The 57,671-nt window shown below is 34.0% G+C and carries 48 protein-coding genes and 1 tRNA gene (2 of these 49 running past the window's edge); 17 read left to right on the top strand and 32 right to left on the bottom strand.

Going from position 1 to position 57,671, the window contains the following annotated elements; genetic code table 11:
• A protein-coding gene (locus V1468_RS05905) for a TonB-dependent receptor (RefSeq protein WP_331809297.1) crosses the window boundary here: on the bottom strand, nt 1-255 show its 5' portion. The gene continues 2,367 nt to the left of window position 1, outside the view; 255 of the gene's 2,622 nt are visible here — the first part of the coding sequence; its start codon is at nt 253-255; its stop codon lies off the left edge, out of view.
• A 166-nt stretch (nt 256-421) separates the two neighbouring features.
• Here V1468_RS05905 and V1468_RS05900 point away from each other — a divergent pair, with 166 nt between their 5' ends.
• Nucleotides 422-1,468 carry a LacI family DNA-binding transcriptional regulator gene (locus tag V1468_RS05900; RefSeq protein WP_331809296.1) on the top strand — a complete coding sequence of 349 codons (1,047 nt, stop codon included), beginning with the start codon at nt 422-424 and terminating at the stop codon, nt 1,466-1,468.
• Here the strand turns inward: V1468_RS05900 and queG are convergent.
• From queG to V1468_RS05845, 11 genes are all read right to left on the bottom strand, one after another.
• Nucleotides 1,452-2,372 (bottom strand): tRNA epoxyqueuosine(34) reductase QueG, encoded by a 921-nt coding sequence (gene queG, locus V1468_RS05895; protein WP_331809295.1) that lies wholly within the window; start codon nt 2,370-2,372, stop codon nt 1,452-1,454. The two genes, V1468_RS05900 and queG, sit on opposite strands and share 17 nt — an antisense overlap.
• Nucleotides 2,372-3,706: a cytochrome P450 gene (locus V1468_RS05890; protein WP_331809294.1), complete on the bottom strand. Its 1,335-nt coding sequence runs from the start codon at nt 3,704-3,706 to the stop codon at nt 2,372-2,374. The genes queG and V1468_RS05890 overlap by 1 nt, the downstream gene beginning before the upstream one ends.
• Before the next feature lie 13 nt (nt 3,707-3,719).
• Nucleotides 3,720-4,742 carry a Holliday junction branch migration DNA helicase RuvB gene (gene ruvB, locus V1468_RS05885; RefSeq protein WP_331809293.1) on the bottom strand — a complete coding sequence of 341 codons (1,023 nt, stop codon included), beginning with the start codon at nt 4,740-4,742 and terminating at the stop codon, nt 3,720-3,722.
• Between the two features lie 69 nt (nt 4,743-4,811).
• Complete coding sequence (locus V1468_RS05880; protein ID WP_331809292.1) at nt 4,812-6,608, bottom strand: cytochrome c oxidase subunit I; 1,797 nt, start codon at nt 6,606-6,608, stop codon at nt 4,812-4,814.
• Nucleotides 6,609-6,634: 26 nt separating this feature from the next.
• A complete protein-coding gene (locus V1468_RS05875; protein WP_331809291.1) occupies nt 6,635-7,702 on the bottom strand; it encodes a cytochrome c oxidase subunit II in 1,068 nt (355 codons plus the stop codon).
• A gap of 24 nt (nt 7,703-7,726) precedes the next feature.
• Nucleotides 7,727-9,100, bottom strand: coding sequence for a quinol:cytochrome C oxidoreductase (locus V1468_RS05870; protein ID WP_331809290.1), 1,374 nt, complete (start codon nt 9,098-9,100; stop codon nt 7,727-7,729).
• 22 nt (nt 9,101-9,122) lie between these two features.
• Nucleotides 9,123-9,683, bottom strand: a complete 561-nt coding sequence (locus V1468_RS05865; RefSeq protein WP_331809289.1) for a c-type cytochrome — start codon at nt 9,681-9,683, stop codon at nt 9,123-9,125.
• 1 nt (nt 9,684) lies between these two features.
• Entirely contained in the window at nt 9,685-10,224 is a 540-nt protein-coding gene (locus V1468_RS05860) for a DUF3341 domain-containing protein (RefSeq protein ID WP_331809288.1), read from the bottom strand.
• A 9-nt stretch (nt 10,225-10,233) separates the two neighbouring features.
• On the bottom strand, nt 10,234-11,970 hold the full coding sequence (gene nrfD / locus V1468_RS05855; RefSeq protein ID WP_331809287.1) for an NrfD/PsrC family molybdoenzyme membrane anchor subunit: 1,737 nt from the start codon (nt 11,968-11,970) through the stop codon (nt 10,234-10,236).
• A 29-nt stretch (nt 11,971-11,999) separates the two neighbouring features.
• Nucleotides 12,000-15,113 (bottom strand): TAT-variant-translocated molybdopterin oxidoreductase, encoded by a 3,114-nt coding sequence (locus tag V1468_RS05850; RefSeq protein ID WP_331809286.1) that lies wholly within the window; start codon nt 15,111-15,113, stop codon nt 12,000-12,002.
• A gap of 28 nt (nt 15,114-15,141) precedes the next feature.
• Nucleotides 15,142-16,425, bottom strand: a complete 1,284-nt coding sequence (locus V1468_RS05845) for a c-type cytochrome (protein WP_331809285.1) — start codon at nt 16,423-16,425, stop codon at nt 15,142-15,144.
• Nucleotides 16,426-16,635: 210 nt separating this feature from the next.
• Between V1468_RS05845 and V1468_RS05840 the strand changes: the two genes are divergently transcribed.
• On the top strand, nt 16,636-17,019 hold the full coding sequence (locus V1468_RS05840; RefSeq protein WP_331809284.1) for an SPOR domain-containing protein: 384 nt from the start codon (nt 16,636-16,638) through the stop codon (nt 17,017-17,019).
• Between the two features lie 75 nt (nt 17,020-17,094).
• Here the strand turns inward: V1468_RS05840 and infB are convergent, their stop codons facing one another.
• The 3 genes from infB to rimP form a co-directional block, all read right to left on the bottom strand.
• Nucleotides 17,095-19,791 carry a translation initiation factor IF-2 gene (infB, locus tag V1468_RS05835; RefSeq protein ID WP_331809283.1) on the bottom strand — a complete coding sequence of 899 codons (2,697 nt, stop codon included), beginning with the start codon at nt 19,789-19,791 and terminating at the stop codon, nt 17,095-17,097.
• A gap of 71 nt (nt 19,792-19,862) precedes the next feature.
• A complete protein-coding gene (gene nusA / locus V1468_RS05830) occupies nt 19,863-21,095 on the bottom strand; it encodes a transcription termination factor NusA (protein ID WP_331809282.1) in 1,233 nt (410 codons plus the stop codon).
• A 12-nt stretch (nt 21,096-21,107) separates the two neighbouring features.
• Complete coding sequence (gene rimP / locus V1468_RS05825; RefSeq protein WP_331809281.1) at nt 21,108-21,572, bottom strand: ribosome assembly cofactor RimP; 465 nt, start codon at nt 21,570-21,572, stop codon at nt 21,108-21,110.
• Nucleotides 21,573-21,726: 154 nt separating this feature from the next.
• On the opposite strand from rimP, the gene V1468_RS05820 reads away from it, so the two are divergent.
• From V1468_RS05820 to V1468_RS05810, 3 genes are all read left to right on the top strand, one after another.
• Nucleotides 21,727-22,551, top strand: coding sequence for a universal stress protein (locus tag V1468_RS05820; RefSeq protein ID WP_331809280.1), 825 nt, complete (start codon nt 21,727-21,729; stop codon nt 22,549-22,551).
• 339 nt (nt 22,552-22,890) lie between these two features.
• Nucleotides 22,891-23,277 (top strand): hypothetical protein, encoded by a 387-nt coding sequence (locus V1468_RS05815; protein WP_331809279.1) that lies wholly within the window; start codon nt 22,891-22,893, stop codon nt 23,275-23,277.
• On the top strand, nt 23,226-24,287 hold the full coding sequence (locus V1468_RS05810; RefSeq protein WP_331809349.1) for a phage integrase SAM-like domain-containing protein: 1,062 nt from the start codon (nt 23,226-23,228) through the stop codon (nt 24,285-24,287). Before V1468_RS05815 ends, V1468_RS05810 begins: the two co-directional genes overlap by 52 nt.
• Before the next feature lie 13 nt (nt 24,288-24,300).
• Here V1468_RS05810 and V1468_RS05805 read toward each other — a convergent pair whose 3' ends face one another.
• Both V1468_RS05805 and V1468_RS05800 read right to left on the bottom strand, forming a co-directional pair.
• A complete protein-coding gene (locus V1468_RS05805) occupies nt 24,301-24,552 on the bottom strand; it encodes a hypothetical protein (RefSeq protein ID WP_331809278.1) in 252 nt (83 codons plus the stop codon).
• A 9-nt stretch (nt 24,553-24,561) separates the two neighbouring features.
• Nucleotides 24,562-25,149 (bottom strand): site-specific integrase, encoded by a 588-nt coding sequence (locus tag V1468_RS05800; RefSeq protein ID WP_331809277.1) that lies wholly within the window; start codon nt 25,147-25,149, stop codon nt 24,562-24,564.
• Between the two features lie 280 nt (nt 25,150-25,429).
• On the opposite strand from V1468_RS05800, the gene V1468_RS05795 reads away from it, so the two are divergent.
• Nucleotides 25,430-25,714 carry a hypothetical protein gene (locus V1468_RS05795; protein ID WP_331809276.1) on the top strand — a complete coding sequence of 95 codons (285 nt, stop codon included), beginning with the start codon at nt 25,430-25,432 and terminating at the stop codon, nt 25,712-25,714.
• 7 nt (nt 25,715-25,721) lie between these two features.
• On the opposite strand, the gene V1468_RS05790 is transcribed toward V1468_RS05795, so the two are convergent.
• The 9 genes from V1468_RS05790 to V1468_RS05750 form a co-directional block, all read right to left on the bottom strand.
• Entirely contained in the window at nt 25,722-26,729 is a 1,008-nt protein-coding gene (locus V1468_RS05790) for a hypothetical protein (protein ID WP_331809275.1), read from the bottom strand.
• 9 nt (nt 26,730-26,738) lie between these two features.
• Complete coding sequence (locus V1468_RS05785) at nt 26,739-27,920, bottom strand: N-6 DNA methylase (protein ID WP_331809274.1); 1,182 nt, start codon at nt 27,918-27,920, stop codon at nt 26,739-26,741.
• Nucleotides 27,910-28,725 carry a hypothetical protein gene (locus tag V1468_RS05780; RefSeq protein WP_331809273.1) on the bottom strand — a complete coding sequence of 272 codons (816 nt, stop codon included), beginning with the start codon at nt 28,723-28,725 and terminating at the stop codon, nt 27,910-27,912. Before V1468_RS05780 ends, V1468_RS05785 begins: the two co-directional genes overlap by 11 nt.
• Before the next feature lie 155 nt (nt 28,726-28,880).
• Entirely contained in the window at nt 28,881-30,746 is a 1,866-nt protein-coding gene (locus V1468_RS05775) for an ORC-CDC6 family AAA ATPase (RefSeq protein WP_331809272.1), read from the bottom strand.
• Complete coding sequence (locus V1468_RS05770) at nt 30,739-31,695, bottom strand: phosphoribosyltransferase-like protein (RefSeq protein ID WP_331809271.1); 957 nt, start codon at nt 31,693-31,695, stop codon at nt 30,739-30,741. The genes V1468_RS05775 and V1468_RS05770 overlap by 8 nt, the downstream gene beginning before the upstream one ends.
• A gap of 68 nt (nt 31,696-31,763) precedes the next feature.
• Complete coding sequence (locus V1468_RS05765) at nt 31,764-31,937, bottom strand: hypothetical protein (protein ID WP_331809270.1); 174 nt, start codon at nt 31,935-31,937, stop codon at nt 31,764-31,766.
• 218 nt (nt 31,938-32,155) lie between these two features.
• Complete coding sequence (locus V1468_RS05760) at nt 32,156-32,383, bottom strand: hypothetical protein (protein ID WP_331809269.1); 228 nt, start codon at nt 32,381-32,383, stop codon at nt 32,156-32,158.
• Nucleotides 32,370-32,897, bottom strand: a complete 528-nt coding sequence (locus V1468_RS05755) for a hypothetical protein (protein ID WP_331809268.1) — start codon at nt 32,895-32,897, stop codon at nt 32,370-32,372. The genes V1468_RS05760 and V1468_RS05755 overlap by 14 nt, the downstream gene beginning before the upstream one ends.
• Nucleotides 32,898-33,584: 687 nt before the next feature.
• Nucleotides 33,585-33,657, bottom strand: a tRNA-Gln gene (locus V1468_RS05750).
• 153 nt (nt 33,658-33,810) lie between these two features.
• Here V1468_RS05750 and V1468_RS05745 point away from each other — a divergent pair.
• Both V1468_RS05745 and V1468_RS05740 read left to right on the top strand, forming a co-directional pair.
• On the top strand, nt 33,811-37,266 hold the full coding sequence (locus V1468_RS05745) for a DUF2723 domain-containing protein (RefSeq protein ID WP_331809267.1): 3,456 nt from the start codon (nt 33,811-33,813) through the stop codon (nt 37,264-37,266).
• A 5-nt stretch (nt 37,267-37,271) separates the two neighbouring features.
• Complete coding sequence (locus tag V1468_RS05740; RefSeq protein WP_331809266.1) at nt 37,272-37,955, top strand: polysaccharide deacetylase family protein; 684 nt, start codon at nt 37,272-37,274, stop codon at nt 37,953-37,955.
• Here V1468_RS05740 and V1468_RS05735 read toward each other — a convergent pair.
• Both V1468_RS05735 and V1468_RS05730 read right to left on the bottom strand, forming a co-directional pair.
• Entirely contained in the window at nt 37,936-38,232 is a 297-nt protein-coding gene (locus tag V1468_RS05735) for a thioredoxin family protein (protein ID WP_331809265.1), read from the bottom strand. The genes V1468_RS05740 and V1468_RS05735 overlap by 20 nt on opposite strands.
• Before the next feature lie 107 nt (nt 38,233-38,339).
• Nucleotides 38,340-39,566, bottom strand: a complete 1,227-nt coding sequence (locus V1468_RS05730) for a metallophosphoesterase (RefSeq protein ID WP_331809264.1) — start codon at nt 39,564-39,566, stop codon at nt 38,340-38,342.
• Between the two features lie 102 nt (nt 39,567-39,668).
• Here V1468_RS05730 and V1468_RS05725 point away from each other — a divergent pair, with 102 nt between their 5' ends.
• From V1468_RS05725 to V1468_RS05715, 3 genes are read left to right on the top strand one after another with little or no spacing between them, the layout of a single operon-like run.
• Nucleotides 39,669-42,644, top strand: a complete 2,976-nt coding sequence (locus tag V1468_RS05725) for a GH92 family glycosyl hydrolase (RefSeq protein WP_331809263.1) — start codon at nt 39,669-39,671, stop codon at nt 42,642-42,644.
• A 21-nt stretch (nt 42,645-42,665) separates the two neighbouring features.
• Entirely contained in the window at nt 42,666-44,336 is a 1,671-nt protein-coding gene (locus V1468_RS05720) for an MFS transporter (RefSeq protein WP_331809262.1), read from the top strand.
• 10 nt (nt 44,337-44,346) lie between these two features.
• A complete protein-coding gene (locus V1468_RS05715; RefSeq protein WP_331809261.1) occupies nt 44,347-45,354 on the top strand; it encodes an isoaspartyl peptidase/L-asparaginase family protein in 1,008 nt (335 codons plus the stop codon).
• On the opposite strand, the gene V1468_RS05710 is transcribed toward V1468_RS05715, so the two are convergent.
• Nucleotides 45,351-46,775, bottom strand: coding sequence for an aldehyde dehydrogenase family protein (locus tag V1468_RS05710; RefSeq protein WP_331809260.1), 1,425 nt, complete (start codon nt 46,773-46,775; stop codon nt 45,351-45,353). The genes V1468_RS05715 and V1468_RS05710 overlap by 4 nt on opposite strands.
• 261 nt (nt 46,776-47,036) lie before the next feature.
• Here V1468_RS05710 and V1468_RS05705 point away from each other — a divergent pair, with 261 nt between their 5' ends.
• Together V1468_RS05705 and polA are read left to right on the top strand one after the other, a co-directional pair.
• Entirely contained in the window at nt 47,037-47,297 is a 261-nt protein-coding gene (locus V1468_RS05705) for a hypothetical protein (RefSeq protein ID WP_331809259.1), read from the top strand.
• A gap of 105 nt (nt 47,298-47,402) precedes the next feature.
• Nucleotides 47,403-50,252 carry a DNA polymerase I gene (gene polA, locus V1468_RS05700; RefSeq protein ID WP_331809258.1) on the top strand — a complete coding sequence of 950 codons (2,850 nt, stop codon included), beginning with the start codon at nt 47,403-47,405 and terminating at the stop codon, nt 50,250-50,252.
• A gap of 53 nt (nt 50,253-50,305) precedes the next feature.
• On the opposite strand, the gene V1468_RS05695 is transcribed toward polA, so the two are convergent.
• From V1468_RS05695 to V1468_RS05685, 3 genes are all read right to left on the bottom strand, one after another.
• Nucleotides 50,306-50,866, bottom strand: a complete 561-nt coding sequence (locus V1468_RS05695) for a type 1 glutamine amidotransferase domain-containing protein (protein ID WP_331809257.1) — start codon at nt 50,864-50,866, stop codon at nt 50,306-50,308.
• 130 nt (nt 50,867-50,996) lie between these two features.
• On the bottom strand, nt 50,997-52,949 hold the full coding sequence (locus V1468_RS05690) for a YgiQ family radical SAM protein (RefSeq protein ID WP_331809256.1): 1,953 nt from the start codon (nt 52,947-52,949) through the stop codon (nt 50,997-50,999).
• Between the two features lie 96 nt (nt 52,950-53,045).
• Nucleotides 53,046-54,677 carry an ABC-F family ATP-binding cassette domain-containing protein gene (locus V1468_RS05685; protein WP_331809255.1) on the bottom strand — a complete coding sequence of 544 codons (1,632 nt, stop codon included), beginning with the start codon at nt 54,675-54,677 and terminating at the stop codon, nt 53,046-53,048.
• An 87-nt stretch (nt 54,678-54,764) separates the two neighbouring features.
• Between V1468_RS05685 and V1468_RS05680 the strand changes: the two genes are divergently transcribed.
• The 4 genes from V1468_RS05680 to rpsB all read left to right on the top strand — a co-directional run.
• Entirely contained in the window at nt 54,765-55,721 is a 957-nt protein-coding gene (locus tag V1468_RS05680) for an L-threonylcarbamoyladenylate synthase (RefSeq protein ID WP_331809254.1), read from the top strand.
• A gap of 160 nt (nt 55,722-55,881) precedes the next feature.
• Nucleotides 55,882-56,337 (top strand): 50S ribosomal protein L13, encoded by a 456-nt coding sequence (gene rplM, locus V1468_RS05675; RefSeq protein ID WP_331809253.1) that lies wholly within the window; start codon nt 55,882-55,884, stop codon nt 56,335-56,337.
• On the top strand, nt 56,337-56,723 hold the full coding sequence (rpsI, locus tag V1468_RS05670) for a 30S ribosomal protein S9 (RefSeq protein WP_243473158.1): 387 nt from the start codon (nt 56,337-56,339) through the stop codon (nt 56,721-56,723). The genes rplM and rpsI overlap by 1 nt, the downstream gene beginning before the upstream one ends.
• Nucleotides 56,724-56,929: 206 nt before the next feature.
• Nucleotides 56,930-57,671 carry the 5' portion of a 30S ribosomal protein S2 gene (gene rpsB, locus V1468_RS05665; protein WP_278004424.1) on the top strand. Its footprint extends 23 nt past the window's final position, so the window shows 742 of its 765 coding nt (coding positions 1-742); it begins with the start codon at nt 56,930-56,932; its stop codon lies beyond the right edge, outside the window.

The raw sequence follows: 57,671 nt of genomic DNA, 5'->3' as shown, positions 1-57,671 counted from the left end.
CTTTCTAGATTCAGAATAACCTAAATAAGAAACTATCATTGTATAAGTTCCATTTTCTACATTAGAAACTGTATACTTACCATCTATATCAGTTACAGCTCCTTTAGAGGTACCCTCTAAAATAATGTTTGCACCTGGTACTGACATACCGTTGTTGTCTTTAACGGTACCAGAAATATTACTTTGCGCAGACAAGAAGGATCCTATCATAATAAAAGCAATAAAAGTGCCCAATTTGTTTTTAAATAAATTCATCTTTCAATTGTTTAATTATTATTTTTTCACATGATTACCTAACTAATTTACATTTCTAAGCATAAAAAAGTGGTAATTCAATATCGAAAACGTTTTCGATTTTACGAAAACGTTTTCGATTTATATATTTGTTCTTAGGATTATTGTAATTAACTACTATTGTTATATGAAACCTGTAACACTGAAAGAAATAGCAGAAATATTAGATATTTCTATTACAACAGTATCTAAAGCTTTAAAGGATTATCCAGATGTAAGTAAGAAAACCAAACGTTTAGTAAAGGAAACTGCAGCAACTTTAAATTACAAGCCTAATGCCTTCGCAGTAAACTTAAGAACCAGTGAGTCTAAAACTATTGGCATTATTATTCCTGAAGTTGTACATCACTTTTTTTCTAATGTAATTAAGGGAATAATTGCTCAGGCCGAAAAAAAGGGATATTTAGTTATTATTCTACAATCAAATGAATCTTTTGAGTTAGAAAAAAAGCAAATCGATCTTTTACTAAGCAAACGTGTAGATGGTATTTTAATGTCATTAGCTAATGGTACTGTTAATTTCAACCATTTAAATGAAATTATTGAAACTGATACTCCTCTAGTACTGTTTGATAAAATAGCGAAGGTTGTAAAATGCTCTAAGGTTATAATCGATGATCGTAAGGCCGCTTATACCGCTACAAAACACCTTATTGACATAGGCTGTAAAAAAATTGCTCATTTTAGAGGTCCTTTATTACCACAAAATTCAATTGATAGATTTCTTGGCTATAAACAAGCTTTAACTGACAACAACATACCATATGACCCATCTTTAGTGTATATATGCAATTGTAGTGATAAAAGTTTTGAGGAAGGAAAAGAAAGTGCAAGAAAATTACTGAAAGATCATAACGATATAGATGGTATTTTTATTAATACAGATTTGGTTGCAATAGGTGCACTTACAGAATTTAATAAGCAAGGTATTAAAGTGCCAGATGATATTGCTGTAGTTGGATTTAGTAATTGGTTTATGTCTTCTGTAATTTCACCAACATTAAGCACTATTGACCAACCTGGATACGACATGGGCAAAACCTCTTTTAAGTTATTATACAAAGAAATAAAACAACGTAAAAAGAAAGAACCTGTTACTTTTAAAACTGTAGAGTTAACCACCGAACTTGTAGTAAGAGAATCTTCTACTAAATCTATTATTGTAAAAAATTAATATTCCTCATAAGACCAGAAAACTTAGTTCGCTTTACTGCAGATTTTTTAAATACTTTTTTAAACGTCTCTTCTGTAATGTCTTCCCAGTCTTTTTTGGTCATGGATAACAGTTCTGGATGCGGATTAAATAAAGGCTCGTTATGCGGTTTACTAAACCGATTCCATGGACAAACGTCTTGACATACATCGCAACCAAACATCCAATCATCAAATTTACCTTTCATGTCAGAGGGTAAATTATCTTTTAATTCTATTGTAAAGTACGAAATGCATTTACTTCCATCTACAACATAAGGTTCTGTAATGGCTTCTGTTGGGCAGGCATCTATACAGGCCGTACACGTACCACAATGGTCTGTAACTGGTGTATCATACTCCAACTCTAAGTCTATAATAAGTTCTGCAATAAAATAGAACGAACCTACTCTTTGAGTTAGTAGATTAGAATGTTTTCCTATCCATCCTAAACCAGATTTTGCTGCCCAAGCTTTGTCTAAAACTGGTGCAGAATCTACAAATGCGCGTCCATCAACTTCTCCTATTTCATCTTGAATAAAAGCCAACAACATTTTGAGTTTATCTTTTATTACAAAATGATAATCTGTACCATAAGCATATTTTGATAGCTTATAGCTATTAGCTGTTTGCTCTTGGCTTGGAAAATAATTAAGCAATAAAGACACTACACTTTTTGATCCCTCTACAAGTAGTGTTGGATCTAAACGTTTATCGAAATGGTTTTCCATATAACGCATTTCGCCATTCATATTTTTATTTAACCAAGATTCTAGTCTTGGTGCTTCTTCCTCTAAAAATCCGGCTTTACTCACTCCACAAGACAAAAAGCCGAGTCTCTTGGCTTCTGCTTTAATAAGTTGTGTGTATTTAGAGATATTAGTCATTAAGATCGAGGTTCAAATCTTAAGAAAGCATTTTTTGGTTTTAAGGTAATGAGTGGTGTAATTTCTATAGTTTCAAATTCTGGTATAATCTTATATTCTGAAACTAGCTGACTTACTGCTATTATCATTTCAAACATAGCGAAGTTATTACCTATACACTTTCTTGGACCTGCGCCAAATGGAAAGTATTGCGAGGAATACTTTCGTCCACCTTCTGAAAAACGTTCTGGCATAAATACTTCTGGTTGTTCCCACAATTTCGGATGACGATGAATCTCGAAAATAGAAAATAACAAATTTGAACCTGATTTAAATTCCATGCCGCCAAAAGTATCATCTGATATATTAACACGATCTATAAAGTAAGCTGGTGGATATAACCGCATTGCTTCTTCAACAACTTGCTGACACACTTTGGCCGAAGTCACTAAAGCCATAATATCTTCAGTTTCTTTTTTAATATTTGAAATCTCAGCAACAATTTTGTCTTGCCATCTAGGATTTTGCGCCAATAACTGAAATGTAAAGGTTAAAGCATTAGATGTTGTTTCGTGCCCAGCAACAAATAATATTAATATTTCATCAATCAATTGTTCTTCACTCATCGGTGTGCCATCTTCATATTTGGCATCGAGCAACATGTCTAATAAATCGTTTTGCCTAGAACCCGAATCTCTTCGCTCGTTAACAATACGTTTTAAAATCTGCCTTGCTTCTTTAGTGAGATTTAATTTCTTTTTTAAAATTCCGCTTGCTGAAAACCACCAAGATAAATATGGTTGTCTTAACTCCTTAACGAGCATTTTTTGGGTGGCTTCCGTAATAAATTGTAGCCTATGTATATCTTTTTGATTTACGGCACTACTAAATAATGATTTTACAACAGTTTGAAATGCTAAATCATTTAAGATTGGGAAAATGTTTACTTTTTTATTTGGTTGAACTTTTTGATATTCGGTTTTTATAGTATCGTATATATTATCCAGTAACAAATTAAGTTGCTTTTTATGAAAAGCAGGTTGAATAAGTTTTCGCTGTTTGCGCCAATGCTCGCCTTCGGAAGTTAATAACCCTTTGCCAACATATTTTGAAAGGTCTTCCGTTTGAATTTTACTTTTTGTATAATTCTTTTGATTTTTTTGAAGTACGTATTCAGCAAACTCCGCATCTCGAGAGAAGTAGATTTTTTTATTTAAACCTATTGTAAGACTAAACGTATTTCCTCTTTCAGAGAAATTTTTATGATGAAATGGTAATGGGTTTTTTAGGATATTAAGCGAGTGCCTTAAAAATTGAGATAAAGGTACGTTAGGAATGTTAGTGTATGTTTTCATGCATCAATTAAAATCAAAACAAACCTCCTTGTATTGGTCCTTTAATTTTACCTAAATGTTTATACGCTTGCTCTGTAACTTCTCGTCCACGAGGTGTTCGCATTATAAAACCTTGCTGAATTAAAAAAGGCTCATACACCTCTTCAATTGTCTCAGCACTTTCACTTACAGCTGTAGCTAAAGTTGTAATTCCAACAGGACCACCTTTAAACTTATCGATAATAGTGGTTAGAATTTTATTATCCATTTCATCCAAACCATGAGCATCTACATTTAGTGCCTCTAAAGCAAACTTGGCGATTTCTATGTCTATTTTGCCATTACCCTTTATTTGTGCAAAGTCTCTAACACGCCTCAATAAGGCGTTGGCAATACGAGGTGTGCCACGACTACGACCTGCTATTTCTATTGCAGCTTCCATAGATATAGGTACATTGAGTATTGAAGAACTACGTTGTACAATTGAAGTTAGTAAGTCTGTTTTGTAATACTGCAAACGACTACTTATACCAAAACGTGCTCTCATCGGTGCTGTTAATAGTCCTGAGCGCGTTGTAGCACCAACTAAAGTAAATGGATTTAAATTAATCTGAACTGTCCTTGCATTTGGTCCAGATTCAATCATAATGTCTATCTTATAATCCTCCATGGCAGAGTATAAATACTCTTCAACAATAGGGCTTAATCGATGTATTTCATCAATAAACAACACATCTCTGTCATCAAGGTTTGTAAGTAAACCAGCCAAGTCACCTGGCTTGTCCAAAACTGGTCCTGAGGTTACTTTTATATTAACATCTAGTTCGTTTGCTAATATGTGAGCTAAAGTTGTTTTACCTAAGCCTGGAGGACCATGAAAAAGTGTATGGTCTAGTGCTTCTCCTCTTAGGTTGGCTGCCTGAACAAAAATCAATAAATTTTCTAACACCTGATCTTGACCTGTAAAATCATTAAAAGTTAATGGTCTTAACTTCTTTTCGAGATCAAGCTCTTCCGGGCTATAATTATCGTTAGATGGATTTAGGTTTTCGTTCATATAAAACAAATATAAAGAAAAAGCCTTTCTAAATTTGAAAGGCTTTCTATAATTATTATGTCTATGACGTTAGTGATGCAATTCCTCTTCACCTTCCTTCATTGGCACTGTTTGTGGCACAAAATCTTCATCATGACCAGGCTTACTGTAATCATATGGCCAACGGTATACGTGCGGTATTTCACCAGGCCAGTTACCATGTATGTGTTCTACAGGAGTTGTCCACTCTAATGTAGTAGATCTCCATGGGTTTTGAGGTGCTTTCTTACCGTAGAAAATACTACTAAAGAAATTGTATAAGAATATTAACTGTGCTACACCAGCAATTAATGCAAATACTGTAATAACTATTTGTGTATCTGCTGTATCATCAAACAATGGGAAATTTGAGTTTGTGTAATACCTTCTTGGTAAACCTGCCATTCCTATAAAATGCATTGGAAAGAATACACCGTATGCACACACTGCTGTTATCCAAAAATGTAAATAACCTAATTTCTTATTCATCATTCTACCAAACATTTTAGGGAACCAATGATATACACCTGCAAATACACCATATAATGCTGAAATACCCATTACCAAGTGGAAGTGAGCAACAACAAAATATGTATCGTGTACGTTAATATCTAATGCACTATCACCTAAAATAATACCTGTTAAACCACCAGTAATGAATGTAGATACCAATCCAATTGAGAACAGCATAGCCGGATTCATTTGGAGATTACCCTTCCATAGTGTGGTTATATAGTTAAATGCTTTTACAGCTGAAGGTATTGCAATTAATAATGTTGTAAAAGTAAATACAGAACCTAAGAACGGATTCATACCAGATACGAACATGTGGTGACCCCAAACTATTGTTGACAAAAATGCAATAGCAAGGATAGAAAGAATCATAGCTCTATACCCAAAAATTGGTTTTCTAGAGTTTGTTGCGATAATTTCGGAAGTGATTCCTAATGCAGGAAGTAATACAATATATACTTCTGGGTGTCCTAGGAACCAAAATAAATGTTCGTATAAAACTGGTGAACCACCTTGATAATGTAACACTTCACCTTGAATAAATATGTCTGACAAGAAGAATGATGTTCCAAAACTTCTATCCATTATTAAAAGTAACGCTGCCGACAATAGAACTGGGAATGAAATTACACCAATAACTGCTGTGATAAAAAATGCCCAAATAGTTAACGGCATTCTTGTCATTGACATACCTTTTGTCCTGAGGTTAATTACCGTTACAATATAATTTAATGAACCAAGTAAAGATGAGGCAATAAATATAGCCATAGACACTAGCCACAGCGTCATACCTGTACCAGAACCTGGTTGTGCCATAGGCAATGCACTTAATGGTGGGTAAATTGTCCAACCAGCAGCTGCAGGTCCCATCTCAACAAAGAATGATAAAATCATTATAAGACATGACACAAAGAACAACCAATAAGACACCATATTAAGGAAACCTGACGCCATATCTCTTGCACCAATCTGAAGTGGAATAAGTAAGTTACTGAAGGTACCACTCAATCCAGCCGTTAACACAAAGAAAACCATTAACGTTCCATGTATGGTTACCAATGCCAAATAGATATCCGCATCCATAACACCTTCTGGAGCCCACTTACCAAGTAAAGCCTTAAAAACTGCATTTTGTTGTTCTGGCCAAGCAATTTGCATACGTATCATTAAAGACATCAAAATACCGATGATACCCATAACAATTACACCAGTAATTAAATACTGCTTTGCAATCATTTTGTGATCCTGACTAAATATATATTTAGTCACGAAAGTCTCCTTATGATGATGTACGTCGTGATCGTCGTGATTGTGTGTATCTACTGTTGCTGACATAATCTTTTTTCTGTTTCTTAATTTTTTTAATTCAATGATTTTGCAAAAGTGGTCTGCTCAGCCATCCAAGCATTATATTCTTCTTCAGTTTCTACAATAATCTTCATTTGCATATTGTAGTGAGATTTACCACAGATTTTGTTACAAATTAATAAGTAATCAAACTCATAAGGTTCTAAAGGTTCTTCACCATTCAAAGTTAAATCCTTACTCTTCTCAGTTCTAATTTTATTAATATTTAAAACCTTCTCTTTCATAGCCTCTGTTTCACGCATCTCAGCTGTTGTTACAGTTGGTGTAAACCCAAATTGTGTTACCATGCCTGGCACACAGTTCATTTGTGCTCTAAAGTGAGGCATGTAAGCAGAGTGTAATACATCTTGAGAACGCATTTTAAATAAAACTGGTCTATTTACTGGTAGGTGTAATTCTGTAACAATAACATCATCTTGTGCATTAAGATCTCCTTCGTCTACACCTAATATATTAGCTCTGTCTAAATCTATTAACCTAACATTTGCCTTTCCTAACACATTGTCTTCACCACCATATCTTGCTTTCCAGTTAAATTGCTGTGCATAAAGCTCAACAACTAATGGATCTTCTTGATCGTCTACATTCATAATGTCATTCCAAGTAAATAATCCATAGATAATTAAACCTGCTAAAACTACAACAGGAATACCTGTCCATATAGCTTCTAAAGTATTATTGTCAGCATAAAACAATGCTTTTCTACCCTTTTCTCCTCTATACTTAAAAGCAAAGTAATGTAACAGAAATTGAGTTACAGTTTGAACAATAAATATAACAACCATAGATATAGCCATAAGACTATCTATACCTGGACCATGTTCTGAAGCTGAGTTAGACATTAATGGTAAATCTCCTAAGTACCAAAAACATAATATAGTAATGATATATATGAAGGCTAAGAAGCCCATCATTAAATAACCATTCATTTTGTTATCCTTATCATCAGCAATCTGAGTATTGCTTGCACCTACTTGAGCTAAGTCAAAAATCTTTATCAATTGCCAAATAGCAACAGCTACAAAGAGTACAATTATAATAGTTAATAAAGTAGTAGTCATTATTGTATGATTTCTTTTTAAATATTAATAATGGAAATGTTTACTTTCCTCTGTAAATGGATTTTGTTTTGCCAATAACGGAGCCTTACCTAAAGCTGTAAATACAATGAATAAAAATAATCCGCCAAATAGTAAGATAGCACCAATCTCTGGCATACCTATAAACCATCTATCTACAACCGTTGCTGGCATAATCCAGTTAAAAACGTCTAGGTAGTGTCCACAAAGAATTACAATACCTGCCATAACTACAAACCAGTTGATGCGTTTGTAATCACTGTTCATTAATAAAAGTAATGGGAAAATAAAGTTCATAGCTAACATTCCAAAGAAAGGAAGTTTGTAATGCTCTATTCTAGTTACAAAATAAGTCACCTCTTCTGGTATATTAGAGTACCATATTAACATGAATTGAGAGAACCATAAGTATGTCCAGAATATACTAATACCAAACATAAATTTAGCTAAATCATGAATGTGACTGTCATTTACAAACTCTAACAACCCTTTTGACTTTAAGTAGATAGAGATCATTGCAATTACAGTAATACCACTAACAAACATACTTGCAAAAACGTACCAACCAAATAGAGTACTAAACCAGTGAGGATCTACACTCATTATCCAATCCCAAGACATCATAGACTCAGTGTAGATATAAAACACTAAGAATGCTGCAGAGATCCTAAAGTTCTTTTTAAAGTTTTTATTGTCATTTGCATTATCTTGAGCAATAGAGAATTTTCTAGAGAAATATCTGTATAAAGACCATCCTCCTAAGAATATAAGACCTCTAATAAAGAAACCTGTTTTATTTAACCAACCTGACTTACCTGCCACTAACTTATCATAGTTTTCATGTCCTACTTCTGTAACACCATCTTTTAACCAAACAAATAAATGACTATCCGCTACAAAAGCAATTGCTAAAACAATTAAACCACCAGGTAAAACATAAGATGTAATACCTTCCATAACTCTAAATAAAACTGGTGACCATCCTGCCTGTGCAGCATATTGAATTGCGTAAAATGCTAACACACCTAAAGCAATCATGAAGAAAAAGAATGCTCCAACATAAAGTGCTGCATAAGGTCTGTTGTGGATTTGATGTAGTGCATGCTCTTCATGATGTGTTAATCCACCATGAGCTTCTTCACCATGATGGTCTTCACCATGCGCTGCAACTTCATTATGTTCTGATTCTCCATGAGTTTCACCATGTGCATCAGTGGCGTGTGTATCGCCATGACCATGATGCTCTTCAGCAAGCCTCTCAGTGATATTTTCTTCAGTATATCCGTGAGAATCAATGAATCCATAACCAACACCTATCAAACCGAGTACCATCATAATAATAGCACCCATTCTTAATCGATTTGAAATTTTATATTCCATTTATATAATCTTTATCTAAATCTTATTTTTCTAAATCTGCTTTAAGCTTTTCAACGTAAGCAACTACTTGCCAACGCTCTTTCTCGTTTAATTGGTTAGCATAAGAACCCATAGTGTTTTTACCATAGTAAATTACATGATAAATACTCCCTGTTGTAATAGCTCTACCTGCATCATCATAGCTTGGTACACCTAATATTTTTTCGCGATCAACAAGTTTGCCTTTTCCATTTCCTTTAGTTCCGTGACAAATTCCACAGTAAATATCATAAAGTACTTTTCCTTCTTCGTAATCTACTTGTGTTGAATCTAATGGACTTGTTAATGTCGCTTTAGCTAACTCATAGCCTTCATTAGTATTTTCAATTTCATAAGGCATAAAATCACCTCTTGGTATAGTACCTTCTGCAGGTAACTGAGCTTCAACACCTGTTGCAAAAGCATCAGATTCCTGATAGGTTTCATATCCTACTGATTGATACATATTAGGCATGTACTGGTAGTTAGGTCTTGAATCCTTTTTACAAGACACAAAACTTACTAATAAACCTAACGCTACGATATATTTCAATGATGTCTTCATATTAATGTGCATCTTCGTCTTTATCTACAATATTAATTTCAACAGCTCCTGTTTCTTGTAATAATGAAGTTAATTCACTTTCATTATTATGGATAACGATTTCCATTAAGAAATGATCGTCTGTTGTTCTTGGATCTGGATTTTCAGCCTTTTTAAAGGGCCACATTCTACTTCTTAAATAAAATGTTATTACCATTAAGTGCGCTGCAAAAAATACTGTTAGCTCAAACATAATAGGAACGAATGCAGGCATGTTTTGCAAATAACTGAAACTTGGCTTACCACCAATATCCTGTGGCCAATCTTCAATCATTATAAAATTCATCATAGTAATAGCAACTGTTAGACCAACACAACCATATAAGAAGGCTGTGATTGCAAGTCTGGTTGGTGCTAGACCCATTGCTTTATCTAGTCCGTGAACCGGAAAAGGAGTATATATTTCCTCGATATGATGTTTTTTAGCCTTTACCGCTTTAACGGCAGACATTAATACATCATCATCTGTATAAATAGCATGAATTACTTTTGAAGCTTCCATATACTATAACTAGTTATTTAATAAATTTTTAGCTTGCCCTGCCCAATCATCTCGCTCTGCTCTTCCTGGGAAAGAACCTGTAATTGAATCTAACAAGTCGTACTCTGTTTTTGTCATCTTACTCACCTGTAGGAAGGTATAGATACCTATACTATTCAGTACCTCTTCCATCTTAGGACCAACACCATTGATTTTCTTTAAATCATCAGCTGTTTCTTTTGATGCATCAAAAGAACCGATAGATTCTAAAAGATTATTTACCTTTTCAGAATTGTCCACTTGAGCCGTTTCTTTTGAAGATGAGGCATCGAACTCAACAGGCTTTGATGTTCTTGCATCTGCGCCAGTTCCTACTAAACTATCACCTCTTTCTCTAATATTTTTGTAACGCTCACCTGATGACTTTAATATCGTTTTTACCTCTGCCTGCGCAATTACAGGGAATGTTCTAGAATACAATAAGAATAATACAAAGAAGAAACCTATTGTTCCGATGAAAATTCCTATATCTACAAACGTTGGAGAGAACATTGTCCAAGATGAAGGTAAGTAATCTCTGTGTAATGACGTAACGATGATAACGAAACGCTCAAACCACATACCTATGTTTACTACAATAGATATAAAGAACGAGAACATAATACTTGTTCTAAGTTTCTTGAACCACATAAACTGTGGCGAGAATACGTTACAAGTCATCATTGCCCAATATGCCCACCAGTAAGGTCCTGTTGCTCTGTTTAAGAATGCATATTGTTCATACTCTACACCAGAGTACCAAGCAATAAATAACTCAGTGATATAAGCCACACCAACAATTGAACCTGTAATCATGATTACAATGTTCATTAACTCGATGTGTTGTACTGTAATATAATCTTCAAGGTTACATACTTTTCTCATAATAATAAGAAGCGTATTTACCATGGCAAATCCTGAGAAAATCGCACCTGCCACGAAGTAAGGTGGGAAAATCGTAGTATGCCAACCTGGAATTACTGATGTTGCGAAGTCAAAAGATACAATAGTATGTACAGAAAGTACTAAAGGCGTTGCTAAACCTGCAAGTACCAATGATACCTCCTCAAAGCGTTGCCAATCTTTTGCTCTTCCAGACCAACCAAAACTTATTAAAGAATATATTTTCTTTTGGAAAGGTCTAATGGCTCTATCTCTAAGCATTGCGAAATCTGGTAATAACCCTGTCCACCAGAATACTAATGATACAGATAAATAAGTTGAAATCGCAAATACGTCCCAAAGTAATGGTGAGTTAAAGTTAACCCATAGCGAACCAAATTGGTTTGGGATTGGTAATACCCAGTAAGCTAACCATGGACGACCCATGTGAATAATTGGGAATAAACCTGCCTGAACAACAGAGAATATTGTCATAGCTTCTGCAGAACGGTTAATTGCCATTCTCCATTTTTGACGGAATAATAAAAGTACTGCCGAAATCAGTGTTCCTGCGTGACCAATACCAACCCACCAAACGAAGTTAGTAATATCCCAAGCCCAGTTTACAGTCTTGTTAAGACCCCAAACTCCAATACCTGTTGATACGGTATAAATAATACAACCTATTCCCCAAAGGAATGCGACCAAAGATATACCGAAAACAATCCACCATGCTTTGTTGGCTTTGCCTTCTACTGGTCTTGCTACATCTACAGTAACATCGTGATACGATTTCTCGCCAGTAACTAAAGGTCTTCTAATAGGTGCTTCGTAATGAGACGCCATAATTATATACGTGTTTCTTTAATTTTTATTTATGCTTCTTTTGCTATGTTTCTCACCTTAGTTTGATAAACTACATTTGGTTTTACACCAACATGCTCTAATAGGTGATAAGATCTTTTATCGTCTTTTAACTCTGCTATTTTGCTATCCTTATCATTAACATCACCAAAAATCATAGCGCCATTACCACAAGCTGCAGAACATGCTGTTTGGAATTCTCCATCTTTCACAGGTCTTCCTTCACGCTTAGCATCTAAAATAGTTTTCTGTGTTTTTTGGATACAGAAAGAACATTTTTCCATTACACCACGAGAACGTACTGTTACGTCTGGATTTAACACCATTCTTCCAAGGTCATCGTTCATGTAGTAATCAAACTCATCATTTTGAGAATATAAGAACCAGTTGAAACGACGAACTTTATAAGGACAGTTATTAGCACAGTAACGTGTACCAACACATCTGTTATAAGCCATATGATTTTGACCTTGACGACCGTGAGACGTTGCTGCTACCGGACAAACTGTTTCACAAGGTGCGTGATTACAGTGTTGACACATTACAGGTTGGAAAGCTACCTGTGGATTATCTGCAGGGTTCTCCATTTCTCCAAACTCACTTAAAGAGCTTCCTAAACCTGAAATATTTTCTTTCTTTTGGTTATCTCCTTCAAAAGTATCTTGAGAAGAGTAATATCTATCAATACGCAACCAGTGCATATCTCTACTACGTCTCATTTCTGATTTACCAACAACTGGTACATTATTTTCTGCGTGACATGCAATGACACATGCACCACATCCTGTACAAGCATTTAAATCTATAGATAAGTTAAAGTGATGTCCTACTGAGCGATCAAACTCATCCCATAAATCTACTTTAGAATCTGTAACCTTTACAGGATTGTGATTTAATGATACTTCAGGGATAGCATTCCAAACATCTCTATCCTTTGTATTAAAAATCTCAAGACTAGTTTCTTTAATGATGTCTCCACGACCCATTAATGTATTATGCAACTGCACACAAGCAAACTCATGCTCACCTGTAGCTTTACTAATTGTTACATCTTGTACCGTATTAAAATTGTGATATAATGGATAAGCATTTACACCAGTCTTCATTTCAGCTTTCATACCTTCAGCAGTTCTACCATATCCAAATGATAGACCTATTGAACCTTTAGCCTGACCTGGTTGAATAATTACAGGAACATTCTCTAAAGTCGTCCCATTAACTGTAATATTTGCTCTGCTTCCGTTTAAACCTCCATTAGCTACGTTCCAATTTTCAAGACCTAGTGCTTCTGCATCAGCTCTTGATACTGTTACATAATTATCCCAAGTGGTTCTTGTTATTGGATCTGGAAATTCTTGTAACCAAGGGTTATTAGCCTGCTGACCATCACCCATTCCTGTTTTAGGATATAAAACCAATTGCATTTTTCCAGCTTTAGCGGATGCTGCTAATTCTCTTGCTGCATTGCTACTTGGTGTTTCCACATTATCCTCCGAAGCACTCTCTTCTACTGTTTCTGCACTTTCTATACTTGATGATGTTTTTGATACAAACACACCATCTTGTACAGCTTTGTTAAAGGAAGCACCATTTAAAACATCAGTAGTCCAAACAGATTTTAAATAATCTCTGTATGATGTACTATTTCCATTCCACGCTAAAAGTACTTCTTGAAATTGTTTAGTATCAAACAATGGACGAATTGTTGGCTGCATTAATGAATAATGACCTGCTTTTAATTCAAAATCGCCCCAAGACTCTAAACTATGTGGTGTCGCCGCTATATATTGTGAAAGCACAGAGGTTTCATCTTGTTTCATAGAGAACGAAACCGATAATTCTGTTTTCTTTAAACCTTCAGCAAAATCAGCCGCATTAGGAAGTGTATACATAGGATTTACTCCACTCATAATAAGTGCACCCACTTTACCAGCTTTCATATCAGCCACAAGTTGCATCACACCTTTATCACTTCCTTGTCTTGTATTTATTGTTGTTTTAGGATCAAATGCTTTACTATTTAAATACTCATTAATCTCTATAGCTACTGTCTGAGCATTTACGTCTTGTATACCAGTAACGACTACTGCATTACTACCCGCTTTTGAAATCTCATTAGCAGCAGACTGCACGGCTTTCGCAATGTTTTCTGGTAATTCTACCGATACAGCACCACCAACTACTAAACTATGTAGTTTTGCTAGTGCTAATTTTTGTTGACTAGGTGTTAATGGTATACGTTTATCTGCGTTAGCGCCAGACAGAGTCATATTAGACTCAAACTGAATGTGACGTGACATTTTTCCATTTTCTGGGATACGCTTTTTAGCATATTCACTTTCAAATCCACCACCTTGCCAATCACCAAGAAAATCTGCACCGACAGATACAATAGTCTTTGCTTTAGAGAAATCGTAATTAGCCATTCCTCTTTTACCATATTTAGCTTGGTAAGCATCTAAAGTTACTGATTCTGAAATCGCATCGTATGTAACATGTTTAACATTACCATACTTTTCTGCAAATTCGGAAACTAGTTTTTTAGTTGAAGGACTAGGTATAGTAGCAGTTAAGAAAACGATTTGCTTATCGTCACTTAAGCTATTTATTTTTGAAGTTGTTTCAGAGATAAATGTATCCCAAGAGATAGTGTCTTTCCCTTTCATTGGAGACTTAACCCTTAAGTTATCATATAACCCCAAAATAGAAGCATGAACTCTTGCATTAGCACTGCAATTAGTTTTTGCATCTGTATTATTTTCAATTTTTATTGGTCTTCCTTCTCTTGTTTTAACCAACACACTAGCAAAATCATAACCATCTGCAATAGTAGTAGCATAGAAGTTGGCAACACCAGGAATAATTTCCTTTGGTTGATTTACATAAGGAATTGACTTAATCACCGGACCTTCACAAGCTGCTAATGATGCTGCAGCTGTACTAAACCCAATATACTTTAAGAAATCACGACGCGATGTAGATGAAGACTCCAATGTCTCCTTATCTCCTAAGAACTCATCTGTTGGAATTTCTTCAACAAATTCGTTTTGTCTAAGCGTCTCAACAATAGAGCTATTATCGTTTAGCTCCTCAACACTTTTCCAGTATTTCTTGTTTGATGACATATAATTCTGAATTACTTCTTATTAAATATTAATAATGGCACTTACCACATTCTAATCCACCCATTTGTGCCGCTGTTAACTGATCAACACCATACTTTTTCGATAATTCTTCATGAATTTTAGTATAGTAATCGTTGTCTTTAACCTTTACGTTTGTTTCTCTATGACAGTTAATACACCAACCCATAGTTAATGGTGCGTGTTGATACATTATCTCCATTTCCTCAACCGGACCATGACATGTTTGACACTCTACACCTGCCACAGACACGTGCTGTGAGTGATTAAAATATGCAAAGTCTGGTAAGTTATGTATACGAATCCATTTCACGGGTTTAGACTCTCCTGTATATGAGGTTCCATCCCAACCAACAGCTTCATACAGTTTCTGAATTTCAGCATTGTAATCTACACCATACTCCTTACCTTCCGCTAAAGTCTCTGGAGCAACCTCTGATATAGATTTATGACAATTCATACACACGTTTAATGATGGTATACCTGAATGCTTACTAACTCTAGCTGAGGAATGACAGTACTTACAATCTATACCATTATCACCAGCATGTATTCTATGAGAATAATGTATAGGTTGCACCGGCTCGTAACCTTGATCAACACCAACCTGCATAAAATAGCCATACACAAAATAACCACTGGCTAGCAAGAATAAAATAGCTGTTACAAGTACCAAGAATTGGTTTTCAATAAACGCTTTCCACAGAGGCTTTCTTTGGTCCTCAACAGGAATTTCAATTCCTTTTGCTTCAGCGAAACGATTTAAAGTACGCTTTACCAGAACTAGAGCCATTGCTAATAAACCAAACAACACTACTAGCGCACCAAGAATTAAATCATTGGAAATACCACCCTCTACCTTAGTCTGACCTTCTGGTGTTGGCATTACTACAGGCTCGGGTTTTGGCTCGGCAGTGTAAGCTAAGATATCTGAAATATCCTGATCGCTTAACTGTGGAAACGCAGTCATCGCCACATTACCCCATTCTGCATAAACTTTATTAGCGTAAGCATCACCAGATTTAATTAAACCTGAACTGTTTCTAATCCATGCTTTCAACCATTCTCTGTCTAAACCTTGCTCCTCTGCCAATCTAGCCTCTACGTTACGTAACGCAGGACCAGTCATTGGCTTATCCAACTTGTGACAAGCAGCACAATTTGTATTAAACAAAGATTTCCCATTTGCAGGATCGCCTTCTTGGGCAGTCAGTGAAGTTGAAAACGTAAGTAATAAAATTAAACCGAGACTAAATATCTTAGAGGTTAAATTACGGTAAATCACCTGTTTCATATTGTTAGTTGAATTATCTTCTAAACTTTGGTACGATTATTTCAGTCAAATATGACAAAAGTCATGTTTCTGAAACTCTGGCAAAAGTAAGATATAAAGTCGATTTTAGAAATCTTAGAGAAGTGTTAATAACTAATTTATATACATTCTAAATAAGATTTTTACAGCTATATCGTTGAATAATATACCTTTGTATTTAAACAATAAATTATGAGAAAAAAAATAAAATATATCAGCGCAACAGTTTTAACATTATTACTGTCTTTTTCGATAAGTGCGCAACAAGGAGAGGTTAATGTAGACCAAGACAGTGACATTGACAAACTGTTAGAGTATAAGAAGGATATTAAAACCTCTAAAGTTTATAAAATACAGGTATATCAAAGCACAGATCCAGACAAGGCAGACCGTGAAAAGTCTAACTTTTTAAACACTTATAATGAATGGCCTGTTGAGATTGTTTGGAATACTCCAAATTATAAGGTTTGGGTTGGTAATTTTGCAACAAGACTAGAAGCGGACAGAGCTTTAGTAAAGATTAAAAAGGAGTATATGTACGCTCTAATTTTTCAGCCAAAATTGGAAAAAGAGTGAAAGTATATAAACATTAACTTAAATAAAAAAGCGGCTTGAATAAGCCGCTTTTTTATTTTGGATATTTTAAAATAGTTACTTCAACTTCTTTTTAACTTCAACTTCTTGGAATGCTTCTAATATATCCCCTTCGTTGATATCATTATATCCTTTGATCTGCATACCACAGTCGTAACCTTTAGACACCTCCTTAACGTCGTCTTTAAATCGTTTTAACGAAGCTAATTCTCCTGTATAAACTACAACACCATCTCTAATAAGTCTAATTCCAGAATTTCTGTAAATTTTACCATTAGTTACCATACAACCTGCAATAGTACCAATCTTAGATATCTTAAATGTCTCTCTGATTTCTGCTGTACCTGTAACTTCCTCTTTAAGCTCTGGAGATAACATACCTTCCATGGCATCTTTAAGGTCGTTGATAGCATCGTAAATAATAGAATATGTTCTGATATCGATTTCTTCTTTATCGGCAGTCATTCTAGCGTTTCCAACAGGACGAACATTAAATCCAACAATAATAGCATCAGAAGCAGAAGCTAACAACACATCACTCTCGGTAATTGCACCTACACCTTTATGAATTATATTCACTTGAATTTCTTCAGTAGATAACTTTTGGAACGAATCTGTTAATGCCTCAACAGAACCATCCACATCACCTTTAAGGATAATATTTAACTCTTGGAAATCACCTAATGCAATACGTCTACCTATTTCGTCTAATGTAATATGACGCTGTGTTCTTACAGATTGTTCACGTTGTAATTGAGTACGCTTAGCTGCTATTTGCTTAGCTTCACGCTCATCCTCAAATACATTGAACTTATCACCTGCTTGTGGCGCACCGTCTAGCCCTAATATTGATACTGGTGTTGAAGGGCCTGCTTCGGCAACATCATTACCTCGTTCATCGTGCATAGCCTTAACCTTACCACTATTCTTTCCTGCTAATACATAGTCACCAACCTTTAGGGTACCTGCTTGTACCAATATTGTTGACACATAACCTCTACCTTTATCCAAGTAAGCTTCTACTACAGTTCCGCTTGCAGGTTTATTAGGATTAGCTTTTAGTTCTAATAATTCAGCTTCTAAAAGTACTTTTTCTAAAAGTTCTTTAACTCCGGTTCCGAATTTAGCCGAAATATCATGTGATTGGATTTTTCCTCCCCAATCTTCAACTAATAAATTCATATTGGCTAATCCTTCTTTTACTTTATCTGGATTAGCATCCGGTTTATCAATTTTGTTAATCGCAAATACAATTGGTACACCTGCTGCTTGAGCATGAGAAATTGCTTCTTTGGTTTGTGGCATTATAGCATCATCCGCAGCCACAACAATAATAGCAATATCTGTTACTTGAGCACCACGAGCACGCATTGCCGTGAAGGCTTCGTGACCAGGTGTATCTAAAAATGCTATTTTTTGTCCGTTATCTAACTGAACACCATAAGCTCCAATATGCTGTGTTATTCCACCAGATTCACCTGCAATTACATTTTCTTCACGAATGTAATCTAACAAGGATGTTTTACCATGGTCAACGTGACCCATAACCGTTACGATTGGTGCACGAGGTTTTAAGTCTTTTGGATCATCTTCAACGGTTTCAATAGACTCTTCGATATCTGCTGTAACAAATTCTACGTCGTAACCAAATTCTTCAGCAACAATAGATAAGGTCTCTGCATCTAACCTCTGGTTCATAGTTACCATCATCCCTAAAGACATACAGGCTGATATAACTTGAGTAACACCAACATCCATCATAGTAGCCACTTCACTAACAGTAACAAACTCAGTAACTTTTAGTGTTTTACTTTCAGCTGCTTCTGCTTGTAACTCCTTCTCAGATTGCTCTCTATGACGATCTCTTTTTTCACGACGGTTTTTAGCACCTCTACCTTTACTGGATTTTCCTTGAAGCTTCTCTAGAGTTTCTCTTACTTGTTTTTGTACTTCTTCTTCACTTGGCTCTTCCTTAACTACTTTTGCTCTAGCACCTCTTCCTTTACCACCTCTTCTGTTATCGAAGTTTGGTCTTCCTCCACCATCATTTCCACCTTTACTAATGCGACGTCTCTTACGTTTATTATTGTCGTTTGAAGATTCCGATTTTTTATCTTCCTTTTTCTTCTTAGGCTTATTGAACTGTGAAAGATCTATTTTTTTACCAGTAGTAGTTGGTCCTGATAATTTTTGATATTGAGTTTTTAACTTCTCGTCTTTTCTAGGCTCTGTAGACTCTTCTTTCTTCTCAACTTTAGGCTCAACCTTTTTAGGTTCTTCCTTCTTAGGCTCAACTTTTTTAGGCTCTTCTTTCTTTGGCTTCGCTACTTCTACTACAGGCTTTTCAACCTTTTTAGGCTCTTCTTTCTTAGGCTCTTCCTTTTTCTCTTCAGTAGCTTTTGGTTTCTTATCTAAATCGATCTTACCAATTTGCTTTGGCCCACTAAGTTCAGCTTTTGCTTTTACTACAGTTTCTTTAGCGGCTTCTTTCTTTTCTTTTTCTTCAATTTCGCGTTCGCGCTGCTCACGAAGCTTCTCTTTCTCCTTGAGTTTTGCTTCACTTACTTCTTGAGCTTTTTCACGCTTTGATGCATCTGTTTGAAATTCATCAGACAACGTGTCGTAAACCTCTTGCGAAATTTTTGTATTAGGACTTTTCTCAATTTCGATACCCTTAGACTCTAAGAAGTCTACCGCACGATCTAATGAGATATTTAGTTCTCTTAATACTTTATTAATTCTAATTTGAGCCATAAATTGCTGTAATATACTTAAATCTGTTTTATATCAATCTAACTTCTTCTGTTTTTAAAGTTAAACTGTTATTAGTCTTCAAATTCTTCTTTAAGAATTCTAATGACTTCTAATATTGTTTCTTCTTCTAAATCTGTACGTTTTACTAAATCGTCTACGTCTTGTTCTAGAATGCTTTTTGCTGTATCCATACCAGCTTTGCTAAATTCATCGATAATCCATCCGTCGATTTCATCTGAGAATTCTTTTAATTCTACATCTTCTTCAGCACCTTCTCTAAATACGTCTATCTCGTAACCTGTTAGTTGACCAGCTAAACGAATGTTGTGACCTCCTCTACCAATAGCTTTTGACACCTCTTCTGGTTTTAGCAACACCTCCGCTCGTTTATTTTCTTCGTCTAACTTTAAAGATGTTACTCTTGCTGGACTTAATGCTCTTGTTACAAAAAGCTGAATATTGTTGGTGTAGTTAATTACATCTATATTTTCATTACCTAACTCACGCACAATACCATGAATACGTGAACCCTTCATACCAACACACGCACCTACTGGATCAATTCTATCATCATAAGAATCTACTGCTACTTTAGCTTTTTCACCAGGAATACGCACCACTTTTTTAACTGTAATTAAACCGTCGAACACTTCAGGAATTTCTTGCTCAAACAATTTTTCTAAGAACAATGGTGATGTTCTAGACATGATTATTGCTGGCTTGCTTCCTTTTAACTCTACACTTTCTATAATACCTCTTACATTCTCTCCTTTTCTAAAGAAATCTGAAGGTATTTGTCTGTCTTTTGGTAAAATAATTTCGTTACCATCATCGTCTAACAAAATTATTGCTCTATGACGAATATGATGTACCTCTGCGGTATAAATTTCTCCTTCTAACTCTTTAAATTGCTTATAGATATTAGTATTATCGTGTTCATGGATTTTAGAAATAAGATTTTGTCTTAATGCTAAAATTGAACGTCTTCCTAAATCAATTAATTTTACTTCTTCAGCAACGTCTTCACCAACTTCAAAATCTGGCTCTATTTTTTGAGCTTCTGATAATGCAATTTCCTGATTAGGATCTTCTACCTCACCATCTGCAACTACGATACGGTTTCTCCAAATTTCTAAATCTCCTTTATCTGGATTGATAATAATATCAAAGTTATCGTCGTCTCCGTACTTCTTTTTTAAAGCATTACGTAACACATCTTCTAGAATCGCCATCAGCGTCACTCTATCAATTAACTTATCGTCCTTAAATTCTGAAAATGACTCTATTAACGCTACATTTTCCATAATTGAATTGAATTAAAATTTTATTTTAACTTTTGCTTCTTTAATGTTTTCAAAAGCAATATTAACTTCTTTTGTTACTGTTACCTTGCCTTTACCTACTGGTTTTGGTTCTCTTGTCTTCCACTTAAGCACAACTCCTTCATCGTTAACATCTGCTAATTGCCCTTCTAGTTTATATCCATCTACAGTTTTCACCTCAAGATTTCTTCCTACATGTTTGTTGTATTGTCTTGGCTTCTGTAAAGGTGATGCTGCGCCACATGATGACACTTCTAATGAAAAATCTTGCTCTTCTCTATCAAGATTATGCTCTATAGCTCTACTTACAAAGATGCAATCTTCAACTAAAACACCATTATCCCCATCTAAAATAACTCTAATGGTATTATCTGATAAAATTTCAAAATCTATAAGAAATAAATCCTTACGCTGATTTAGTGCTTGGTCTAATAAATCTTTTACTGTATCCTTAAACATCTCTTGATATAAAAAGAGAGGACTTTTCGTCCTCTCTCGTTCTCTTTCCGTAAAACAATGGTGCAAATATACAATATTATATGAACTTTTCAAAGCCATATAAAGTGGATTTATTTTCGTAAATTTATATAACTAATATAAAGCATTCAAGATAATGAACAGAATCCTCGTCCCTACCGATTTTTCGGAGCAAGCAACTAACGCTTTAGAAGTAGCTGCTATGTTAGCTAAAAAACATGATGCTGACATTTACCTATTACATATGATGGAAATTCCCATGCAACACATAGATCCTGGTGCAGTAAAAAGCGACATACCTGAAACACTCTTTTTTATGAAACTAGCTCATAAAAAGTTTGAAGATCTTATGGAAAGTGATTTTTTAGAAGGTATTACTGTGCATGAAACCGTAAAAGCAGATATAACTTTTAACGAAATAAAAGATGCCTGTAAAGAGTTTGATATAGATTTAATAGTTATGGGTTCTCATGGTGCCACTGGGCTAAAGGAAATGTTTATTGGCTCTAATGCAGAAAAAGTAGTACGCTCTTCTGATGTTCCTGTTTTAGTTATTAAAAACAAACATCAGAGCTTTAACATTAAGAATTTTGTTTTTGCCTCTGATTTTAAAAACGATAATAGAGAAACATACAAACAAGCTGTAAAGTTTGCCGAATTGTTTGATGCTAAAATTCATCTATTACTAGTTAATACTGCAAATAATTTTATTACAACTTACGAATCTAGAACCCGAATAAACGATTTTATTTCTGGACAAACTTTTGAAAACTACACAATAAATGTACATAACGACTATAGCGTAGAACAAGGTATTTTAGGTTTTTCTCAAGAAATTGATGCCGACCTTATTGGTATAAGTACACACGGTAGACAAGGTATTGCTCACTTTTTTAACGGCAGTATTAGCGAAGATTTGGTTAATCATGCTAAAAGACCTGTTATAACTTTTAAAATATAATTGAAAATAAATATTCTGAAAATAAAAAAATCCTAATCGTTTGATTAGGATTTTTTGTTGGCCTACTAGGGCTTACCTCGACTGCGCTCGACACAGGCTTCTCACCCTTTTAGTTTTTTATTAAAAGCAAAAGTCCCAACTACTTATTGTAATTAGGACTTCTTTTTTGTTGGCCTACTAGGGCAAATATCTTTTTACCTCATCACACCTCAACAAGCTTCAAAAACCCTTACAAATAAAGGGTTTTTGAAAATTCGTAATTTTAAAACACCTCAAATTACTTTGTAAAATATCAAAAAATAGCATATTTTTACTACGCTTTTTACTACGCTTATATATATGAAACAACCTACACATAATTTCAATCTTGAATTTCGCCCTAACTCATCTGGGAAAAAATTGATTTACTTTTATTTCAATTATGGCTATAAAGAATTCAATCCTTCTACAAAAAAATATGTTTATCCAGAATTAAAAATATCATCACAATGGACAATAGATGAGGTTTATTGGAATGGCAGACCAATATACAGAGCGAACAAAACTTACGTTAGAAAATTTGGTAAAGATTTGAATAATGTATTAGATAAGATTGAAGAAACAGCGTATAATCAATTGTCGTTATATAGAAATGAATACGGCACTAACCCCAATCCTAAAGATTTAAAAAAAGAATTCTTGAGAAGCTCAATAGAATTCCAAAACAAAGCAAAAAAATACTATTAGTTGAGTACATTAAAAAGCTTATCGACAAACGAACAAACTTACCCATATCATCTAATGAATATTGGAGTAAAGGAACTAAAAACGGTTACGAAAATTTAATAAATCATATTGAGAAATATGAAGAACGAAAGAAATTAAATATTTCGTTAGATACCATGACCGAAGAGTTATATTGGGATTACTTCAAAACTATTAATGATATTCATAAAGAAGAAAACGGAACACCATATATAAGAACAACCATTGCCAAAGACTGCAAGAATTTAAAAGTCATTTTTAATTGTGCTGTTGAAGATGATATAGAAGTAGGATTTAATTTTTCAAAAAAAGGGCTAAAAATTCACCTTTCAAAACCAATGTATGAAACCTACTTAACTAATGAACAATTGAAAAAAATAATTAACGCCGACGTTAGCCATTCAGCTGAACTACAAAGAGCAAAAGATTATATTATTATTTCGTCTTTTACAGGTGGTTTGAGGATTGGAGACATGAAACATCTTCATGAACTAAAAGTAGAGGTAATTGAGTTTGAAGGAAAGCATTATAATACGGTTACAACAAAAATCAGAAAATCAAAGGAGAATCAAGATGAATTAATAGTTACTATACCAATACTAAAACCTGCAAATGATATATTAAAAAAGTATCAGAACAAATTTCCTAAACTCACAAGTGACACCAATGTTCGTAAATGTGTTACGAAATTATTGAAACATCTAAAGTTTGAAAATGAGGTATTAGTTAGCTATGATTATTATTTATCTGACAAAGTAATCTATAAAAAGAAAAAGCAACATAGCGTATTTTCACCACATGATTGCAGAAGAACTTACATAACAAATCTAAAGCAGTTAGGCATTCAAAATGATACAATAGAACCTATTACCCATCCAAAAATGAACTACAAATCTGTACTTGATTCATATGATAAATCTACATTAAAAGATAAAGCTATTAAGCTAATCAAAGCAATTGAAAGCTCTAATTCCAAATTGTATAAAATCTAACAAAATTATTCGATTACTTTTTTAACCGTTTTAGTAGATTAACAACCAACAAAACCAGTACGGTCATAATAGAAGATATTAAAGCCAAAACTATCCCCAAAAAACTCAATACCTCATTTAAAGACGCTTTTTTATTTTGTGACTCTGCATTTCTGAATGCTCTTACCCAATGTTGTGCCTCTTGGTCATACCTAGCAAGCGTTTGAGAATCATTTGTATTTGGTCGCCAGTTAAAACTTTGTCTTTCTCCCTGTGTCATAGTCATAGTATTATATTAATAAATTTTAGCTAGTCGCTCCAACGCTGATGTCTTTGTTACTGACAAATAATTATCTGTTGTCGTTGCTCTTTTATGAGTAAGGTGGTATTGAGCCATTGAAAGGCTTCCTGTTCGGTCAAGGACGTTTATTGCACTAGCTTTACGAATTGAATGCACACCACAATTCTTAAATCCTAGTTTTTCAGCAGTAAGTTTTATGCGCTTGTGCAACCATTGTCTAGTATATAACTTATTGCTTTTATAGTTATAGAAGATATTTTCGCTATTTGCTCCAAATTCTAATTTAATAGTTTCTCTAAATGCCTGAATGTAATTATACAATTCATTTGATATAATCCCTGTATGACTATTCTTTGTCTTTTTTATTTCAGTAGAGAAAATGTACTTCCCAAAATCGCTATTGAAACTAATATCACCATATTTTAAAGTCAACAGGTCACTAACTCTCAAACCTGATTCTAATGCTATCAAATATGCTAAGTTTTCAGTTTTCCTATCAAGATTATAGATTTGATTGTTTTCAAAAAACAATTTTCGAGCTTCCGAATATAATTTATTGTAATCTATTGGCTGTGTTTTCATATACCAAATATACAAAAAGTGTTTACATTTACAACGTATTTTGTGTAAAATGTAAACACCTACTAAACTAAAATCACTAAAACATTGATTTTTAGTACTTTTGATATTGTGACGTGTTTACATAATACACTATAATGTAAACAGTTGGGATGTTCTAAATTTAGAACGCCAAAAACATACTAACCCAACTCTATATTTCTGTCAAGTTGATAATTATAAAATAGGTCATAGTCTAAAATATAATACCCAACTTAATTAGTATATTTAAACAAAAATAAAAATGAATGGCATTTGGAAATTAAACGGTATGTTTTTCGGATGGGTTACAAACAATGGAAGTTTGTATTCGCAAAATGGTAATAGGATAGGAACATTAATTGATAACGTATTTTACAATCATAATGGAGCTTATATAGGAGAACTGTTAAATAACAATCGTATTGGGTATAATTCAGACCATAATGATTGGGTGGGTCCCGTTTGTTATGTTGATGGTCAGATATTGGCTGAGCCTCTAGAAAATCTATTAGCCAATGAAGTAATAGGTTACAATTCTCCCGAATGAACAAATTTCAGCTTTGCTGACTCCTTATGTTCCATTTATAAGTAGCAGTGGCTGTATTCCCTTCATTCATTTCAATTAATTCACTCATATATGCTATAACTTCTAGTCTGTTCTTAGTTACAACATTTCTATATTCAGTAACTGTTAAATCATTAAAGAAAACACCTTGAAGTTCCTCAGCTATATCCATAGCATATATAAACATGTCACCTTGATTGGCAGTAAATCCTTTATTTTCAGAAGTTAAAGAACCATTTATATAATGGGTCAGTACCATTAAAAAGTTAGTTAATCGTATTGCTGGATGCGGATGAGTACTTTCTTTAAAATATATTGCACTTCGATTGCCTGCAAATGAGAGTAGATAAAATATTATCGGGATAGAAAAAAGAACAATTAATGCTTCAAGTAATGGCTTAGTAACCCTATCACCAAACAATCTGTCCGCATATTGCATTATATGAGTTCCTAAACACAAAGCACTATATGTGTCTGCATCCAATTCCATCAAATGCCTCCCAATATCAAAATTTTCAACTGGTGATGGATTCTCCTGCATATTCATTCCTAAATAATCCGACTTCTGAATTAGATGAGCCATTTCATGGTAAAAAGTAAAATGACAACCAGCTTGATACATCAAATTATTAATTGATGTATTCATAAATGGCTCAAGCTTTTCAAATAATAAAACATTGGAATCAGATATAAGACTATCATTAAATTTAAAATTATTTATCAACCAGTTTATAGTACCCCTATTTATACCGATTAAATAATTTCCATTAGGGCTTAAACCAGCCATTGCATTTATAGTATCTCTATCAACGAAAAATAAATAATTCGGTATGATTCCATAATCAGAGTTAAGCTCCAAGGTTTCTTTGTAAAATTTAAACACTTCAAGAAACTCATCTCTATTAAAATCACTTTCTAAATTACATACTAAACCATTAATCTCTGGAACATTCTGGATTATTTCCGCCGTATTATCTCTGTATTGCGCTAATGTCATAGGATTACATTAAAGGGTAAGAGGTTGAATCTCTAGGTTAAGTAAATCGATTTTACTTATAACTCTAGAACATACACCATGTGAATTAGCTTTAATCCAATTTTGGCCATATTCACTTGTTAATGTTCTGACTAACGCTTCTCTATATTCTTGAGGAACTCTTATTACGTATAAACAATCACTTATTAGGATAGAACCATCTTCTATTACCATTACCCGTCCTAAACATCTTTTTCCAACCCTAGGAATTATAATATCCCCTTTATTAGCACATCTAAACCTTCGAGCCACCCTCTTATTTGGTTTAAAGACTTGGTATTTCAGGTCTTTTTTTAAATCTGTAGTATGAATATACTTATAATCACCATTGGAAAGTTCCTTTTTCGAGAACTTTCCCCTAAATATTTCGGCTTTAACACTCTCTAAACTAATACCCTTTTTAAAATCATTTAAACGCCATTTATGATAGCTATAATCCATTCTATGAGGTAAATCAACTATGTCAACATTAATTGTATCTTCAATTTCTCCCTTATGATTGGCCTTATGAATTGTAACCGTTTTATTTTTAGGTCTGCATTTTTTTAAAACCAAAATATGAGTTTTAGCTTCGGTTTTTTTAAAAATTTTATCTGGTAATTCGATTATACCTTTAATCGAATAGTTCTCTATAATTCTTTTTCTAAACATAGAAAATTGATGTGATGTAAGTAGGCCATCGGGCAGAATAATTCCTAGCTCACCATTCTCCCTGATTAAAAGCAGGTTTTGAGCCAAAAAAACTAAATCCGAAGTCACAATTCTGTAGTCTGACAAATCACCCAATCTTGATGAGTTTAAAATCTTCTTTATTTCATCACTTTTTTCTACAACCAAATAGGGCGGATTACAAACACCAACATCAATTGAGCCAAGCTTAATCTTTAATCTATGATTTAGCCTAGATGACAACCCATTGATTAAAAACAAATCGACATTTGGAAACTCTTTCTTAAGTATTTTTATATTTTTTGGGTCAATATCACCCCCAATGATTTTAGAATCTCGCCATTTCAATTTAGCCTCACGTAACAAAGCACCGTCTCCAATTCCTAATTCTAAAATTTTTTTAGGATTTTTCATTAATATATTTGACATCAAAAGCTTAGATATGTTTTGATGTGTATAGTATTGTCCTAAATCACTCCTCATTTATGAAACTGGTTAAATTATACATAAAACTTTTGCCTACACCAACAGTCCTTATCTTCTTTCCATGAGATGGAAAATCGTAATATAATAAAATTTCCTTGTTCTTTACAGCAAACATGCTAACCCCAAGTGAATGAGGTTTGGTGCCTAAAGGTGCTACCGTAATTTCATATGACATATTATTTTTCTTTATTTCCTCCAAAATATTATAAACCCCAAATGGCTCATTAGCTGTAGTCCTGTATATTAATTCAGTTGCTTTGGATTGTTCTAAGGTACTTTGATTTTGAGAGTAAACATAATATTGCCAACTAGGATAGAAAGATGGAAAACCTACAATTGCAAATGTTTTTCTTCTTGCTGGATTTACATCTCCAAAAGCCTTTGTAAATCTAGCCCCTTCAAAACCTAGAGTTGTAACAAGGATTTTTTCCTTATTATGGTCAGATTGTCTTAAAAATCCAGGTAAAGAGTTCACTTCACAAAATTTCTCAGTCAAATCAAATTTAACCTCAACCTCATCTGTCTTAATTTTATCATATTTCTGAGGTTCTGTATAACACACAAATAGTTTTTCAGGAGTAAACTTATTTTTTAGAATATTAATCAAATAAAAAACTACGGGATGACTTAAAGAAGTAATATCAATAAGAACTGATTTATCGTCAATTCCTATTTCCTTTAAATCACTAATAAAAGTACTTAATAAATCTTTCCCAGTTCTTTGAAGGTCTTCATTTCTAATTTGTAAATTAAGTGAAGATTCAATTATTGAATACTTCTCATATTCAACATCGTAATTCATAGAGTAAGCTTTCCCTTTAAAACTACTTTTTAAAAGAAGCGGTATCTTCTGTGCACGAACTTCTTTACTATTACCTAAAATAATTATGTCGATGCTACTACTAAAAGACTCGTCTAGGATTAAACTATTTAAATCATAATATCTATTGTACAACATTATAATTCAAAAGTTAGTTGATTAGTATCGTCCTTTGTTATATTCTTTACATAACTATTTGCTACCAAATTAGCCTTAGCAACGTCACCATGTATTAGTGACTCTAAGTTGTTTGCATCAATATTCAAACTCCTTATCCGCCTAGCTGAAATTTTAAAATACGGTGCATAGATATGATTTAGATGATATTCCCAATTATTAGAGTCAATGGAAGGGTCTTTATCTTTTGTCTGCTCACGCCTTTGTAACACAGAGTAGAGAATTGCATTTTTAAGAAAATCTCTAGTGTCCTCAGACAACTTATCATATTGTGTGGTAAAATGATTTTTTTCTGGCTCACTTAATTTACTATCTCGATGTAAAGCTTGAAATATTTTCCCCAATAGTATAGTAAATCGTTTCAACCTAATACTGTGGGGTGTATAAGTTTCGATTTCATTAATTTTGTACTTAGTAATAGAATATGCTGCATGCGATTGTTCTAAATCGGTCAATTTTCTAGGCTCATCAAATGAAAAGCCATTTCTCCAAGCATTTTTAAACGCTTCTTCACATAGTTCAATAAAGTATCTGCTTATACCTGATGATACCGATTTAAAAGTATTGAAACCTGAATACTTTTTCTCTTTTTTAAATTCCTTGGCCACTAAGAAGACAATCCCTAGTTTATTATTATGAATCCAATCATTATATTTTGAAGGCTTATTATTCTGAAATTTCTCTAATTCCTCGGCAAGTTCAGTCGGCTTTTTGCCCCTATCCAAAAGAACTTGATTAAGCCTTAGAATAAGTGGGTTTTCTACATTATACAATATAGCTAATTTCGTGTCTTCAATACTTAATCTATTCTTTAATCTAATTTTTAAAGTCTCCTTACCCTTACCTTTAACTATTTCTTCTATTTCCTCTTGATAATCATAACCCCCTAAATAATATCTTATGTCTAATAATTCTTCTTTACCATTTTTCAGACATGGAATCCTTGACAATCTTTTATTACAAATTTCTATTAACAACTCTTCATACTCAGAATCTGACAATTCTTCTAAATCAAATCTTTTATAGTCGTGAGGTGAGCTAATAATCTCACTTTCACTTAAAGTTTCATAAGTCTTCAGACCTTCTTTTCGCATTCCAATATTAAAAATGACAGGGTTGGGATGTTTAATAAGAGTGTTTATAATCTTTTGCTGATACGGCAAAAGGTTTTCATATTCATCTACAAAAACATGAATTTTTTTTGCTTTTAAAAGGTCTTGAGATAAAACACTTTGAGCCAAATAATTTAACAAGAGCCCATTAATTATTAATCTTGGTTTTGATAATTCACCTGGATTATTTATAAATGATAGAAGCTTTATTTCATGCGATTTAATTCTCCTTAGAAAGGATTCATAATCTGTAATTGATTTATCATTTAACAACTCTTGAACTTCATCTTTCAGCTCAAAATCCAAACTTTCATTTGTGTGAGCATTAATGTCTAAGATTACTTCTAACAGGCGTTTAGTCAAATTTAAGTTAAGATAGTGACTAAAGAGTTGAACCCACTCTTCATCATTTATACCTTTATGTTGAAAGGCTGGCACAAAATTAGAATCAGCCCTAAAGTGAATACCAATTAATTCTTGATTATTTATGAAGTCTAAAAAGCTTATGTCTTTACTAAATGCTTCTTGTTTTTTACTCTGATACGAATGATATAAAAAATACATTGTTTTACCTGAGCCTCTTCCACCTTCAAGGATTAAAGATTTGCTTCTCAGCAACCCATTAAAACTTTTATGAGAAGCATAAAACTCAAATAGTTTATCACCTAATTGCTCTGCCCTGTCGGTTGAGAATGGATTTTTAAATTTAGACATCAGTTTCAGTTCTTTTATTTCGATAAAGGTTATTCCAATTTTTATTATTAGTATAAAACAGAGGTAGGGAGCAATCAGGAATAGCATGATGGAAAGCTATTGCATAATCTAATCCTTGATAACCTAAAAACTCTATATCGTTTTTATCACACAAGTTTTTAAGTATATCCTTACAAAACTCTATTTCTTCTGCTTCAAAATACACAGAGTCTTCACCAAATATTTTAAACCGATTTCCAAGAAGTTCACCGTAAGTTACCATTAAATCACTTCTTTTACCCATTTCAAAATCAAATTTGAAATTATCATAACCTTCATTAGTACATACTAAACAAAAATATTCAATATTAATATCTGGAAATTTTTCCTTTAATTCATTAAATAAAATTTCATTGTCATCTAATTTTACTTTAGTAAGATTCCAAAAATCACTTATTTGTTTTCCACTTCCCACAAAATCATCCAAAATAATAAGGTTTTTACAAGTCTTTAATTCATCAGAACTTAAACTATTGGTGTCTAAAATCTTACTTTCAGAAATACCAACATCAATTGTTAAGTATCTCGCCATAACCAAAGAACTTTGGGAAAGATTGCCTGTATTTAATGGAACAAAAAATGTGTTTTCAAGAAAAGTTTTTTTAGCTTTTATTATGTCTTCCTCTGTTAAAAGAAAACTACTTTCCTTCTCTAATTTTAAAGCATAACGTTTAAAAATTTTCTCGTTTAATCCAAAATTCATTAATCTAATGATATCTTCCTCAGAATAGTAAACAAATCTATCTAACAATTTTAAAGCACAATATTTCTCTTCTGGTAATATAAAATTATTAAGCCAATTTTGTAATTCCTTTACATTAGGCTTAGACCAAAAATTAGATTCTATATAAAAATATACCTTATCTAACGCATAAGAATTAAACTCTTCTATTTCTTCATTTGTAAGCATCCTTCAGTAATTAAACATAAAGAAAAAGATTTTATTCCTAATTCAGATATTTTCAACTGAAAACTTTATTAATAATCTCTATTCGTAAACTGATTAATTTTCATTTGGGTTTTCTCCATGTCCAAACGCATCTTCAAAATACTTAAATCTTGTATTAGTTTATTTTTTTTATTCTGGTCACCCTCCTGATTAATCAATTCTTGTTTGTAAACAATTTTTGCTTCTATTTCATCTTTTTTCATAATTTTTAAAATTTAATTTCTGGTCGGACTGCTTTTACAACAACCCTTTATTTGAATGCTATTTTAATTGATTAGCATTCTCTTATTTATAATAACTACGTGTTGTTATATTACTTTTTAGAACGCAAATTTTTGGTAAAAAAATTTTGCGAATCACTCCGACTGCTACTTTTAATCGAATTTCACGCTAAAGTAAGGGAGTTATTTTGGCTAGCTCCCTACAGGTAAATTGGTATTTTATTTGTCAAATAATAATGATATCTATACCAGTTCTCCTCTATAAAGATTCCATCATCTTTTAAACTAATTTCTTCGCCTTTTAGTAAAGCTCCAATCTTACCTTTATATCTTAAAACATAATAAGTTCGTTCATCCAAAAAACCAAAAGTCTTTTTATAATCATCGTAATACTTCATTAAGTTATAGGTATATTTATCTTTCTTCATCTCTTTCTTTTTTTAAAGTAATTATTTGACCACCATCTTTCGTTATATAGCTTTTCCAACACTTTAAATCAAAGATTTTTGACTCATGGTAACTTAGATTAGCACACAAAAGTTTAAGCGTTCTAAGTAGCTCATTTTTCTTTGTTGAAGTTTTAATAAAACTATGTATGTGTGGCTTACCGTTAGACTTCTTTTTTTCTTTAGTGTAGTTAATTTCAAGTTTAGGGTCATCTATACGGTCAAATACATTTTTTAAGATATTATCTAAATCTTTGAAAGTATAACTGCTATACGTTTGGAAACTTAAGGCAAAATATTGTTGTCTATGTTTTCGCCTTCTCTTAAAATTATGCTTCAATAGATGATGAACCTCCCATTGATTTAACTTATTTTTTCTAATCAAGTCTTTGCTTTTGGTTTTACACAAATCTTTAATTATTCTTCTAACGTTTCTCGTTGTCATCTCTTTTTGTTTCGCTATTTCAGAAACACTCAAATACTCTTTTTCTACCATTTCTTTCTTTTTAAGGCGTACCAAATGCTTTAGGAAATATCTCTATTTCCTCCATTTAGCTTTGTTATTTGTAAATAAATATTCCAAACTTTAAAAACCTGGGAATTAATTTATTTAGGTAAGTATTCGTAATTTTTAGGAATAAGTAAAGTGAATATTTAAAGTTTTTTTTCATTTTCCTTGAAATCACCTTGTTTATGTCATTTTTTTTGGGTTAGTTTGACATAGAGACCTTAAATCAACTATGGCTTTTTTTGTTGATTTTGAAGGCATGCGTTTTAAAAATGTTTATCAAGTCGGGAGTTCAGACCAGTTAGTACCAATATTGGCTCGATAACATTAAAGCACATAAGAAACTGGCATAAATACCAAATGGAATCATGAATGATAAAATCATGACTTCCAGAGATGTTATGCAGAAACTACAAATCTGCGAGAACACACTTCTCAAATATGAGCGCAATGGCAATATTCAAATCGACTTTAGATTAGGAAATAGAAAGCGTTACTTTGAAAGTAATATTAAAAAATCTCTGATTAAGCTTAGTAAAAGGAGCTAAAATAAAAAAAGAACCCTAAGTGGGTTCTTTTTTTGTTTATACTCTAAAATTACTACGCTTATTACTACGCATAAAAAACAAATCCTTTCAAACAAATAGTGTTTAAAAGGATTTTGTAAATTACTTGTTGGCCTACTAGGGCTCGAACCTAGACTCTTCTGGACCAAAACCAGACGTGTTGCCAGTTACACCATAGGCCAATCTCTTAAATTGAGGGTGCAAATTTAATACAAAAGTTGTCTTGGACAAAAAAAAAGTAAAAAAATAATTCAAATTACTTAACGTTAACTTAAAAATGTAGGCATTACTATAATAATTAGTAAATTCGCCAGCATCATTAACCAAGGTTTTCAATGACAGAATTTAACTTTAAAAAGTGGAATAATATATTAGCGTGGCTAGTATTCGCAATATCTTGTACAGTCTATGCTTTAACTGTAGAACCAACAGTAAGCTTTTGGGATGCAGGAGAATATATCTTAACATCGTCTAAACTACAAGTTGGGCATCCACCAGGAGCACCATTATTTCAAATGATGGGAGCATTCTTTTCTATTTTTGCCTTAGAACCTTCACAAATTGGTATGATAATGAATTTAATGAGTGCTGTATCAAGTGCATTCACCATTTTATTCATGTTCTGGACTATCAGCCTATTATTAGTCAAACTTGTTAAGTACAACAAAGACTCCAGCCAAGGAAAAGGTATGGCTATTTTGGGTAGTGCTTTTGTAGGTAGTTTGGCGTTTACTTTTACAGATTCTTTTTGGTTTAATGCTGTAGAAACTGAGGTGTATGCTATGGCTACACTCATCATGTCTATAATGTTCTATTTAGCTTTACGTTGGGAGCAAGATATGCACAAGCCAAGAGGTAACCGCTGGTTAATCCTCATTGCTTTTGTTATTGGACTTTCGTTTGGTGTTCACTTTATGGGACTGTTGACCATTCCGGCTATTGGTCTTATTTACTACTTTAAGAATTACAAAACCATAACCGCGAAAAACTTCATAATAGCCAACGTTGCTTCAGCAGCAATACTATTATTTATTTTCAAATTATTATTGCCTTCAACCTTAAAGCTGTTCGGTTATCTCGAAGTATTTTTTGTTAACTCTATTGGATTACCTTTTAACTCTGGAACTATTATCACAGGACTACTAGTTATAGCACTATTTTATTTTGGATTGAATTATACACGCAAAAAGGGTATGATTCATATCAATACTTTGGTTTTGTGTTTAATGTTCATTTTTATAGGATTTTCATCTTGGATGATGTTACCTATTCGTGCAAATGCCAACGTAATTATCAACGAAAACGACCCTTCTGATGCCAGAGAGTTACTTGCATACTATAACTTAGAGCAGTACCCTGAAACCCATTTGTTTTATGGCCCTCAGTTTACTGAAATCTACTCAGGAGCAGATAAAGATGAGCCTTTTGTTAATGACAAAAAGAATTACGAACGTGATGATGAAAAGGGAGAGTATGTAATTATTAACGACTGGGAAGGTACAAAGCAAAACTACAATCATGAGCATGCCTCTATATTACCTAGAATGTGGAGTACAGAACATGCCGATAACTATATGATGTTTACAGGCTTTGCTGATTTTAAAGTTAATCCAAAACTAAAAAACAATGCTTTTAATGAGGCTTACAATGTTTTTATGGAAGGTGCTTTAAAGCAAGGACTAAGCGAATCTGAAGCTGATTTATATGCCACAGAGCAAGCTAACGCATACGCTTCCCAGGAAAAACAACGTATTGACAAAATTGTAAATGATCACAGAATTCGAATTAGAAAAGGGGAGGTAGATTATGAAACCCATGATAAATTTTTAAGACGCTATGGCCAGCAATATCTTGTTGTAGAACAACCTTCTTTTGCCGATAATATAGCTTACATGATTCAGTATCAATTTGGTTATATGTACTGGCGCTATTTTATGTGGAACTTTACCGGAAGACAAAATGATATTCAAGGTAGGTATGACGATTTTAATGGTAATTGGATTTCTGGTATTAAGTTTATTGATGAATTACACTTAGGAATATCGCAAGATAATTTACCTACAGAAGTTTTAGAAAATAAAGCACGCAATACTTATTACTTTTTACCACTAATACTGGGTCTAATAGGGTTCTTCTTTTTACTCTATTCAGATGCAAAGCGTTTTTGGGTCTTATTGGTTTTCTTTTTAATGACTGGTTTAGCCATTCAGTTCTATACCAACATTAGACCTTTTGAACCTCGAGAGCGTGATTATTCAGTTGTTGGTTCTTTCTATGTATTTGCTATCTGGATTGGATTTGGAGTCTATGCTATTTATGATCTTTTAAAATCTAGTATAAAAACTAAGCTATTAGCACCTGCTGTATCCTTAGCTTGTTTAATTATTGTACCAGGTATTTTAGCAGCAAACAATTGGGATGACCATGATCGTTCAGGAAAATACACAGCAAATGCTATGGCTAGAAAGTATTTGGAATCTTGCGCACCAAATGCAATTTTATTTACCATAGGCGACAATGATTCATTCCCGTTATGGTATTTACAAGAAATTGAGGGAGTAAGAACAGATGTACGTGTAGTTAACACCAGTTTATTTCAAACAGATTGGTATATAGACCAAATGAAACGTAAAGCTTATGAAAGTGACCCTATCCCTTCCCAATTAACACATAATCAATACAGAGGAAGCTACAGAGATGTAATTATCTATAGAGAAATAACTCGACAAATTGCAAACGACACTTTAGATATTAAAGAGTTTATGGATTTTGTATCTAATGATGACCCAAAAACTAAGTTTGAGTATGTAGTAAAAGCACAAGGGGAAGACCCAAGACAATACCCTAAGCATATATTAAACACTAACTATTTCCCTACGAGACATATAAGTATTCCTGTTAATAAAGAAGAAGTTTTAAAAAATGGCACCGTTAAAGCTAAGGATGCTGATAAAATTGAAGACAAGATATATGCAGATATAGAAGGAAGCTACATCTATAAGAACAGACTATTAATGTTAGATATAATTGCCAATAACAATTGGGAAAGACCTATCTATTTTACTGGTGGCGCATTTGGTGCTGATGATTACATTTGGCTAAAAGACTACTTACAATTAGATGGTATGTGTTATAAACTAGTACCTATAAAAACACCTGTAGACAGAGCCAACCCTTATGATATGGGACGTGTTGATCCTGACCTAATGTATAATATGGTCAAAAAATGGGATTGGGGCGGAAGCGGTGAAGACATCTACCATGATATTGAAAGTAGAAGAAACGGTATAACTTATAGAGGTAATTTAGCAAGATTAATAGAAGCGCTTATTAATGAAGACAAATTAAAAGAAGCCGAAGAAATAGCAGACATAGCAATGGAAAAAATGCCTGTAGACAAGTTTGGCTACCACTCACTTTTAGAACCATTTATTAGTGCATATTACGAAGTGGGTAATATTGAAAAAGGCAGAAATCTATTTAAAGAGGTTACTAAAGTCTATCAGGAAAATCTGGTATATTATAGTGGTTTGGACGAAGAAGATATAATGAGGTTTTTTGAAGATAAAATTTTGTTAGACATTCAACGCTACAGATCTTTAATTGACCTTCTTTTCGTCTATAATGACAAAGAATTTGCTATGGAAGAAATGAAGACATATAATAATTACGTTGGTCTTTTAGAGGAGTTCTTCGGAACGGAAGAAGAATTAGAGGAGCCGATTGATGACATTGATATCCAATCTATTTTAAACGATACTATAAAAGATTCTATAGCACCTGAAGAATAAGACATATGAAGATTATTCCTGCTAAGACACCTGGCTTTGTAAAACATTTATTTCCAAAGTTTGTCTGGAATATCAATACAACTAAAAAAGAGCTTTATCTTACTTTTGATGATGGCCCAACACCAGAAATAACAGATTGGGTGCTTCAAACATTAAAAGCATATAACGCTAAAGCAACATTCTTCTGTATTGGAAAGAATATTGAATCTAACTTAGGTATTTTCGAGGCTATTTTAAAGGACGATCATAGCATCGGAAACCACACCTATAATCATTCCAAAGGCTGGAAAACAAAAACAAAAGCGTATATAGAAGAAATTGAATTCACTGATTCTGTCATCAATTTTCAGGTTCAAAACACTAAACTAACAGATCTTACCAATCTAAAGTCTAATAAATTCTTTAGACCACCTTACGGTAAATTTAAAAGTAAGCAAAGTACTAGGTTGCAACAACTAAACTACGACATCATTATGTGGGATGTTCTTTCTTATGACTGGGACAAGTCTGTAAGTGAGGAAGGGTGCTTAAACAATGTAATTTCTAAGGCAAAAGAAGGAAGCATTATTGTGTTTCATGATAGCGTTAAAGCCTCTCGTAATCTAAAGTACACACTACCAAAAGTCTTGGATTTTTACAGCAGCAAAGGATATGAATTTAAAGCAATATCTAAAAGTATTCTTGAATAATACTAATTAAAGTATCTGCATCTTGCTCACCACTATGACGCCATTTCATTTCGCCATTTTTATAAATTATCAATGTTGGTAAACCTTTAACACGAAGTGCCTCTGCTAGCTCTCTGTTTTTATCTACATCAATCTTAATGACCTTAGCTTTATCGCCTAATGCCGCGGCAACATCTCTAAGGATAGGATGCATTGCTGCAGATTGATCATTCCATTCTGTGTAGAAGTCTAATAGCACCGGAATATCGACATCTATTAATTCCCCAAATTTTGACATATATTGTTGTTTTAGTCAAACGAGTTCTACAAACCTACATAAAATTTTCACTAAAAAAATATAGTAAGTTCGTAATGAACCACATAAAAATAAACAATTGTTAGCAATTATGCTTGTTTTACTCCTTTTTTGAGCTCTATAACCGTAATCTCAGGCCATATGCCAACTCTACCTGGATAAGCTAAAAAGCCAAAACCTCTATTAACATTTATGTATTGCCCTAAAGCCTCATAGATACCTGCCCATTGATTATATCTCCATTTCGCTGGACTCCATTTTATCCAACCAGGAATCTCAATACCAAATTGCATACCATGTGTGTGGCCACTCAGAGTTAAGTGATAATGATATTCGTTATTAACAACTTCAGCATCCCAATGACTAGGATCATGCGTCATTAAAATTTTAAAATCATCTGAACTAATTTGTGAAGATGCTTTTTTTAAATCCCCTTTTTGTTTAAATCCTTTTCCCCAATTCTCAACACCTACAATGGCTATTTTTTCACCATTTTTTTCCAAATATCTATGCTCATTCAGCAAAAGATCAAAACCTATTTCTTTTTGAATTTCCTTTAAATCTTCTAAATTTTTGATTTTCTCTGCTGACGAATTCCAATCTACATAATCACCATAGTCATGATTACCTAGCACAGAATATTTACCATCCTTTGCTTTCAACCTGCTGAAGGTTTCCTTCCAAGGAAGCATTTCAGTCGCTTTGTTATTTACCATATCACCAGTAAATAGTATAACATCAGATTTTTGCTCATTTACTAAATCAACTGCATATTCTATCTTTTCTTTATTATCAAAACTACCAGAATGTATATCGCTGATTTGAGTTAGTCGATAACCGTCAAAAGCATCAGGTAAATCTTCAAAATGCAAAGTATAATTCAGTACTCTAAAATTATATTTCCCTTTAAACATTCCATATAATAGTGAAGCAAAAGGAATAGCTGCTATCCCTAAAGCTATTTGACTAATAAATTTACGACGCCCAGGAACATGTAAGGCCTCTCGCTTAACTATAAATTTATCATATAGACTGTATAACCCTCTAATAATATCTTCGCCTAAAAGAATAGGCACTAAAACCAAGTTAACAGACATAAATGTTAAAAGAAAACCAAAAGCATAGCTCTTTGCAGGACTTAAAACACGTCCTTCGCCAGTTACCGTAAACTGAATAATAAAATTACCCACCACAATCACGGCAATACCCAAAAAAAGATAATGAATCCAGCTTTGCTTTGTTATGGTCTTTATAGCTTGAAAACCATAAGCAGTAAGCAGAATATATATTATAATAAAAATAATCCATCTTGTCATAAGACAAATATAAAGTATATAAAACCCTAAACTTTAACAGTTACTTTATATTTAACGCTATGTTAAGATTTACTATCTTTCAGCAACTAAAATCTCTACCAAGTGCGCAACGTTTTGTTCTTATGCTTCATTGCTATCCTTTTATTTTTTGGATGCAATAAAAACAATAATCTCAAACCTGCAAAAAAAGACCAACCACTAACCAACTACGTCAATACGTTCATTGGCACAGGTGGTCACGGCCACACCTATCCTGGTGCAACGATGCCTTTTGGTATGATGCAATTAAGTCCCGACACACGTTTAGAGGGTTGGGACGGCTGCTCTGGCTATCATTACACAGACGAATACATCTACGGATTTTCACACACACATCTTAGCGGCACAGGCATTAGCGATTATGGTGATGTACTTTTAATGCCAACCAACAAAGTGAATTTTAACAATGGTTCAGATGGAAAATCTGGATATCGTGCACATTTTTCACACGAGAATGAAAGTGCAGAACCTGGCTATTATAAAGTACATTTAGACTCAACTGATATTGATGTTGAATTAACGGTTTCCAAACGAAGTGGTATTCATAAATATCAATTTCCATCGGCTAAAAATCAGTATGTGGTTTTAGATTTAGCACACAGAGATAAACTGTTAGGTTATAAAATTGACAAGTTAAACGACACAGAAATCAATGGATACAGACATTCTGCTGCTTGGGCAAAAGACCAGCGTTTGTTCTATCATATTAAATTTTCGCACCCAATAAAAAACATCGTCTATGATGATGAAGGTGTGGCTGTGAGTAAAAACTACAAGTTTGAAAGTAAAAAGGCCGTCATTCAATTTGAAAACCCAAACAACGAACCAGTCTTCATTAAAACAGGAATTTCAGCTGTTGATGAAGTTGGTGCTTATAAAAATTTGGAAGCCGAAGTTTTAAACAAAGATTTTAAAACCGTAAAGCAAGAAGCACAACAAGCCTGGGAGTCTCAGCTTGAAAAAATTGTTATTGAAAGCACTTCGACTCCGCTCAGTGACCAAGATTTAGACAAAAAAACCAATTTCTATTCTGCATTATATCATACAATGATTGCACCAAATATTTATCAAGATGTTGATGGTCGCTATAGAGGTATGGATTTAGAAATTCATCAAACTAAAGATTTCGATTATTACACTGTGTTTTCACTTTGGGACACGTATAGAACTGCTCATCCGCTTTATACGATTATAGAGCAAGACAAAACCAATGATTTTATAAATACATTTTTGGCTAAATATGATGAAGGCGGCATAATGCCAATGTGGGATTTATCAGGAAATTATACTGACTGTATGATCGGCTACCACGCTGTACCTGTTGTTGCCGATGCGTATTTAAAAGGTATTCGCTGCTACGATACCGAAAAAGCTTTTGAAGCTATGAAGCATTCGGCAACGCGAGATAAATTTGGGTTAGAAGCCTATAAAAATTATGGTTTTATTCCTGTTGATGAAGAAAGCGAATCGGTTTCAAAAACCTTAGAATATGCTTATGATGATTGGACAATAGCTCAGATGGCAAAAGCGATGAATAAAGACGACGATTATAAAACCTACATTCAACGTGCGCAGTACTACAAAAATGTGTTTGACCCAAGTAGTAAGTTTATGCGTGGACGTTTTAGAAACACGTGGTTTGCGCCTTTCGATCCTTATGAAGTTAACTTCAACTATACCGAAGCCAATTCTTGGCAATACAGTTTTTATGTGCCGCAGGACATTTCTGGCTTCACAGATTTATTGGGTGGAAAAGATGCTTTAGAAGCCCAACTTGATGAATTATTTTCGGCAAAAAGCGAAACTTCGGGACGTCATCAGTCAGATATCACAGGTTTAATTGGTCAGTATGCGCACGGTAATGAGCCGAGTCATCATATGGCTTACCTTTATAATTTTGTAAATAAGCCACATAAAACGCAAGAGAAAGTTCATCAAATTTTAACCGAACTTTATAAAAACGATCCAGATGGTGTTTCGGGAAATGAAGATTGTGGACAAATGAGTGCTTGGTACGTGTTGAGTTCTATGGGCTTTTATTCTGTAACGCCAGGTTCTAATCAATATATCATTGGTGCACCACTTTTTGACAAAGCCACCATTAATCTGGAAAATGAAAAACAATTCAACATAACAGCGCATAATCTTAGTGACACCAATAAGTATGTAGAATATGTATATTTAAATGGCGAAAAATTGAACAACACCTACATCACTCATAAGGACATTATGAATGGTGGTAATTTGGAATTTCATATGACCGATAATCCAGCGGTTTGGGGAAGTCGAGATGGTCAAGAGCCAAAAACCGAAATAACAGATCATATTATTTTACCGTCGCCATTTATTGAAAAAGGCGATATCACTTTCAGAGGTTCTACGGAAGTTGTTTTAAATACTTCTGAAAAAGATGCAAACATATTTTATGCTATTAATGATGAAGATTTTCAACTTTACAAAACGCCTTTCATTATAACAGAAGACACAAAAGTGAAGTTATATTCTGAAAAAGACGACCTGAAAAGTCCTGTGTTAACCACACCATTTTATAAAATTGATCCAGACTTAAGCATCACGCTTGAAAGTGAATTTGCCAATCAGTATTCAGCAGGTGGAAATGATGCGCTTATAGATGGTATTAGAAGCACCAAAAACTACAGAACAGGCAGCTGGCAAGGTTATCACGATACCGATTTGGTTGCCACTGTAGATTTAGGAAAACTTAAACCTATCAACCTGATTTCTGTAAACTTCTTGCAAGACCAAGGTGCTTGGATTTTTTATCCAACGGAAGTGAAATGTCTTGGTTCGGTAGATGGAAAACAATTTTTCCCTATTGAAAAACAACCAAGAAAAATTGATGCAGCTAAAAAATCAAATAACATTGAAATTAAAGAAGTTTATTTTAAACAAGTCCCAAAAAAATGTAGGTACATTAAAATCATCGCAAAGAAATTAGGCGAACTACCAGAATGGCATTTGGGCTACCCAATGGATGGCAGAAGCTGGATTTTTGCTGATGAAATTTCGATAAAATAAGTAAAACTAACTAACAATTATATGAGCAATCAAAACAACAAATCGGCTTTAGCAACCTTAGTCACCGTTTTCTTTTTCTGGGGATTTATTGCCGCATCCAACAGTGTATTTATTCCTTTTTGTAAAACGTATTTTAATATTGACCAGTTTCAATCGCAATTGGTAGATTTTGCTTTTTATGGTGCGTATTACATTGGTGCTTTGTTATTATTTATTCTTTCTGGTTCTATTAAAAAGGACATTATGAATAATTGGGGCTACAAAAATGGAATTATATACGGCTTGTTACTTTCAGCCGTTGGTGCTTTTGTAATGTATCCTGTAACTGCAGGTGCCGAACAAGGTCAAACCGGTGTATTTTATCTGGTGCTCATCGCATATTTTATTGTTGCCTTAGGCTTCTCGCTGCAACAAACCGCTGCCAACCCATTTGCTATTGCACTTGGAGACCCAAAAACTGGTTCGCATCGTTTGAATTTAGCTGGTGGTATTAATTCCTTCGGAACAACCATAGGACCTGTTGTGGTAAGTTTAGTCATTTTTGGCTCTGCAAGCTGGAGCACTGATGAATTAGCATCTATGATTGCTAATAATGAAATTACGCTAATGACGGTTCAACAATTGTATCTTGGAGTTGGAGGTTTATTTCTAGCTGCAGCAGCATTGTTCTACTTTTCTAAAAAACTACCTGCTTTAAAATCTGAAACAGCTTTTGAACCAGCTAACAAAGCTAGGAATTTACTCATTGTTTTAACTTTAATAATTGTAGGGTGTTTTGGATATATTTTTAGCACCTATTCTGGCAATACTGAAGTTACAGAAGACCTAGAACATACAAGATTAATGGTTTTATTCATTGCGCTTTTTGCTGTTATCGCAGCAGTTTTTGTTGCCAATTCTAGTGCCACAAAAAAGCCTGAAGGTTGGGGAGCAATGAAATATCCACAACTGGTTTTGGGTATGCTAGCTATATTCACCTACGTAGGTGTAGAAGTTACTGTTGGTAGTAATCTTGGTGAACTTTTAAAACAAGAATTTGAAAATTCAGGGCTTAACGCCTTAGGTTTACCTGTATTAAATGACTCTCAATTAGGCTCCTACATCTCGTTATATTGGGGCGGATTAATGATTGGTCGTTGGGTTGGTGCCATTACTGTTTTTAATCCAAGTAAAGGTCTTAAAAAAGCCTTACTTATCATTGTTCCTTACATTGCCTTTGGTGTTATTATCCTAGTAAACTCTATAAAATATAGCTTTAGTACGGACGAAATTTTATTTTTCGCCATTTGTATTGCGGTTCAAATCGGTGGTTTCTTCTTAGCTAAAGACAAACCTGTTCAAACTTTAAAAATATTTAGTTTATTAGGTATCATTGCAATGCTTATAGGTCTATTTGCTTCTGGTAATGTAGCATTATTTGCTTTTATATCTGGCGGATTATTTTGCTCTATAATGTGGCCTTGTATTTTCACCTTGAGTATTGCAGGTTTAGGCAAGTACACTTCTCAAGGTTCTTCATTTTTAATAATGATGATTTTAGGTGGAGCCATCATTCCACCTGTACAAGGAAAGTTAGCTGATGTTTTTAATATACAATCGTCGTATTGGATAGCTGTGATCTGCTTTGCATACCTTTTATTCTATGCATTTAGAACAAAGACCGTTTTAGACAAACAAGGTGTTGAATATTAAATCTTAGATTTTGAAACGAAGAAACTTTATAAAAAACGCCGCGTTAACAGGCGCAGGATTAGCTATTGGAAACTCTATCACAAGTTGTGCTGATTCTAAATCTAAAGACAATAGCAGTCAAACTATAGCATTAACAAGTAAAGCTGAATTGCCATTAGTAATCGCAACTTGGCACGTTAAAAATGCTACAACAAAAGCTATGGAAGTCTTACAAAATGGAGGCAATGCTCTAGATGCTGTGGAACAAGGTTGTATGGTTGAAGAGGCTGACATTAAAAACAGTTCTGTAGGCAAAGGCGGTTTACCCGATAGAGATGGAAATGTGACGCTAGATGCCTGTATTATGGATAAGCACGGAAATTGTGGGTCTGTGGTTTATCTTCAAAACATAACACACGCAGTATCTATTGCTAGAAAAGTGATGGAAGATACACCACACGTTATGTTGGCTGGCGAAGGTGCTAAACAATTTGCCATTTCAAAAGGATTTAAAGAAGAAGACTTATTGACGGATTCCTCAAAAAAAGCTTGGGAAGACTGGAAAGTAAAAAGCGAGTACAAACCCATCATCAATATTGAAAACCACGATACCATTGGTATGCTAGCCATAGATAAAAATGGAGATATTGCAGGTGCTTGTACCACAAGTGGATTGGCTTACAAAATGCAAGGACGTGTTGGTGATTCGCCAATAATAGGCTCTGGATTATTTATTGACAATGAAGTTGGAGGTTGTGTAGCTACAGGTCTCGGTGAAGAAGTAGTGAAAACCGTTGGCAGCTTTTTGGTGGTAGAATTAATGCGACACGGTAAGTCACCTCAACAAGCTTGTGAGGAAGCCATCAATAGAATTGTATCTAAGCCAAATAGTAATTATAAAGATTTTCAAGTAGGCTATATTGCTGTTAATAAAAAAGGGGAAACCGGAAGTTATTCTATACATCAGTGGTTTAGTATGACTAAGTTTCAGGATGGAGTTAATGAGCAGATTCAGTCTGATTTTTATTTAAAACCTTAGAACCATTTAATTGTCAGTCTCGCTAATTTCTCTTTAAAATTAGTGTATGGTGGAAATAGCAATTCATTAATACCAAAAGTATATTGTTTTACAACAGCACGCTGGTTACTAAAGGCTTTAAAACCATAAAAACCGTGACTTTTACCTATACCACTGTTATTCACACCGCCAAATGGTAGATTATGATTCGCATAATGAATCACATTAGTGTTTATACATGTACCTCCTGCTCTGGTATTTCTAATTATCTTTTTTGTATTTCTTTTACTGTTACTGTAGATATACAATGCTAATGGTCGTTCTTTGGAATTGATATAAGTAATAGCTTCATCTAAGGTTTTATAAGTAACTATTGGTAAAATTGGTCCAAATATTTCCTCATTTAATAATGAAGCTTCATCACTTACACCTGAAACTATTGTTGGAGCTATATATTTTAAATTAGCTTCTACATCTCCACCAATATCTAAATTGGCATTTAAGCTTTTTGCATTTTCTAAATGAGATTGTAAACGTTCAAAATGTTTTTGGGTTACAATCCTTGCGTAAGAATTTGATGTTTCTGGCTGCTTAGAAAAGTAGTGTTCTATCCATTTTTTGCAGGCTATAATGAACTGCTCCTTTATACTTTCATCTATTAATACATAATCTGGCGACACACATATCTGCCCTGCATTCATAAACTTTCCCCAAACAATACGCTTGGCAGCTTTATCAATATTTGCAGTACTATCTATTACCGTTGGAGACTTTCCGCCCAACTCAAGTGTCACTGAAGCTAAATGTTTAGCAGCAGCAGACATCACGATTTTACCAACATTTGGTGAGCCTGTAAAAAAGATATGATTAAATGGTAATTGTAATAATTTTTTTGAGGTTTCAACTTCACCCTCTACTAAGGCAACTTCATTATCATCAAAAACAGTTCTAACAATTTCAGACATCAAAGCTGAAGAATTAGGTGTCATTTCTGATGGTTTTATAATAACTGAATTACCTGCTGCAATTGCAGAGACCAAAGGCCCAAAGGTTAAGTTAAACGGAAAATTCCATGGTGAAATAATTAGGCAGACTCCTTTAGGTTCATAAATATAATAAGAGCTTGAGCCTAGCATGGAGATAGGTGTATCTACCTTTTGCTTTCGCATCCATTGACGTAGGTTAGACTTTGCAAATTTAATTTCGCTTATAATAGGATAAATCTCAGTGAGCTCTGCTTCTACTCTAGGCTTGTTTAAATCTTTGTGTAACGCTTCAATAATTTGATCTCTAAAAGTTACTTCAATCGCAGTCCTCAGTTTTTTTAATTTCTCTATTCGAGCACTATAAGGTACAGTTCCTATTATTAGTTGTTGAAATTGTTGTTTTAAAAATAACTGATAATGTGGATTTTCATTAAAATCTATACTGTCCGTTTTCATGTGCTTATTAATATAATTATAACTATGCATTTCATCGATAATATGTGTAAAGCATCTCTTTTAACCTGAAAATCAATGATTTTAACTTAACAAAACAACGCTTTTAAAGGGCTGAGAGCTCATTTTGTGTATTTCATCGATGTTTTTGACTAACAAATGTCAGTTATCTAATTATCGCCTTGTTTCGTCCAAAAATTTCACCCTATATAAACAAACCGACGTTTCTTTGAATCGAAATTAAAACAAAACGGTTTAATAACAATGAAAAAAGGTTTAGTCATATTAGCTTTCTTAACAATGTCTCTAGCAGGATTTGCGCAGCAAGACGTTGTAAGTAACGTTGAGACTGAATTGGTTGAAACTATTAAGCCTGAAAAGCCTGAGGTTGCAAAAGCCACTATATCTGCTAAAGCTAAGGCTAAAGTTTTAAGATTAAATCATAAGAAAAGTAACGAGATTATAAGTATTAAAGCTTACAGAAAAAGTCTTCAAATTAAAGTTAAGACCGTAAAGCTTTGCTAATTAATATGCTATTAACCATTGAAAAAGCCAAAACACATGTTTTGGCTTTTTTGTTTATAAATACTCGTAAGTTTTGTAGTTTTATAGACTTCAAAATTCTTCAAAATGTCAGAACAAAAACGCCTCTTTTTAGTTGATGCTTACGCGCTTATTTTTCGTGGGTATTATGCTTTTATAAAAAACCCAAGAATTAACTCTAAAGGTGAAGATACCTCAGCCATTATGGGCTTTATGAACTCGCTTTTAGATGTCATCAAACGCGAAAGACCAGACCATTTAGCGGTATGTTTTGATAAAGGCGGAAGCGTAGATCGTGTAGAAATGTACGAAGCCTACAAAGCCAACCGTGACGAGACACCAGAAGGCATTCGCACTGCAATTCCTCATATTTGCAACATTCTGGAAGCTATGCATATTCCAATTATGGTAAAGGAAGGTTTTGAGGCAGATGATGTTATTGGGACACTTTCCCGTCAAGCGGAAAAAGAAGGTTACAAAACCTATATGGTCACACCAGATAAAGATTTTGCACAATTAGTGACCGAAAATATTTTTATGTATCGCCCAAAATCGTTTGGTGGCGGATATGAAACTTGGGGAATTCCAGAAGTACAGAAAAAATTTGAAGTCGAAAGACCAGAACAAGTTATAGATTATCTTGGCATGATGGGTGATGCTAGTGATAACATTCCTGGTTTGCCTGGCGTTGGCGACAAAACTGCTAAAAAGTTCATCAAACAATTTGGTAGCATGGAAGGACTTTTAGCTAACACAGACCAGCTAAAAGGTAAGATGAAAGAAAAAGTTGAAGCTAATGCCGAATTGGGTCGACTTTCAAAAGAATTAGCGCGAATTATGCTTGATGTTCCTGTGGAATTCAACGCGAAAGATTTCGAATTAGATCATCCAGATATTGAAAAGGTAAAAGAAATTTTTCAAGAGTTAGAGTTTAGACGTCTTACAGATAATTTCATTAAAACGTTTACTTCAGAAAGCGATAATTCTACCACAACGACTAAAACAGAAGAAAAACCAAAAGCTACATCTAACTCAAATTCTAGTAATGCTGGTGCAGGACAATTCTCATTATTTGGTGGCGGCGATGATGATTCGCAAACTGAAGCAAACACATCTTTCACAAGAAATACAGCCGAAAACACAAGCCACTTTTATCAAAGTGTTGCAAGCGGAATGGCTACTAAACTGTTTGTAAAAAACCTGCTTAATCAAACTTCAGTGTGTTTTGACACTGAAACAACTGGTTTAAATCCATTAACCGCAGAATTGGTTGGTATCGCTTTTTCTTGGGAAACTGGTAAAGGTTTCTACTTACCTTTTCCTGAAAATAAAGATGAAGCACAAGAATTAATAGAAGAATTACGCCCATTTTTTGAAGCTGAAAACATTCAGAAAATTGGTCAGAATTTAAAATACGACATCAAGGTTTTAGCCAAATATAATATTGAAGTCAAAGGACCTTTATTCGACACCATGTTAGCGCACTATTTGATTAATCCAGACATGCGTCACAACATGGATGTGCTATCAGAAACATATCTAAACTACTCGCCTATTTCCATTGAAACCTTGATTGGTAAAAAAGGTAAAAATCAGTTATCTATGCGCGATGTACCTTTAGACAAACAAACCGAATATGCTGTAGAAGATGCCGATATTACACTTCAACTTAAAGAACATTTTGAAAAAGAGTTGGGAGAAGCCAACACACAAAAATTGTTTGATGAGATTGAAATTCCGCTACTACGCGTTTTAGCCGCAATGGAATTAGAAGGCATCAACCTTGACAAAGACTTTTTAAATAGCTTATCAGAGCAATTAAACAGTGACATTGCTAACCTAGAAAAAAGCATTTATGAAGCTGCTGGCGAAGAATTCAACATTGCATCACCAAAGCAATTAGGTGTCATTTTATTTGAAAAAATGAAATTGGTAGACAAACCAAAAAAGACCAAAACTGGGCAATATTCTACTGCAGAAGACGTGTTGAGTTACTTGGCAAAAGATCATGAAATTATCCAAAATATTCTTGATTTTAGAGGTTTATCCAAACTAAAAAGCACCTATGTAGATGCCTTACCGCTTCAAGTTGAAGAAGCTACAGGTCGCGTACATACAGATTATATGCAAACTGTTGCAGCAACTGGTCGTTTAAGCAGTAATAATCCTAATTTACAGAACATTCCTATTCGTACTGAACGTGGAAGACAAGTACGAAAAGCGTTCGTACCTCGTAATAAAGACTACACCTTATTAGCTGCCGATTATTCTCAAATTGAATTGCGCATCATCGCAGCGTTAAGTGAAGAAGAAACGATGATTGAAGCCTTTAAACATGGTGAAGACATTCACGCGTCAACCGCTTCCAAAGTATTTAATGTTGCTATTGAAGACGTTACTAGAGAACAACGTAGCAATGCAAAAACTGTGAATTTTGGAATTATTTATGGAGTGTCGGCATTTGGATTAAGTAATCAAACTGATTTATCACGTAGCGAAGCAAAAGAGCTAATCGATACATATTATGAAACCTATCCAAAACTAAAAAACTACATCAGCAAACAAGTCGATTTTGCGCGTGATCATGGTTATGTGCAAACGGTTTTAGGCAGACGCAGATATTTAAAAGATATCAATTCTAGAAACGCGGTTGTTCGTGGTGCAGCAGAGCGAAATGCTGTAAATGCGCCAATTCAAGGTAGTGCTGCAGATATCATCAAACTAGCAATGATCAATATTTACGAGAAATTAGAAGCTGGTAATTACAAAACCAAAATGCTACTACAAGTACATGATGAATTAGTGTTTGATGTTTACAAACCTGAATTAGATGAGGTTTCAAAACTGATAAAAACTGAAATGGAAAATGCCTTTAAATTATCTGTACCATTAGATGTTGAAATTGGTCTTGGTGATAACTGGTTAGAAGCGCATTAGACATAAAAAAAGCAGGATTAAATCCTGCTTTTTCATTTTATATATTAAATCTATTATGCAGTTTGCATTTCGTGCTTACCTTCATAGACTTCTTCTACTAACTTAGCGTTAAACGCTGGTAAATCTTCAGGTGAACGACTTGTTACTAAACCTTCGTCTACAACAACTTCTTCATCTAACCAATGTGATCCTGCATTTTCAATATCGGTTTTAATAGAATTATACGATGTTACTTTTCGTCCTTTTAAAACATCTGCTTCAGCTAATAGCCATGGTGCATGGCAAATTGCCGCTACAGGTTTCTTGTTTTCAAAAAACGACTTTACAAAATTTACAGCCTTATCATTTCGTCTTAAAATATCAGGATTAATGACGCCTCCTGGCAGCATTAAAGCATTATAATTACTCTGCGATACTTCGTCTAAAGTTTTGTCTACTTTGTAAGCATTACTCCAATTTCCGTTATCCCAACCTTTAATTTCGCCAGTTTTTAAAGACACAATGTGCACATCTGCTCCTGCCTCTTCTAACGCTTTTTTAGGTTCTCTTAATTCACTTTCTTCAAAGCCATCGGTTGCTAAAATTGCAACGGTCTTTTTTTCTAAATTTTCCATTATCATTTGTGATTTTTTGGGTTAATAATTGTCCATTCAAACTAACAGATATATCAACCAAAACCAAAAAATGTAAGTGGATTAACCTAGACTTAACAGCTATTGTTAAGGAATCTTAAATACTTATGAGTTAGCGTTTCTTCTTTTTACTTCGGAATTTAGCCTTATTCTTGCGCTGATTAAAAGGCACGGCATCGTTAAAGGTGTTTTTAGTTTTACCAGGTTTGTTTTTACGCCATTTTTCATCTTTTTTAGGTAATAAAACATCAAGTAAATCTTGTCTTCCTAATTTATTAAGCGTGTTTTTAATCCAAGCTTTGTTTTCATCTTTATACCAAAAGAAAAAACGGTGTTGTTCGTCCTTTTCCTTTCTGGTTTTTGGCGTATTTACCTTTTTAAGTGTATACGGATGGTAACCACTGTAATAAATCACTGTTGCAACCGTCATTGGTGTTGGCGTAAAACCTTGTACTTGCTCAAGCTGAAAGCCCATATCTTTAGTTTCGGCAGCAAGATTTGCCATATCTTCTACTTCGCAAGCTGGATGATTTGAGATAAAATACGGAATTAACTGTAAGTTCAGTTTATTCTTAATATTGATTTTATCAAAACGTTCTTTAAACTTATGAAAGTAACTAAAAGACGGTTTACGCATTAATTTCAAAACAGGATCGCTAGTATGTTCTGGCGCTACTTTAAGTCGACCTGAAACGTGCTTGGTCATCACTTCTTCGGTATAATCGTCTAACTCTTTTGGATCAGCATTTTTATTGAATTCTGGTACCAACATATCGTGTCTAATTCCAGAACCAATAAAGGATTTTTTTACCTTCGGATGACTATCAACAGCTTGATATAACTCGGTTAACGGTTTGTGCGACGTATCTAAATTGCTACAAATTACTGGCGAAATACAACTCGGCGCGACACATTTATCACAAATAGATTGTACTTTACCTTTCATTTGGTACATATTAGCACTTGGTCCGCCAATATCAGATAAATAGCCTTTAAAATCAGGCATATTCGCCACTTTATCAACTTCTCTTAATATAGACTCTTTACTACGACTCGCGATAAATTTTCCTTGATGTGCCGAAATGGTACAAAAACTGCAACCACCAAAACATCCACGGTGAATGTTTATAGACGTTTTTATCATCTCGTAAGCAGGAATTGGCCCACGCTTATTGTATTTTGGATGCGGTAAACGCGTGTAAGGCAAATCGAAAGAAGCATCAATCTCGGCTTCCGTCATTGTAGGATAAGGTGGATTTATCATCAGCATCTTATTACCTACCTTTTGAAAAATACGTCTTGCAGCCAATTTATTAGACTCTTGCTCTATCACCTTAAAGTTAGACGCGTAAGCCTTTTTATCTTTTAAGCAGGTTTCGTGCGATGCGATTTCAACATCTTCCCAATTCTTGTTTTTTGGGATATCGTTTTCATCATTAATAAGAATCGCTGTTTGGTTAACAGTATTTATACTATTAAAAGGTACACCACGTTCTAGCAAACGGACAATTTCACGAAGTGGTTGTTCGCCCATTCCGTACACCAACATATCGGCTTTAGAGGTTTCTAAAATAGTTGGCATTAATTGGTCGCTCCAATAATCGTAATGTGTGACACGACGTAATGAACCTTCAATACCACCAATTAAAACTGGTGTATCTGGCCATTTTTCTTTTAAAATTTTACTATAAACCGTTGATGCATAATCTGGTCTAAAACCAATTTCGCCATTTGGTGTGTAGGCATCTTTATCGCGACGTTTTTTATTGGCGTTGTAGTTGCTAATCATAGGATCCATACAACCACCTGTAACACCGAAGAACAGACGTGGTTTACCCAACTTAACAAAATCCTGAAGATTATCGTTAACATTTGGTTGCGGTACGATAGCAACACGCAAACCCATACTTTCTAACAAGCGTCCGATTACGGCAGGACCAAACGTTGGGTGATCTACATAGGCATCTCCGCTAAACAGGATAACATCTAGGTATTCCCATCCGCGAATTTTCACCTCTTTATTTGTGGTAGGCAACCAACTAGAAAGTCTTAATTCTTCTTGCATAACGGCATAAAGGTAAATAGAAATTACTACTTAATTGCAAGCACATCTGTTAAACCACACAAATGCAACACAATAGCAGTATATTTTAGTGAGAAGTTATAAATCGAGGGCTTTAATATTTTCTATACGGTTACGTTCTAAGAAATCATCAATAGTTTCAAAATGTTCTATGACACGTTTGTCTTTAAACTCAAAGACTTTTTTAGACAGCCCTTGAAGAAAATCACGGTCGTGAGATACTAAAATTAAAGTGCCATCAAATTCTTTTAAAGCGTCTTTAAGAACATCCTTTGATTTTAAATCGAGATGGTTGGTAGGCTCATCTAGAATCAAAAGATTTACAGGTTCTAGTAGCAACTTTACCATGGCTAATCTGGTTTTTTCACCACCAGAAAGCACACCTACTTTTTTATCAATATCGTCGCCTTTAAACATAAAACGACCCAAAATATTCTTTATTTGTGTACGAATATCTCCTTTAGCGACTTCATCAACGGTTTGAAAAATAGTAAGTTCTTCATCTAAAAGTGCTGCTTGGTTTTGTGCAAAATAACCCACTTGAACATTATGACCTAGTGTACAAGTACCTTCAACATCAATTTGTCCCATAATGGCTTTAATCATGGTAGACTTTCCTTCACCATTTCTACCCACAAAGCATACTTTTTCGCCACGAGCAATAGACATGTTTGCATTTTTAAACACCACATGATCGTCATACGATTTAGACACATCCTTTACCGTTACAGGATAGTCGCCAGAACGCTGTGTTTTTGGAAAACGTAACTTTAAAGCCGATGTGTCAATTTCATCAATTTCAATAATTTCAAGTTTTTCTAGCATACGTTCTCTCGATGCCACTTGATTGGTTTTAGAATAAGTGCCTTTAAAACGCTCTATAAACGCTTGGTTATCGGCTATAAATTTTTGCTGTTCTTGGTAAGCTTTTATTTGATGCGCTCTTCTGTCTTCACGCAACTGTAAATAATGTGAGTAGTTGGCTTTATAATCGTAAATACGACCCATAGTCACTTCTATGGTTCGGTTTGTAATGTTATCTACAAACGCTCTATCGTGAGAGATAACCACTACTGCTTTGGCTTTATTCACCAAAAAATCTTCTAACCAAATTACCGATTCAATATCTATATGATTTGTTGGCTCATCAAGCAGAATTAAATCAGGTTTTTGAAGTAAAATTTTTGCCAATTCAATTCGCATACGCCATCCACCAGAAAACTCGCTTGTTGGTTTATTAAAATCTTCTGGTTTAAACCCTAAGCCTTTAAGTGCTTTTTCTACTTCAGCAGTATAATTTACCTCTTCTAAAGCATAGTATTTTTCACCCAAATCTGACACGCGTTCTATAATTTTCATATAGTCTTCAGATTCGTAATCGGTTCGGGTTTCAAGTTGTTTATTTAGTGCATCCATTTCATCTCGCATTTCAAAAACGTGACTAAATGCTTTTGATGCTTCTTCCAAAACAGAGGTATCATCCTCAGTCAACAAATGCTGAGGCAAATATGCTATTACGGCATCTTTTGGTGCCCTAACATTGCCTTTTGTAGGGTTTTGAACACCAGCAATAATTTTCATCATTGTAGATTTTCCGGCACCATTTTTACCCATAAGAGCAATTTTATCATTCTCATTTATAGTAAAAGACACATCACTGAACAAGGTGTGACCACTAAATTCTACAACTAAATTATCTACAGAAATCATAGCTTTAATTTTAAAGGCGCAAAACTACTAAAAGCCGAAAGATAAATCTTTGATTTTTTTGAAGTAATATTGCATTTTAAACCTGCTATGAGCATCATTTCAACAGACCTATCTAAAGCCGTAGAACTTCTTAATAATGAAGAGCTTGTTGCCATTCCAACCGAAACGGTTTATGGTTTGGCTGGCAATATCTTTTCAGAAAAAGCGGTAAAAGCAATTTTTGAAACTAAAGAGCGTCCGTTTTTTAATCCGTTGATTGTTCATATTCCTAATATAGATTATCTAAAAACTATTGTTGAAGCAATTCCTGAAAAGGCAAAATTATTGGCTGAAGCTTTTTGGCCAGGACCGATAACGTTGGTTTTAAAAAAGAAATCTATAATCCCAGATTTAATTACTGGCGGAAAAGATACGGTTGCCGTTAGAATTCCGAATCATCCAACTACTTTAGAACTTTTAAATCAATTAGATTTTCCGCTTGCAGCACCAAGTGCTAATCCATTTAACCGAATAAGCCCAACCAAAGCTGAGCATGTAGAAAGCTATTTTAAGGATAAAATAAAAATGGTTTTGGATGGTGGAGCTTGTAAAAGTGGCATTGAATCTACTATTATAGGTTTTGAAGATGGCGAACCTATAATTTATAGACTCGGTTCAACTTCTATTGAAGCTATTGAAGCTGTAGTTGGAACTATCGAAATTAAAAACAAAAAAGAAGTTGCACCTGATGCGCCAGGAATGTTAGAACGCCATTATGCACCAAAAACCAAAACCATTCTCACCAGTCATCTTAAAGAAGCTATTGAGGCAAACAAAAATCTAAGAATAGGACTTCTAACATATAATGATATTTTGACCGATGATGCTATTCATTTCAAAATCGTACTATCCGAAGGTAAAAATCTAGAAGAAGCCGCCTCAAAACTGTATGATGCTTTACATCAGTTGGACCAACAAGACTTGGACCTTATCATTGCAGAACGTCTTCCTAATTATGGCTTGGGTAAATCGATAAATGACAGATTGCAACGTGCTACAAAGTAAACCTAAGTTCAAACAATTTAAAACACCTGATTTTCAATACAAAAAAACATTTAATTAGAGTTTGCCAATCCAATTGTTTATCGTAAATTTGCAAACTCTTTTTCGGAAGAGGAATGTTTAATCTTTTGTACCCTTGGGTGCAATAATAAATCAAATTAGTGTGGATACATTAAGCTACAAGACAGTTTCTGCTAACAAAGCTACCGTTAATAAGGAGTGGGTTTTAGTTGATGCTGAAGGACAAACTTTAGGTCGCTTAGCTTCAAAAGTAGCAATACTTTTAAGAGGTAAGCACAAGCCTAACTTTACGCCACACGTTGATTGCGGTGACAACGTAATTGTTGTAAACGCTGAAAAAATCAACTTAACTGGTAACAAATGGACGGAAAAAAGTTATATCCGTCACACAGGTTATCCAGGTGGTCAAAGAAGCCTGACTGCTACTGAGATGTTTGAGAAAGACCCAACCAGATTAGTAGAAAAGTCAGTAAAAGGAATGTTACCTAAAAACAAATTGGGTGCAGCTCTTTTTAGAAACTTAACTGTTGTTGCTGGTGCTGAGCACGCTCACGAAGCTCAAAAACCAAAGACAATTAATTTAAACGAATTTAACTAATGGAAGTAATTCACAAAATTGGCCGTAGAAAGACGGCTGTTGCCCGTGTATACGTTGCCCCAGGAAAAGGTAACATTACGGTGAACAAAAAAGACATGGCGGATTATTTTACTACTGGAACTTTACAGTATAAAGTAAACCAACCTATTGCTATGACTAACAATGATGGCAACTTTGATATTACTGTTAACGTATATGGAGGTGGTATCACCGGCCAGGCGGAAGCTATACGTTTAGCATTATCTCGTGCAATGTGCGAACTTGATGCTGAAAACAGAGCAATATTAAAGCCAGAAGGTCTATTAACAAGAGATCCAAGAATGGTAGAGCGTAAGAAATTCGGTCAGAAGAAAGCGCGTAAGAAATTCCAGTTCTCTAAACGTTAATATCCAACAACACTTAATTCAGAACTTGACTTATCAAGTTCTGGATTATTTTATTTTATTGAAACCCGCTGCATAGTGCAGCAAATTATAAACCAGTTATTGTTGTCCATGACTTTACAGTCAGGATTTAGTTTAGCATCTAAATGATTAAGGCTAAAAAACCACTTAGTCATTGCTAATTCAACAGAACGTAAACTATCACAAAAATGGAAAAAGTAGAAGTAAAAGAACTACTAGACGCAGGTGTACATTTTGGTCACCTAACACGTAAGTGGAATCCAAACATGGCTCCTTATATCTACATGGAGCGTAATGGTATTCACATCATTAACCTTTACAAAACAGCTGCTAAGATTGATGAAACTTGTGCAGCGTTAAGTAAGATTGCTGCATCAGGTAAAAAAATCTTATTCGTAGCAACTAAAAAACAAGCTAAGGACATCGTTGCTGAAAAAGCAGGCGCTGTAAACCAACCATACATTACTGAGCGTTGGCCAGGTGGAATGCTTACTAACTTTGTAACAATCCGTAAAGCTGTAAAGAAAATGTCTTCAATTGATCGTATGAAAAAAGACGGTACTTTTGAGTCATTATCAAAAAGAGAAAAATTACAAATAGACCGTCAACGTGCAAAATTAGAAAAGAACTTAGGTTCTATCTCTGATATGACACGTTTACCAGGCGCTTTATTTGTTGTAGATACTTTAAGAGAGCACATCGCAATTAAAGAAGCTCAAAAACTAAACATTCCAATCTTTGCAATGGTAGATACTAACTCTGACCCACGTCAGTTAGATTACGTTATCCCAGCAAACGATGATGCTTCAAAATCTATCAACAAAGTTTTATCAATCGTTTCATCTGCAATTCAAGATGGTTTAAACGAAAGAAAAGCTGAGCGTGCAGAAAAAGATAGCGGAAAAGCTAAGAAAGCTGCAAAAGCTACTG

It is taken from the genome of Winogradskyella poriferorum, from assembly GCF_036553625.1.
Lineage (GTDB): Bacteria > Bacteroidota > Bacteroidia > Flavobacteriales > Flavobacteriaceae > Winogradskyella > Winogradskyella poriferorum.
This window is presented reverse-complemented; position numbering and strand designations above follow the sequence as displayed.

Coding starts and splice junctions, on each gene's coding strand:
- V1468_RS05710 (WP_331809260.1), bottom strand. CDS start 46,775: ATGAAAACGGACAGTATAGATTTTAATGAAAATCCACATTATCAGTTA.
- V1468_RS05865 (WP_331809289.1), bottom strand. CDS start 9,683: ATGAAGACATCATTGAAATATATCGTAGCGTTAGGTTTATTAGTAAGT.
- ruvB (WP_331809293.1), bottom strand. CDS start 4,742: ATGAACGAAAACCTAAATCCATCTAACGATAATTATAGCCCGGAAGAG.
- V1468_RS05820 (WP_331809280.1), top strand. CDS start 21,727: ATGAACAGAATCCTCGTCCCTACCGATTTTTCGGAGCAAGCAACTAAC.
- V1468_RS05730 (WP_331809264.1), bottom strand. CDS start 39,566: ATGACAAGATGGATTATTTTTATTATAATATATATTCTGCTTACTGCT.
- V1468_RS05740 (WP_331809266.1), top strand. CDS start 37,272: ATGAAGATTATTCCTGCTAAGACACCTGGCTTTGTAAAACATTTATTT.
- V1468_RS05800 (WP_331809277.1), bottom strand. CDS start 25,149: ATGAAAACACAGCCAATAGATTACAATAAATTATATTCGGAAGCTCGA.
- V1468_RS05870 (WP_331809290.1), bottom strand. CDS start 9,100: ATGGAATATAAAATTTCAAATCGATTAAGAATGGGTGCTATTATTATG.
- V1468_RS05705 (WP_331809259.1), top strand. CDS start 47,037: ATGAAAAAAGGTTTAGTCATATTAGCTTTCTTAACAATGTCTCTAGCA.
- V1468_RS05850 (WP_331809286.1), bottom strand. CDS start 15,113: ATGTCATCAAACAAGAAATACTGGAAAAGTGTTGAGGAGCTAAACGAT.
- V1468_RS05770 (WP_331809271.1), bottom strand. CDS start 31,695: ATGCTTACAAATGAAGAAATAGAAGAGTTTAATTCTTATGCGTTAGAT.
- V1468_RS05685 (WP_331809255.1), bottom strand. CDS start 54,677: ATGATTTCTGTAGATAATTTAGTTGTAGAATTTAGTGGTCACACCTTG.
- nrfD (WP_331809287.1), bottom strand. CDS start 11,970: ATGGCGTCTCATTACGAAGCACCTATTAGAAGACCTTTAGTTACTGGC.
- V1468_RS05690 (WP_331809256.1), bottom strand. CDS start 52,949: ATGCAAGAAGAATTAAGACTTTCTAGTTGGTTGCCTACCACAAATAAA.
- V1468_RS05815 (WP_331809279.1), top strand. CDS start 22,891: ATGAAACAACCTACACATAATTTCAATCTTGAATTTCGCCCTAACTCA.
- V1468_RS05785 (WP_331809274.1), bottom strand. CDS start 27,920: ATGAGGAGTGATTTAGGACAATACTATACACATCAAAACATATCTAAG.
- queG (WP_331809295.1), bottom strand. CDS start 2,372: ATGACTAATATCTCTAAATACACACAACTTATTAAAGCAGAAGCCAAG.
- V1468_RS05795 (WP_331809276.1), top strand. CDS start 25,430: ATGAATGGCATTTGGAAATTAAACGGTATGTTTTTCGGATGGGTTACA.
- V1468_RS05860 (WP_331809288.1), bottom strand. CDS start 10,224: ATGGAAGCTTCAAAAGTAATTCATGCTATTTATACAGATGATGATGTA.
- V1468_RS05745 (WP_331809267.1), top strand. CDS start 33,811: ATGACAGAATTTAACTTTAAAAAGTGGAATAATATATTAGCGTGGCTA.
- V1468_RS05680 (WP_331809254.1), top strand. CDS start 54,765: ATGAGCATCATTTCAACAGACCTATCTAAAGCCGTAGAACTTCTTAAT.
- polA (WP_331809258.1), top strand. CDS start 47,403: ATGTCAGAACAAAAACGCCTCTTTTTAGTTGATGCTTACGCGCTTATT.
- V1468_RS05840 (WP_331809284.1), top strand. CDS start 16,636: ATGAGAAAAAAAATAAAATATATCAGCGCAACAGTTTTAACATTATTA.
- rimP (WP_331809281.1), bottom strand. CDS start 21,572: ATGTTTAAGGATACAGTAAAAGATTTATTAGACCAAGCACTAAATCAG.
- rpsI (WP_243473158.1), top strand. CDS start 56,337: ATGGAAGTAATTCACAAAATTGGCCGTAGAAAGACGGCTGTTGCCCGT.
- V1468_RS05780 (WP_331809273.1), bottom strand. CDS start 28,725: ATGAATTACGATGTTGAATATGAGAAGTATTCAATAATTGAATCTTCA.
- V1468_RS05695 (WP_331809257.1), bottom strand. CDS start 50,866: ATGGAAAATTTAGAAAAAAAGACCGTTGCAATTTTAGCAACCGATGGC.
- V1468_RS05775 (WP_331809272.1), bottom strand. CDS start 30,746: ATGTCTAAATTTAAAAATCCATTCTCAACCGACAGGGCAGAGCAATTA.
- V1468_RS05720 (WP_331809262.1), top strand. CDS start 42,666: ATGAGCAATCAAAACAACAAATCGGCTTTAGCAACCTTAGTCACCGTT.
- V1468_RS05845 (WP_331809285.1), bottom strand. CDS start 16,425: ATGAAACAGGTGATTTACCGTAATTTAACCTCTAAGATATTTAGTCTC.
- V1468_RS05900 (WP_331809296.1), top strand. CDS start 422: ATGAAACCTGTAACACTGAAAGAAATAGCAGAAATATTAGATATTTCT.
- V1468_RS05790 (WP_331809275.1), bottom strand. CDS start 26,729: ATGACATTAGCGCAATACAGAGATAATACGGCGGAAATAATCCAGAAT.
- V1468_RS05880 (WP_331809292.1), bottom strand. CDS start 6,608: ATGTCAGCAACAGTAGATACACACAATCACGACGATCACGACGTACAT.
- V1468_RS05760 (WP_331809269.1), bottom strand. CDS start 32,383: ATGAAGAAAGATAAATATACCTATAACTTAATGAAGTATTACGATGAT.
- V1468_RS05755 (WP_331809268.1), bottom strand. CDS start 32,897: ATGGTAGAAAAAGAGTATTTGAGTGTTTCTGAAATAGCGAAACAAAAA.
- V1468_RS05875 (WP_331809291.1), bottom strand. CDS start 7,702: ATGACTACTACTTTATTAACTATTATAATTGTACTCTTTGTAGCTGTT.
- nusA (WP_331809282.1), bottom strand. CDS start 21,095: ATGGAAAATGTAGCGTTAATAGAGTCATTTTCAGAATTTAAGGACGAT.
- infB (WP_331809283.1), bottom strand. CDS start 19,791: ATGGCTCAAATTAGAATTAATAAAGTATTAAGAGAACTAAATATCTCA.
- V1468_RS05890 (WP_331809294.1), bottom strand. CDS start 3,706: ATGAAAACATACACTAACATTCCTAACGTACCTTTATCTCAATTTTTA.
- V1468_RS05735 (WP_331809265.1), bottom strand. CDS start 38,232: ATGTCAAAATTTGGGGAATTAATAGATGTCGATATTCCGGTGCTATTA.
- V1468_RS05765 (WP_331809270.1), bottom strand. CDS start 31,937: ATGAAAAAAGATGAAATAGAAGCAAAAATTGTTTACAAACAAGAATTG.
- V1468_RS05805 (WP_331809278.1), bottom strand. CDS start 24,552: ATGACTATGACACAGGGAGAAAGACAAAGTTTTAACTGGCGACCAAAT.